The following is a 57671-nucleotide window of genomic DNA, read 5'->3' as shown; positions in this document are numbered from 1 at the left end:
CCTGTCGGCCGTGATCTTCAACGCGCTGATCATCATCGCGCTGATCCCGCTGGCACTGAAGGGCGTTTCCTATCGCCCGGCGGGCGCTGCCACGCTTCTGCGTCGCAACCTGCTCATCTACGGCCTCGGCGGTCTCGTGCTGCCCTTCGCCGGCATCAAGCTCATCGACCTCGTGGTCGTCTTCCTGCATCTGGTATAATCCCATGCTGAAACATCTTCGCCCCGCATTCTCGCTGGTCATTCTCATGACCCTCGTCACAGGCATCGCCTATCCTTTCGCGATGACCGGTGTGGCCAAGGTGGCCGCCCCTGCAAAGGCGCAAGGCAGCCTCATCGCCAAGGACGGACAGATCGTCGGTTCCGCGCTGATCGGCCAGAACTTTTCGAGCGACCGCTATTTCTGGCCGCGTCCGTCTGCGACCTCGCCCAACCCTTATGACCCGACGGGCTCGGGCGGCTCGAACCTCGGTCCGACCGCTGCCAAGCTTAAGGACCGCGTCACGGGCGACGTCGACCGGCTGAAGAAGACCGGCATCGCGACACCGATCCCGGCCGATGCCGTCACCGCCTCCGGCTCCGGCCTTGATCCCGACATTACGCCGGACTATGCGCTGGCGCAGGTCGAACGCGTTGCCAAGGCGCGCGGCGTCGAGACGGCCAAGGTCGGCGATCTCGTCAACGCCCATATCGAAAAGCGGCTGTTCGGATTCATCGGTGAACCGCATGTTAATGTGCTAGAGCTCAACATGGCGCTCGACGCACTGAAAAGCTGAAGAGACGAATGGCAGGTAACGGCCAGGAACAGAACAAACGTCCGGATCCGGACGCGCTGCTTGCCCTTGCGGAGAAAGACCGCAGGGGCAAGCTCACGATTTTTTTGGGTGCAGCACCCGGCGTCGGCAAGACCTACGCCATGCTGCAACGTGCCCGGCGGCTCCGTGATGCCGGCACCGACATCATTGTCGGGCTGGTCGAGACCCATGGCCGCAGCGAAACCGCCTCGCTTCTCGAAGGCCTAGACATCCTGCCGCGCCGCGAAATCGAGTATCGCGGCCGCGTGCTGCATGAATTCGACCTCGATGCAGCACTTGCCCGACGCCCCGCCGTCATCATCGTGGACGAGCTTGCCCATTCCAACCCGGAAGGCAGCCTGCATCCCAAGCGCCATCAGGACATTGACGACCTGCTGGACGCCGGCATCGATGTCTGGACGGCGCTCAACATCCAGCATGTCGAGAGCCTGTCGGATCTCGTCACCCAGATTACCGGCGTCACCATCCGCGAGCGCGTGCCGGACAGCGTGCTCAGCCGCGCCGACGAAATGCTGCTCGTCGACCTTCCGCCGGCCGAGCTGATCGACCGGCTGAAGGAGGGCAAGGTCTACCTGCCCGAAAGCGCCAACCGCGCCGTCGACCGCTTCTTCCGCATCGGCAACCTGACGGCGCTGCGCGAACTGGCGTTGCGCCGCACCGCCGACCGCGTCGACGACCAGATCGTCGACTATCTCAAGCAGAACGCCATCGAAGGGCCCTGGGCGAGCGGCGAACGGCTGATCGTCTGCGTCGGCGCCGACCCGCTTTCCGAGATCGTCGTGCGCGCTGCCAGCCGCCTCGCCTCGGGCCTCAACGCGCCCTGGGTCGCCGTCCATGTCGAGCGCACCGATCGCGAACAGGACGACGCGGTCGCGATGCGCCAGCTGGAGAAGGTCCTTCGCCTTGCCGAAGAACTGGGCGGAGAGGTCAAGCGCATTGCCGGCAACGATTATGTGACGGAAATCCTGAGATTTGCCGCAGAGGAACATGCCACCCAGATCGTCATCGGGTCGAGCCCCAAGCAAAGCTGGGCGTTCTGGCGGCGAGGCTCGCTGCAGGATGCGCTGACCGCGCGCGCAAGCGGCCTTGCCCTGCATGTGGTGACCTCGGACAAGGAAACTGTGCGGCGGAGAAAGCCGTTCCCTCGCCTCGATCTTGCGTCGGTCCGCATGAATGTGCTGATCGGGGTCGCGACCGTGGCGGCGGCAAGCCTTGTCGGCGAAGCCATCGACCGCGTCATCCACCTGCCGAACCTCTCCATCATCTTCCTCATGGGCGTGCTCGTCGCCGCCATCTATGGCGGGCTCACATCGGCGCTTCTGGCTTCGGGCCTTTCGACGCTCGCCTACAACTTCCTCTTCATCGAACCGCGCTACACGCTGACCGTTGCCGAGCCTTACGAGGTCTTCGCGCTCGTTGCCTATCTCGGTGCTGCCGTGCTGACGGGCAGCCTTGCCGCCCGCTCCCGCGAGCAGGCGAAGGCCGCGCGTTCCCGCGCGATCGCCATGCAGGCACTCTACGATTTCTCGCGCAAGCTCTCCGGCACGGCCAATGTCGAGGAGGTTCTATGGGCCGCGGTGACACAGCTTCAATCGGGCCTGAAGAAGAACGTGCTTCTGCTCCTGCCTGTGGACGGCGACCTGAAGACACTCGCCGCCTGGCCGCCGGATACAGAACCCGGCGTCGCGGACCTGACCGCCGCCCGCTGGGCGCATGAAAAGCGCGAACATGCCGGGCGCGGCACGGGCACGCTGCCCAACAGCCATTTCCATTTCCGCCCGCTGATGAGCCCGCATGGCGTCGTCGGCGTCTGCGGCGTCGAGCTGGCCGAAGACAATCTGAACCCGACCGACGAGCGGATGCTGACGGCGATCCTCGACCAGACGGCGGTGGCGATCGACCGCGCAAGGCTGTCGCAGGAAAGCGTCGATCAGGCCGCGCGGCTGGAAGGCGAGCGCTATCGCGACGCGCTTCTCTCCTCGATTTCGCATGACCTGAAGACGCCGCTCGCCACCATCACCGGGGCCGTCAGCAGCCTGCGCGAATTCGGCGACAGGATGCAGCCGGAAAGCCGCGACGATCTGCTGCAATCCATCGAACAGGAAAGCGACCGCCTCTCCCGCTTCGTCGCCAACCTTCTGGACATGAGCCGCATCGAATCCGGTGCGCTCAAATTCACCCATGACTGGGTCGACGTCGCCGACGTCGTGCGCACCGCAGTCGAGCGGGCGCGCAAGTATTTCCCCGGCCGCGGCATCGAGACGGGGCTGGCGAGCGATCTGCCGCTGATCGAGGCCGATAGCGTTCTGCTCGGCCAGGTCCTGTTCAATCTGCTCGACAATGCCGTCAAATATGGCGGCACCGAGCCGATCAATGTCTATGCGCGACGCGACGGCGAGGCCGTGATCATTTCCGTCACCGATCTCGGCAAGGGCATTCCGCCGGAAGAGCTGGAACGCGTCTTCGAAAAGTTCTATCGACGCGGCAAGAGCGACGGGCGCGCGCCCGGCACAGGCCTTGGCCTTTCCATCGCGCGCGGCTTCGTCGAGGCCATGGGCGGCACGATCAAGGCCGAAAGTCCGGCGCTGAAGAAACGGGGAACCCGCATCACCATGAGATTTCCGGTCAAAGCCCCCGTCAGGAGCGACGCATGAGCCTGGATCGCATTCTGGTGGTCGATGACGAGCCGCAAATCCAGCGTTTCCTGAAACCGGCGCTGAATGCCGCCGGCTACGAGGTCGTGGAAGCCGCGACCGGCGCGGAGGCTTTGAAGGCGGTAGCCACCGCTGCTCCCGATGTGGTCATCCTCGATCTCGGCCTGCCCGACATGGACGGCAAGGAGGTCGTGGCGCAATTGCGCGGCTGGTCGGATATCCCGATCATCATTCTGTCCGCCCGCGACCGCGAAAGCGAGAAGATCGCGTCCCTCGATCTGGGGGCCGACGATTATGTCGAGAAGCCTTTCGGCATCGGTGAGCTTACCGCCCGCATCCGCACCGCACTGCGCCGCAAGAACAAGGAAAGCGCGGTCGCCACGCATTTCACCATCGACGGCCTCGACATCGACACCCAGCGCCGCATCGTCTCCCGCGAGGGCGCTGCCATCAAGCTGACGCCGAAGGAATATGACCTTCTCGTCCTGCTTTCGCGCCACGCGGGCCGCGTCGTCACCCACAAGATGCTGCTGACCTCCGTCTGGGGCCCGGCGCATGGCGAAGACCTGCATTATCTCCGGGTCTTCATCGGCCAGTTGCGGCAGAAGATCGAGCGGAACCCGGCGGAGCCCGTCATCATCCGCACGGAGCCGGGCGTCGGCTATCGCTTCGCAGAAAGTGCGAACTGACCGCTGATTGCATGCCCTTTTCAACCACCGGCCAGAGGCAGGATCGGCATCCTCTCCGTCCCGTCATGTTCGAAAGATTTTGGCCGGCTCCAAGCTGAGCTTGGGGCTGAAACAACAGCAATCCTGACGGACTGGACGAAACGGGAAACACTGAATATTGTGCGCCCGTTGGCGCGCCGAAATCGGCCGCTATTCCATATTTTCTTACGAATATAATCAAGATTTCCGCGAGCCTGGAGAACTGTCCTTTCGATGGCGACTTCATAGTGAGAAGAAAGCATATTCTAATATGAATAAAGCCATTTGATTTTCGATAATTCTTCGCCGCGGCAAGATAGTGACCAAGACCCATGCAGGATAAGCTCCCCTTTTCGTATTTTGACACGAAGGGCTCCCACAAAGGCTCCGCGCGCGCCCTGTGGTTTGAAAACATCAATGTGATGTTCGATGTGAACCTGAGCAGCCAGAAGGACGCGGCCTTCTACGCCGAGGTCGGCGCCATCCTTCTGGGTGATACCGTTGTCGGGCGATCCAGCTGTGTGGCCCAGTCGTTCGAGCGGTCGCGCTACAGAACGGCGCGCGACGGCCTCAGCCACTATCTCATCCAGTTCTATGTCGACGGCAGATGCGGGGATCGGAGCTGGGCGGAGTCCGAATGGACCCGCCCCGGCGATCTGCTTGTCGTCGATCTCGCCCAGCCGCTGATGACCGGCGCTACTGATTTCACCAATCTCAACCTCATCGTCCCGAGGCGGCTGCTGGCGCCGTTGCTGGTGTCGCCCGATGCACATCACATGCGGATCATCCGCAGCGAGCTGCCTATGGTGCGCATTCTGAGAAGCCACGTTGCCGAACTGATGACGACGGGCCCGCAGCTGATGCCGGCTGAAGGTCTGGCCCTGCTGCAGCCAACGCTTCACATCGTGGCCGCCATCCTCAACGGCGAAGATGCCCGCGATCTCGATGAACCGGGCGTCAATGCCTCCCTGCATATGGAGATCCGACGCTTCATTCAGGCGGACCTGTCGAATCCGGGACTTGATGCCGAAACCGTCGCAGCCCGATTCGGTATCTCCAGACGAAAGCTCTACTATCTCTTCGAAGCAGACGGGGGCTTCATCTCCTACCTGCGCGCCAGGCGGCTTGAGGCCATTCGAAGCGCCCTGATCGATCCGGAACAGGTCGGCCGATCGATCTCGGATATCGCCAATCAGTTCTGTTTCGGCAATCGAAGCGGCCTCGTGACGGCCTTCCGCCGCGCCTATGGCCTCGTCCCACGCGAGGCGCGCGCATTCGGTCAGGCAGGCTTGACCGCGCATGACAGTTCACCCCTGCATGCCGCCTGGCGGAACTGGATTCAGCAGTCGCGCTGATCTCCCGGCACGGTCATGACCTCTTCATCGATTTGCACCGAAATCGACAAATCGACCCGTTCTCTTGCACGCCATTGTACTTCCGCCCTGTGCCTCTGTGCGCCCGCTCAGGTGGCCTGTAAGACCCCGCCTTACAAGGGAAATCGGGGGGATATTGACCCATGGGAGAACCTCTCATGCGCCGCGGGCAGGAAAACACCGGCACATCGTCTGACACGGGGAGCGCCGCACGGCGGCGGTACTCGACGCTGCGTCTGCTGCTGCTGTCGGGAGCAGCCACCGTCGTCCTCCTGCCGGCGGGGGCCGGCGCCTCGGATCTGCTTGACCTCGGCACATTGAACGGCGGCACTGAATCCGTGCCCTTCGCTGTCAGTGCGGATGGCACCACGGTTGTCGGTTATGCGACCGATGGCGCCGCCAACAATGCCGAGCGTGCCTTTCGTTGGACACGCACCGGCGGCCTCGTCAACCTCGGCACGTTCAACGCCGGCAGCCAGTCCTATGCCTATGGCCTGAGCGCAGATGGAACCGTTGTCGTCGGCTTTGCCAATGACGGCAACGCCAATGATGAGGCGCGTGCTTTCCGCTGGACGCAGGCGGGCGGGCTGGTCAACCTCGGGACCTTCAACGGCGGCACGGAATCGAAGGCCTATGGCGTCAGCAACGACGGCTCCGTGGTCGTCGGCGTTGCCAAGGACGGCAACAGCAACGATGCCGAGCGAGCCTTCCGCTGGACCCAGGCCAGCGGTCTGGTCAACCTCGGAACCCTGAATGGCGGCCTGGAATCCACGGCACTCGGCGTCAGCGGCGACGGGGCTGTCGTCGTCGGCTATGCCGACAATGGTGCAAACATGCGCGCCTTCCGCTGGACGCAGGCCACCGGCATGACCAATCTCGGGATCTTGAACGGCGACACGGATTCCGTGGCAACGGCCACCAATTCCGACGGATCTGTCGTCGTCGGCTTCGGGACCGATGCCGGCAATGTCAACAGCGCCTTTCGCTGGACGCAAGGAACCGGCATGGTTGGCCTCGGAACGTTCAACGGCGGCAACGGCTCGACCGCCAAGGGCGTCAGCGCCGACGGATCCGTCGTCGTCGGCTATGCGGATGACGGCAACGTCAATCACGGCTTCCGCTGGACCCAGAACGGCGGGATGATCACGGTTGACCAGTGGCTGCGCGACAATGGCGTCACGCTTGCCAGTGACGTCACCTCCTCCGCCTACGGCATTTCCGCGGACGGCAACGTGATCGCGGGAACGCTGACCAACAATCACGCCTTCATCGCGCGCGGACCGTCAGCAACCACCTCCAAGGCCGGTCTGATGGATGTCACCAACTTCCAGCAGAGCCTGGTCAACACACCGCGTGTTTCGGGCCAGCTGCAGGATGCCGACATTGCCGTCAACGGCGCCCATTCCTCGCCGCTCTTCATGCTGCTCGATGCCGGACAGTCCTCCTTTTGGTTCACCGGCGATGGCGGCTATGCCAGCACGAAGACCGCCAATGGCGGCCTGGGCGCGGGCGAATTCGGCTTCGGGCGCGGGCTGGAGGACGGCTGGACCGTCCGCCTTGCCGGCGGCGGGCAATATTCCCGAATGGATATGCCAAATGGCGGCAATGCCACCTTCTCGTCAGGCTATATCGCGCCGGACGTTTCGCACGTCTTCGCCGGCGGCTTCGTTGCCACGCTTTCGGGCTATTTGAACTGGGGCAAGGCCGATATCCGCCGCGGGTACCTCAACGGCACAGCCAACGATAGCTCCTTCGGTTCGGCAGCAACGCAAACCTTTGGTGTTCGTGCCCGCCTCGACTGGCAGGATGCCTTCAAGCTCGGGTCAACGGGCGTGTCGCCGTTTGCCAGCTACACCTATCTCAACGCGCAGATGAACGGCTACACCGAGGCCGGCGGAAGCTTCCCGGTCCGCTTTGACGGTTCCCGCGAGATCTCCAACACCGTGCGCATCGGCGCGGATGCGAAGACGCCGCTCAACGACCAGCTCGCCCTCGTCACCCGCTTCGAATACGGCCACCGTTTCGAAAAGACCGGCGCCGGTGTGAGCGGCCAGATCCTCGGGCTTTCCGCCTTCTCCATCGACGGCGCGGCGATCCAGCAGGACTGGGTCCGTGGCGGGCTCGGGGTCAGCTACAAGCTCGGCAATGGCGACGGGCTCGTCATGCTCAACACCTCCAACCAGACAGGCCGCAACACGACATGGCTCTCGGCGAGCTATCGCGTGAAGTTCTGAGCCAGGATAGCGCCCTCGCGGCCCCGCCATCTCTAACCCCACCGTTGCCGGCGACCTGCCCGGCAACGCCGAAACAGGGATATCGGCGCAACCACCTTCAACTGCCGTTCAGCCTCAACCAAGCGCCGGTCATGACTGGTCGGGAGCCGACGGGCCGCGAGTTGTTGACTATCCAAGGAAAAATTCGCCCGCCTTACGAACACGCGTGGACATTGTTCAAAATCGAGTGCTAAAACACGACAACTGACGAACATCAATTCCTGATGGGTACATCAGTTTGGGTTGCATTTTCGGTGGAGAATCATGCGCGCCAGGCTCAGCGATAGCGTCGTCAGGCAATCGGGCTCCGCGTGGGCATTCCTGTCTCGCCGTCAGCGCGCCTATTCCGTTGCCATTGTCGCGGCATTTTGTGCGATCGGCATCTGTCTCATCTTCAAGACACGCATGAGCGACTCGCTTGCAGCGGTTATCCTTGCCATGCCGGTGGTTGCCTCGGCCGCGATTGGCGGTTTCGGGCCGGTCCTCATCGCCGGGCTTCTGTCGCTCGCCGCCCTCATCATGTTCGATGACCGCGCCAACGTCGTCTTTTCACTCGGGCCCGCCCTTGCGTTTGCGCTTCTGGTCGTTGCCATTGCGCTGCTCGCCGAAGTCTTGCAGCGGACGCGGGACGCCGGGCTGCGTTCCCTGGCCGAAATGACGGCGCAGGCCGCACATCTGAAATCCGTGCTGGATACCGCACCGGACGCCGCCGTGGTGGCCAGTCCCGACGGCATCATCGTCTCCTTCAATGCAGCCGCAGTCCGCCAGTTCGGCTACAGCGAGCAGGAGGCAATCGGCCAGAACCTGCGCATTCTCATGCCGGAGCCCTACCAGTCCGACCATGACAATTACATCGCACGCTACCGCAATACCGGCGAACGCCGGATCATCGGCATCGACCGCGTCGTCGTCGGCAAGCGCAAGGACGGCTCGACCTTTCCGATGAAACTCGCCGTGGGCGAGACCCATACCGAGGGCAAGCGCTATTTCACCGGCTTCATCCGCGACCTCACCGAGCGCGAGGAATCGGAAGCCCGCCTGCATGAGATACAGGGCGAACTCGCCCGCCTCGCCCGCCTCAACGAAATGGGCGAAATGGCCTCGACGCTTGCCCACGAGCTCAACCAGCCGCTTTCCGCGATCTCCAACTATGTCCACGGCTGTTCGCGGCTGCTGCGCGACATGGACGACGAGCTGGCAAGCCGCATGCGCGACGCGCTGGACGAGGCCGGACGGCAATCGCTGCGGGCCGGACAGATCATCCGTCATCTGCGCGAATTCGTGACCAAGGGCGAGACCGAGAAGAACGCCTACAATATCCGCAAGCTCATCGAGGAGGCCGGCGCTCTGGCACTCGTCGGCTCGCGCGAAAAGGGCGTGCGCGCCGTGTTCGACTTTGGATCCGACGCGGAAATGGTCATGGTCGATCATGTCCAGATCCAGCAGGTGCTGATCAACCTGATGCGCAATGCCATCGAGGCGATGAAAGACTCCGCGACGAAGGAGCTGGTGGTGCGAACGACGCGTTTCACACCCGGCGAGATCAGCATCACGGTGGCCGATACCGGACCGGGAATCGCCGAGGAAATCTCCGCTCAGCTCTTCAAGCCCTTCACCACCACCAAGCCGGGCGGTATGGGGATCGGTCTGTCGATCTCCAAGCGCATCGTCGAAGCCCATGGCGGGCGGATGGCCGTGAGCTCCAACGAGAGCGGCGGCGCGACATTCGAATTTACATTGCCGGAATACGAGGAACCCACCGATGTCGAAGACTGACTTCACGGTGCACATCGTCGATGACGAGGAAGCGGTCAGGAAATCGCTCGCCTTCATGCTGAGCATGAACGGTTTTGCGGTGCGCGTGCATCAGTCGGCCACCGATTTTCTGGGTTTTGCCCCTGCCGCGCGCGACGCCGTTCTGATCACCGATCTGCGCATGCCCGACATGAGCGGGGTTGACCTCATCCGCAAGCTGGCAACCGTCAACGGCGCAATCCGCCCCGTCGTCATCACCGGCCACGGCGATGTTCCGATGGCGGTGGAGGCGATGCGCGCCGGCGCGGTCGATTTCATCGAGAAGCCGTTCGACGACACGCTGATCATCGAGGCCATCCACCGCGCGGCCGAGACCCTCAAGCCGGCTGCGGCAGAGGGCGAGGACGTGAACTCGGTCAAGGCGCGGATCGACAGCCTCAGCGAGCGCGAACGGCAGGTTCTGTCCGCCGTCGTCGCAGGATTGCCCAACAAGGCAATCGCCTACGATCTCGACATCAGCCCCCGCACCGTCGAGGTTCACCGCGCCAATGTGATGGCCAAGATGGCAGCCAAAAGCCTGCCGCAACTGGTGCGCATGGCACTCGCTGCCGGCTTCCACGCTGCGTGATTTTTTGACTTATGACAAAGCGCGGCCAAACGGACTTGCGCATGATGGCGCATTGAACCCGGAATTTCGGCAAAAATCATCGTGCCTGCCATGTCCAAGACGCGCGCCATTGTCGTCATCGTGCCCGATCAGGCACTCAACAGGTCTCTCGCCTTCGCGCTGGAGGCTGACGGCTATCGTGTGTCCAGTTTTGCGTCCCTGGCCTCGGCGAGCAAGGCATTGCCGGATTCTCTCTGCATCATTGCCGACGAAAACGTGTTCCCGAAGTCGAGCGCTGCCCTGCCCGATCTTTCCGGCATGGAAGCCCGGACACTTGTCCTTTCCGAACATGCGTCAGCCCCAAGACGCGATGCGCTGGCGGTCCTGACCAAGCCTCTGAGCGGTGCCGACGTGCTCGCCGCGGTCGCCCGTTTCCTGCCGCCCGACGCCGCCTACGTATGACTACGTAGTGGTACAACCGAATTTCGCGACGCGATCCATTCGCCCATAGTCACCTCACATTCAAACGGAGGTGGTTCGCCATGCAGGCTCTTGCACACACCCAAGCTTTCCAGCCGGTTCCTACGTCACATATCCATGCCGCCAGCATTCTGAGCGGCCCCGGTGCCCTCACCACTTACACTGCGGATGATGAGATTTACGGCCAGGGCGAACGTGCGGGTACGCTCTACGAAGTCCGCTCCGGCGCAGTTCGCCTCTATCGTCTTCTCTCCGATGGCCGCCGTCAGGTCGTCGCCTTCCATTTTGCCGGTGAGACCTTCGGCTTCGAGGCGGAAGGCGTACACAGCTTCTTTGCGGAAGCCATCTGCGAAACCGGCATTCGCAAGGTCGCCACCCACGCCAACAGCAATATCAACCCCGAAATGCTGGCGCTGGCGCTGCGCGGCATGATCCGCGCGCAGCAGCACCTTCTCGTCGTCGGCCGCCAATGCGCCACTGAAAAGCTCGGCGCTTTCCTGCTTGATCTCTCCGAGCGCCAGGGCGATCCGGACCGCATCGACCTGCCGATGACGCGCCTCGACATTGGCGACTATCTCGGCATGACGATCGAAACCGTCTCGCGCAGCATTTCCAAGCTGAAGGCCGCCGGCATTCTCAAGCTGCACAGCCTGCGTTCGGTCGAAATCCTGCGGCCGGAAAAGCTTCGCCAGATCTGCAACTAAAGGCTCGAAGCCGCGACGCGTCAGCGCGTCGCTGTCTTGCTCTGCAAGGGCGTGGCGTCCGCGCCGGTGCAAAGCGGAACCGGCTTCGGCGGCGGGCCGGGATGGTCGTGACGATATTGCACGATCAGCGGCTCCAACACATCCTTCGACCAGTAATGCGGGCTGCCGATGGCCTTGATGCAGGACGAGTTCCAGTAGAGCCCCGCCTGTGCCGGGCTCTTGCCCGCCTTTGCCGCCTGTTCGACAGCCTTCACAACCGAAGCCTCGGGATAGATGTACACAGTGGTCGGCTGATCCTTGATCATGTTCATGATCGTTGCCGCATCGGCCCGGCTCCAGCTCGTGCAGCCATTGCTGCGCCCGCCGGCATAATCGACCAGATTGCCGAAGGGGACATAGCCGTCCTTGTTGGCATGGCTATCGCCGGGCGCCTTGCGCATGCAGACACCCTTGATCGTCACGGCCGCATGGCCACCGATGGCGCGCTTGCGGGCATTGGCCGTCTCGCCCTCGCCTTCAAACTGCACGAAGGTGCGCGTCAGCATCCCGATCTGGTTCGCCGAAGCGCGGTAATAGCCCTTGAACGAGGTCTTCTGCTCGCTCGTGATGTAGGAACCACCCATCGTGAGATCGGAATCCGAGGCATTGCCGAAATTCTTCACGCATTCCCGGCCGTTCTGAAAATTGACAACACCCGGCAGATTGCGCCCGCTGCCATGGCCGGAGGCGATGACCCGGAAGACCTGCTGGCTTTCGCAGATGATATAGAAGCGCCCCGAAGGCGTGTTCGGACGCGTGGCATCCATGGCGAAGTAGCAGGCGTTGTTGACCTTGCCTTCCTTCACCTTCTGGAAATAGAGCGCGCGGGCCTTCGAAAGCACGGGCGCTGCGATTTGCCCCTCACCCTCGCCGACATGGGCCATCAGCCATGCGGGCGTTTCGGCAGACAAGGCTGGCGATGCAGCAAGGCCGAGAGCCAGAAGCACCGAATGAGAAAGAATGCGTGACATGCGCACGGGGGAACCTCCGCGAATCGATCCTGATCGGATATCGGTCGATTATGGCACGGCATGGGCAACAAAACATTGCGAGCCGCGCAATTGCTTGTCACCACGCAGGCCAACGCGCTATGACCGCGAGGCAAAGTTTGCCGGAGATCACATTTGGCCTTCACTTTGAGACAGTTGCAGTATTTCGTTGCAGTGGCGGAGCAAGGTACCGTCTCGGGTGCTGCACACGTCATGTCGATCTCGCAATCCTCGATCACCGAAGCGGTGAAGGAGCTGGAACAGGATCTCGGCGTCCTCCTCTTCGACCGCCATCCGCGCGGGCTCGCCATCACCCAGCAGGGCCACCAGTTTCTCCGCCACGCCACCAAGATCCTCGCGAGCGTATCAGAGGCCCGGCAGGTCTTCGACACTGATCCGGAAATGCTGAAAGGCTCGCTCCAGCTCGGCGTCACGTCACTCGTCGCCGGCTATGTGCTCTCCGATCTGCTCGCCCGCTATCGCCGCGCCTTTCCGGGCGTGGAGGTCAGCACGATTGAAGACGACGGCAATTATCTTGAGCATCTGCTGATCGGCGGCGAACTGGATGTCGCCGTCGTGCTGCTGAACAATCTGCGTGACCGCCAGGCGCTGCAGGTCGAAACGCTCGAAATGTCGCCCTTCAGCCTCTGGCTTCCGGCGGGCCATGATCTGGCATCACGCGAATCCATCACGGTCGAGGATATCGCCGGCCAGCCGCTGATCATGCTGACGACGGACGAGATCGAGGAGGCAACCCGCAAGCTGCTCGCCGTCTTCGGGGCAAGACCGCGCGTCGCCTTCCGTACCCGCTCGGTGGAGGCCGTGCGCTCGCTGGTCGCCACGGGCGCGGGTGTCGCGATCCTCCCCGACATGATCTATCGCCCCTGGTCGCTGGAAGGCGACCGCATCGAGTCCCGCGACGTTTCCGCCTCGCTGCCCGCCATCCATGTCGGCCTCGTCTGGCGGCGGGGACTGAGCCTTTCCGCCCCCTTGAGGAATTTCATAGCGCTCGCGCAGGCCCAGCGAACGCCGCGCCTGCGATAAGCCTTTCGCTATCGGAATTTCCGATAGCGACTTTCTGATAAAAGAAATTGCGAAGGCTTGGCGTCGGCATATCATCCCCTCATCGCATAACGGAAATATCCGGGCACTCACCGCAAAGGGGAACATCATGAAGTCCATTCTGAACATCACGACTGCGCTTACCCTCGTTCTCGGCTCCACCCTGCCGGCCTTTTCGGCGGACATGAAGGAAATCGGCAAGGGCGAAGGCGAAGTGAACATCGTCGCCTGGGCCGGCTATATCGAACGCGGCGAAAGCGACAAGGCTTACGACTGGGTCACCGGCTTCGAGAAGGAAACCGGCTGCAAGGTCAATGTGAAGACTGCCGCCACCTCGGATGAAATGGTGACGCTGATGAACCAGGGTGGTTTTGACCTCGTCACCGCCTCGGGCGATGCCTCGCTCCGCCTCGTCGCCGGCAAGAAGGTGCAGCCGATCAATATCAGCCTGATCAAGAACTGGTCGGCCGTCGACAAGCGCCTTCAGGATGCGCCATGGTTCACCGTTGACGGCAAGCATTACGGCACGCCCTATCAGTGGGGTCCGAACGTGCTGATGTATAATACCAAGGCTTTTGGCGACAAGGCGCCGGAAAGTTGGGAAGTCGTCTTCAAGGAAACGACGCTGCCCGACGGCAAGTCCAACAAGGGCCGCGTGCAGGCCTATGACGGCCCGATCTATATCGCCGATGCCGCCCTTTACCTGAAGACCGCCAAGCCGGAACTCGGCATCAAGGACCCTTATCAGCTCAATGAAAAGCAATATGCCGCTGCCATCGAGCTCCTCAAGGGCCAGCGCTCGCTCGTCGGCCGCTACTGGCACGATGCGACCGTGCAGACGGACGACTTCAAGAATGAAGGCGTTGTCGCCTCCGGCTCCTGGCCTTTCCAGGTCAACCTGCTGCAGGCCGCCAAGCAGCCGATCGCCTCCACCATTCCGAAGGAAGGCGCCACCGGCTGGGCTGACACGACCATGCTGCATGCCGACGCCAAGCATCCGAACTGCGCCTATATGTGGCTGAACCACTCGCTCGACGCCAAGGTGCAGGGTGATGTCGCCGCCTGGTTCGGCTCGGTGCCCGCCGTTCCCGCCGCCTGCAAGGGCAATGAACTGCTCGGCGAAAGCGGCTGCGCCACCAACGGCTTCGACAATTTCGAGAAGATCTCCTTCTGGAAGACGCCGACCGCCAAATGCGAACAGGGCACCTGCGTTCCCTATTCCAAGTGGGTCAGCGACTATATCGCCGTGATGGGCGGGCAGTAAGCGGCAGCGTCACAGCAGCCTCAAGAACCCCTCACCTGCAATTTTCATCGTTTAGCTGTCGCGCGCACCGTGACAATCATTTGGCGCCGCCGCGGCCGCGACAGCTAACTCGATGAAATTGCTTCCTCTCCCACAAGGGGAGAGGACGACGTGGCAGCCTCTCGCGCCACCTCTCCCCCTGTGGGAGAGGAAGCAAAATCAGCATCTTAGCTTTAGCTAAGTGCTAGATTTTGCCGGTGAGGGGTTTCGCCTTCCACGCATATCGGAGACCCACCCCATGACAGCTGCCGTAACATTCCGCTCCGTGTCGCGCCATTTCGGTGCGGTGAAGGCGGTGGACAGTGTCGATCTCGCCATCGCGGAAGGCGAGTTCTTTGCCATGCTGGGGCCGTCCGGGTCCGGCAAGACGACCTGCCTGCGGCTGATTGCCGGCTTCGAGCAGCCCGATGGCGGCGAGATTTCCATTCTGGGCCAAAGCGCCAATGGCATTCCGCCATGGAAGCGCAACGTCAACACGGTGTTTCAGGACTACGCCCTCTTCCCGCATATGACGATCCTCGACAATGTCGCCTATGGGCTGATGGTGCGCGGCGTCGACAAGACAACCCGCCACAAGGCGGCGGAAGAAGCACTCGACCTCGTCAAGCTCGGCGGCTATGGCGCGCGGCGAACCGGTCAGCTGTCAGGTGGCCAGCGTCAGCGCGTGGCGCTCGCCCGTGCGCTCGTCAACAAGCCGAGCGTTCTCCTGCTCGACGAACCGCTCGGCGCGCTCGACCTCAAGCTCCGCGAGGCCATGCAGGAGGAGCTGAAGGGCCTGCAAAAGCGCCTCGGCATCACCTTCGTCCTCGTCACCCACGATCAGGGCGAAGCGCTCTCCATGGCCGACCGCGTGGCCGTCTTCAACGAAGGCCGCATCGTGCAGTCCGGCGCGCCGGAAGACATCTATAACCGGCCGAGAACGCGTTTCGTCGCCGATTTCGTCGGCTCCTCCAATATCCTGTCACCCTCGCTAAGCGAAAGCCTGTCAGGTGGCCGGCGCTGGACAAGCCTCCGCCCCGAGGCTTTTACGCTGGAACCGGGCGACAGCCGCCTTTCGCTGACCGGAACGATCGAAGCGTCGAGCTTCATGGGCGCCGTGCGCCGCATCGCGCTGAAGGTCGGCGACAACACGATCCATGCAAACCTGCCGGCCGGCGCGACGCTTCCCGCCGAGGGCACGCCGCTGACGCTGCATTTTGCGCCTGACGCGCTGAACCCGCTGGAGGATGCGGCATGACCGCAAGCCTTGCGCCTCAAAGCTCGGCACAGGACAGCCTCGCCTCGCGTTTCTCGGCGGCGCTGTGGCGTTCGCCGCGCCTGCTCCTATTGCTGCTGCTGGCCCCGCCACTTCTCTGGCTCGGCGTCGTATATGTCGGCTCGCTCATCGCCCTTCTGGCACAGAGCTTCTTTTCCTTCGATGATTTCACCGCGCAGGTGACATATGAGCTGACGCTCTCGACCTATGCCGAACTCTTCAGCCCCGCCAATTTCGACATCATCAAACGCACCGTCACCATGGCAGCGCTGGTGACGATCGCGTCGGCCATCCTCGCCTTTCCGATCGCCTATTACGCAGCGCGCTATGCCAAGGGCCGCTGGAAGGCCTTCTTCTATCTCGGCGTCATGCTGCCGCTCTGGTCGAGCTATCTCGTCAAGATCTACGCCTGGAAGATGATCCTCTCCAAGGAAGGGATTGTCAGCTGGACGGCGGACAAGCTGCACTTAAGCTGGCTGCTCGATGCCTGGCTGTCGCTGCCCGTCGTCGGCGGCAATTCGCTCTCGGTCAGCGCCACGGGCACCTTCCTCGTCTTTGTCTATATCTGGCTGCCGTATATGATCCTGCCGATCCAGGCGTCGCTTGAGCGCGTGCCGGCCAATCTCATCGAGGCCTCCTATGATCTCGGCGGGGGCCCAAGCAAGACCTTCCGGCATGTCCTGCTGCCGCTGGCCATGCCGGGCGTCGCCGCCGGCTCGATCTTCACCTTCTCGCTGACGCTGGGTGACTACATCATTCCGGGCATCATCGGCACGTCGCGCCTCTTCATCGGTCAGGCGGTCTATACGCAGCAGGGCACGGCCGGCAATATTCCGCTCGCCGCCGCCTTCTCCGTCGTCCCAGTCGTCATCATGGCCTTCTATCTCTGGGGTGCCAAGAAACAGGGAGCCTTCGATGCGCTCTGACAAGCACAACAACGCCCCCTTCCCCCTGAAGCTTGCCGCAACCGGTGGCCTGCTTTTCCTGCATCTGCCGCTGCTTCTGATCTTCGCCTATGCGTTCACGACCGAGGACAAGAGCTTTCAATGGCCGCCGCCGGGCTTCACCACCCGCTGGCTCGCCGTCACCTGGGCGCGACCCGATGTCTGGCAGGCGCTGACGCTCTCGCTGCAGGTCGCTTCAATCGCCACCGCCTTCGCACTCGTTCTCGGCACGCTTTGCGCCGCCGCACTCTCGCGCGCCCGGTTCTTCGGCCAGGAGGCGATCACGCTACTCGTCATCCTGCCGATCGCGCTGCCCGGCATTGTCACCGGCATTGCGCTGCGCTCCGCCTTCGGGATGATGCAGATCCCCTTCTCCTTCTGGACGATCGTGCTTGGCCACGCGACCTTCTGCATCGTCGTGGTCTATAACAATGCGGTCGCCCGCTTCCGGCGCATGTCGCCCTCGCTGGTCGAGGCCTCCTATGATCTCGGCGCCAACGGGTTCCAGACCTTCCGCCATGTCATCCTGCCCAATATCGGCACGGCGCTGCTTGCCGGCGGCATGCTGGCGTTTGCACTCTCCTTCGACGAGGTGATCGTGACCACCTTCACCGCCGGCCAGCAGCAGACGCTGCCGATCTGGATGCTGGAAGAACTGATCCGCCCGCATGAACGGCCCGTGACCAATGTGGTCGCCATGGCGGTCGTACTGGTGACGCTCATCCCCATTCTCGGGGCCTATTATCTCACCCGCGACGGCGCAGAAACCGCCGGCAGCGGCAAATGACAGACGGAAAGGGAACGACCATGGAAACCGAAATGCTCATCGGCTCCGCCTTCCTCAAGGGCGAGGAACAGGAAGAAACGATCCTCAATCCGAGGAGCGCCGAAACCATTCTCAACCTGCCCGAGGCCTCGCCGGCCCAGATCGAAGCCGCTGTGGCGGCGGCGCGCGGCGCCTTTACCACCTGGTCGCGCACGACGCCGGGGGAACGCTCGGCCTATCTGCTCAAGATCGCCGACGCCATCGAGGCGGATGGGGATGCCTTTGCAGCGCTGGAATCGCTCAATTGCGGCAAGCCGATCAACGCCGTGCGCAATGACGAAATCCCTGCCATTGTCGATTGTTTCCGCTTCTTTGCCGGCGCCATTCGCAACCAGCACGGCACGATTGCCGGCGAATATCTGCCGGGCTTCACCTCGATGATCCGCCGCGATGCGGTCGGCGTCATCGGCTCGATCGCGCCGTGGAACTATCCGCTGATGATGATGGCCTGGAAGCTGGCGCCGGCGATTGCCGGCGGCAACACGGTCGTCTTCAAGCCGTCTGAACAGACGCCGCTCACCGCGCTGAAAATGGCGAAGCTGCTTGCCGGCATCCTGCCGGAAGGCGTCGTCAACGTCATTCTCGGCCGGGGCGAAAGCGTCGGCAACACGCTGATCAACCATCCGGGCATCGACATGGTGTCGATCACCGGCGACATCGCCACCGGCAAGAAGGTGCTGCAGGCCGCGTCCAAATCGGTCAAGCGCACGCATCTGGAACTCGGCGGCAAGGCCCCGGTCATCGTCTATGGCGATGCCGATATTGACGCGACCGTTTCCGGCATCCGCGCCTTCGGCTTCTACAATGCCGGTCAGGACTGCACCGCTGCCTGCCGCATCTATGCGCACAAGTCGGTCTATGAGCGCTTCGTCGCGGATCTCAGCGCCGCCGTCTCCTCCATCCGCTACAATCTCGCCGATGACAGCGAAAACGAGATCGGCCCGCTGATCTCGCGCCGCCAGCGCGACCGCGTTGCAAGCTTTGTCCAGCGCGCCGCCGAGACTGGCCATGTCGAAGTCACCGCCGGCGGCGCGATCCCCGACGGCTCCGGCTTCTACTATCAGCCGACCGTGGTGGCCGGTGCGCTGCAAAGTGACGAGATCGTCCGCCGCGAAGTCTTCGGCCCCGTCGTCTCCGTCACGCCCTTTGGCGATGATGACGACGTCATCGGCTGGGCAAACGATTCCGACTACGGCCTCGCCTCCTCCGTCTGGACGAAGGACATTTCCAAGGCCATGGCCGCCTCTTCAGGCCTTCGCTATGGCTGCACCTGGGTCAACACGCATTTCATGCTCTGCAACGAAATGCCCCATGGCGGCCTGAAGCAATCCGGCTATGGCAAGGACCTGTCGATCTACGCGCTCGAAGACTACACGGTCGTCCGCCATGTGATGATCGCGCACGGGTAAGACGCTCGGCGGGTTTGGGCGGGATCGTCAGAACCCGCCCTCGCCCTTCCTGAACGCCAACGGCGTCATGCCGGACCATTTCTGGAACGCGCGATGAAAGGCGCTGGGCTCCGTGTAGCCGAGCGTCACCGCGATCTGGGTCACGCTGTCTCTGCCGTCGCGCAGCAATCTTTGCGCCTCGGCATAGCGGATTTCATCGCGGATCGCCGCAAAGCTCTGTCCCTCCGACTTCAGCCGCCGCCGCAGTGTCGCAGGCGACAGGTTCATATCCTCCGCCACCCTTTCGAAATCCGGCCAGCTGTCAGGATTGATCGCCCGAAGGCGATGGCGAACCCCCGCCGTGAAGCCCTGATCGTGGCGGTAGCGCAGCAGGATATTGGCGGGTGCGGCGCGCAGGAACCCCTTCAGTGCCTTTTCGTCGCGAATGATCGGCAGCTTCAGATAATCCGACCGAAAGGCAATCCGGCTCCGGCTTTCGCCGAAATGCACCGGCGCGCCGAAGAACTGCAAATATTCCTGGCGGTTGATCGGCGCCGCGCAGGAGAAATCCACCCGGCTCAGCGGAATTCGCCGGCCGATCAGCCAGCAGGCAATGCCAAGCAGGATCAGCCAGTAGGTGCGATAGGTGAAGGCCGAGCGCGGGCCTGCCTGGTCCGTCAGCACGATCTCGGCCAGACCGCCCGCCTGCCGCAACTCACCGCTCGGATCGTCCAGCACGATGTTGAGAAAGGTGAGCGCGCGCTTGAGGGCCCGCTCCAGCGTGCCGGCATGGATCACCGTATAGCATAGCAGCCGGAAGGCGCCCGGCCGCATGGGATGTGCGGCAAGACCGAAGAACTCGTCGCCTGACAACGTGGCAATGGCCAGCCACAACGCGCCATACTGCTCATTGGTCACCGGCCCGAAGGACTGCGGATCGATCCCCACGCTTCTGAGCACCGGCGCGGGGTCGATGCCCTTCAAACGCAGGCTGTCCAGCGCATCCTCGACGAAGCCCGGCGAGATCATCCGGCTTTTCATGCCCTATCCTGAATTGACATTTCCGATCACCAATTCTGCTTTTCATTGTCATTGTTTGCAAGTCCCCATCGGCTATCATGAACCGATACTCCGAGGAGACGCCTCAGGCGTGGAGTTGATGTGAGGAGCAAGCCAGATGTCAGAGACAAACGTTCGAGCGGCGCGTCCGCGCTATGACGAGGCCGTCGCCAAGTTCCGGATCGAGGACGCGATCGCGCGGCTTGAGGGCGACCTGATGGGCAAGGTCAATGCCTGCGTGGAATGCTGCGACCGCCATTGCGGAGAAAACCGCCTGGCGCTGCGCTGGATCGGCACGGATGGCACGCTCGAGACCTTCACATTCGAAGACCTGCGCGCACTCTCCGCCCGCGTTGCCCATATGCTGCAGTCGCAGGGCGTAGTGGCGGGCGATGTCGTCGCGGGCCTGCTGCCGCGCGTTCCGGAACTCGTCGGCTTCATTCTCGGCGCCTGGCGCATCGGCGCCGTCTACCAGCCGCTTTTCACCGCCTTTGGCCCCAAGGCCATCGAGCATCGCTTCCAGACGGGCTCGACCAAGCTCGTCGTCACCAACAGCGCCAATCGGTCGAAGCTGACCGAGATCGCGAATTGCCCGAAGATCGCGACCATTGTCGCGCCGGGCGAGAGCCTGCCCGCCGGCGATATCGACTTCGGGAAGGCCCTGGCCGAAGGCTCCGGCGAGTTCGAGCCCGTCATGCGCCACGGCGATGACCTCATGATGATGATGTCCACCTCCGGCACGACGGGCCTGCCGAAGGGCGTGCCGGTGCCGATCCGCGCACTCCTCTCCTTTGCCGCCTATATGAACGAGGCCGTTGAACTGAAGGAGAGCGATGTCTTCTGGAACATCGCCGATCCGGGCTGGGCCTATGGTCTCTACTATGCCGTCACCGGCCCGCTCCTGCTCGGTCAGGCCACGACCTTCTACGAGGGCGGCTTCACCGCCGAGAGCACCTACAAGATCATCGAACGCCTGGGCGTCACCAGCCTTGCCGGCTCACCGACGGCCTATCGCCTGCTGATTGCCGCCGGCGCCGAGGCCGCCGCGCCCCTGAAGGGCAAGCTCCGCGTCGTCAGCAGCGCCGGCGAACCGCTGAACCCGGAAATCATCCGCTGGTTCGAGGCGCATCTTGCCGCCCCCATTCACGACCATTACGGCCAGACCGAGACCGGCATGGTGGTCAACAACCATCATGGTCTCGACCATCCCGTCCGCCACGGCTCGGCCGGCTTCGCCATGCCCGGCTATCGCGTCGTCGTCCTGGATGATGCCGGCAAGGAGCTTGGACCGAACCAGCCCGGCATGCTGGCCGTCGATATCAGGCATTCGCCGCTCATGTGGTTCACCGGCTATTACAAGAAGGACACGCCCTCGATTGCCAATGGCTATTACAGCACCGGCGACAGCGTGGAATTCGAGCCGGATGGTTCCATCAGCTTCATCGGCCGCTCGGATGATGTCATCACCTCCTCGGGCTACCGCATCGGCCCCTTCGACGTGGAAAGCGCGCTGATCGAGCATCCATCCGTCATCGAGGCCGCCGTGGTCGGCGTGCCGGATCCGGAACGCACGGAACTCGTCAAGGCCTTCGTCATTCTGGCGGCGGGCTATGAAGGAACACCGGAACTCGCAGAGGAATTACAGCAGCATGTGCGCAAGCAACTCTCCGCGCATGCCTATCCCCGCCTCGTGGAATTCGTGAAGGAACTGCCGAAGACGCCGAGCGGCAAGATCCAGCGCTTCATCCTGCGCAAGGCGGAAGTCGACAAGCAAGCCAAGAATTAAGGACGGAAGATCACATGCAAATCAAGGATCGCGTATTTCTGATCACCGGTGCGGCCTCGGGCCTTGGCGCAGGCGTAGCTAAAATGATTGTCGAGGCGGGCGGCAAGGCCATGCTGCTCGACGTCAATGCCGATGCGCTGAAGACGCTGGCCGCTGAACTGGGCGACGCCGTGCGGTATCTGCGCACCGACGTCACCAGCGAGGAAGATGGCAAGGCGGCGGTTGCCACGGCCAAGGCAGCCTTCGGCCGGATCGATGGTCTGGTGAACTGCGCCGGCGTTGCCCCCGGCGAGCGCATCATCGGCCGCGACGGACCGCACAAGCTGGAGAGCTTCGCCCGCGCCGTCTCCATCAATCTCATTGGCACCTTCAACATGCTGCGCCTGGCGGCCGAAGCGATGACCGGCAACGAACCGGGCGACAGCGGCGAGCGCGGCGTGATCATCAACACGGCCTCCGTCGCCGCCTTCGACGGCCAGATCGGCCAGGCAGCCTATTCGGCCTCCAAGGGCGGCGTGGCCGCCATGACGCTGCCGGCGGCGCGCGAGCTTGCCCGCTCCGGCATTCGGGTTCTCGCCATTGCGCCCGGCATTTTCGGCACGCCCATGCTGTTTGCCATGCCGCAGGACGTGCAGGATTCGCTCGGTGCCTCCGTGCCCTTCCCCTCGCGCCTCGGCCGTCCGGACGAATTTGCCGCACTTGTCCGCCATATCATCGAAAACCAGATGCTGAACGGCGAAGTCATCCGCCTTGACGGCGCCATCCGCATGGCCCCCCGCTGAGAACCGAAGCAAGGAACAGTCCCATGACGCAGTCCGATCCCATCGTCATCGCCGGCATGGCCCGCACGCCCATGGGCGGTTTTCAGGGCGATCTCTCCGGCGCGACCGCCAGCGAATTGGGCGCGGTGGCGATTTCCGCCGCACTCGCGCGCTCCGGCCTCAGCGCCGACCAGATCGAAGAGGTGATCTTCGGCTGCGTCCTGCCCGCCGGTCAGGGACAGGCGCCGGCGCGACAGGCAGCCCTTGGTGCCGGCCTGCCGCTTTCCACCGCTGCAACCACGGTCAACAAGATGTGCGGCTCGGGCATGAAGGCCGCGATGATGGCGCATGACACGATCCTGTCGGGAAATGTCGACATCGTGGTTGCCGGCGGCATGGAAAGCATGACCAATTCGCCCTATCTCCTCCCCAAGGCGCGCGGCGGCTATCGCATGGGCCACGGGCAGATCATCGACCATATGTTCATGGACGGTCTCGAAGACGCCTATGACAAGGGCCGCCTGATGGGCACCTTTGCCGAGGATTGCGCAGAGGCCTTCCAGTTCACCCGCGCCGAGCAGGATGCCTATGCCATCGCTTCGCTGGAGCGGGCGCAGAAGGCGATTGCCAATGGCCATTTCGCCGGCGAGATCGCCGCCGTGACGGTCAAGGGCCGCAAGGGCGATGTGCAGGTCGCCATCGACGAGCAGCCCGGCAAGGCGCAGATCGACAAGATCCCGACACTGAAGCCCGCCTTCCGCAAGGATGGCACGGTGACGGCGGCCAATTCCTCCTCCATCTCCGATGGTGCGGCCGCCCTCGTACTGATGCGCCGCTCGGAAGCCGAAAAGCGCGGCCTGACCCCACTTGCCGCCATCATCGGCCATGCCAGCCACGCGCATGAACCGAACCTTTTCCCGACCGCGCCGATCCACGCCATGCGCAAGCTCTCCGACAAGACCGGCTGGAAACTGTCCGATGTCGATCTCTTCGAGATCAATGAGGCCTTCGCGGTTGTCGCCATGGCCTCGATGCGGGAGCTCAACCTTCCGCATGACAAGGTCAACATCAATGGCGGCGCCTGCGCGCTCGGCCACCCGATCGGCGCCTCCGGTGCCCGCATCATGGTGACGCTGCTGGCGGCACTTCAGACCCATGGCCTCAAGCGCGGCATGGCCTCCATCTGCATCGGCGGCGGTGAAGCCACCGCTGTTGCCATTGAAAGGCTCTCGTGATGATCCTCGACGAAACGACAGAACAGATCCGTGATGCGGTGCGCGATTTCGCGCAGGAGCGCTTGGCGCCGGGTGCGGCAGAGCGCGACGAGACATCCCGCTTTCCGCGCGAAGAGCTGACCGAAATGGGCGCGCTCGGCTTCCTCGGCATGCTGGTGCCGGAAGCCTATGGCGGTTCCGATCTCGGTTCGCTCGCCTATGCGCTGGCGCTGGAAGAGATTGCAGCAGCCGATGGCGCCTGCTCGACCATTATGTCGGTTCATTCCTCGGTCGGCTGCGTGCCAATCCTGCGTTTCGGCACGGACGAGCAGAAGCAACGCTTCCTGCCGAAGCTGGCGAGCGGCGAATGGATCGGCGGCTTCGCGCTGACCGAGCCGCAGGCAGGCTCCGATGCCTCGGCCATACGCACGAAGGCGCGGCGCGACGGCGACCATTATGTGATTGATGGGGCCAAGCAGTTCATAACCTCGGGCAAGAACGGCAATGTCGTCATCGTCTTCGCCGTGACGGACCCGGCCGCCGGCAAGAAGGGCATTTCCGCCTTCATCGTGCCGACGGATACGCCCGGCTACAACGTGGTGACGGTCGAAAAGAAGATGGGCCTGCATTCCTCAGACACCTGCGCGCTCGCCTTTGACGGCATGCGCATTCCGGTCGAAAACCGGCTGGGCGAAGAGGGTGAAGGCTACAAGATTGCGCTTGCCAATCTTGAGGGCGGCCGCATCGGCATTGCTTCGCAATCTGTCGGCATGGCGCGTGCAGCGTTCGATGCTGCGCGGACCTATGCCCATGAGCGCAAGGCCTTCGGCAAGCCGATCATCGAGCAGCAGGCCGTTGCTTTCAAGCTCGCCGACATGGCAACCCAGATCGAGGCCGCCCGCCACATGGTCGTGCATGCAGCAAGCCTCAAGGACGCCGGCAAGCCCTGCCTGACGGAAGCCTCGATGGCCAAGCTCTTCGCCTCGGAAATGGCCGAACGCGTCTGCTCGGACGCCATCCAGATCCATGGCGGCTATGGCTATTTGTCGGATTACCCGGTCGAGCGCATCTATCGCGACGTGCGCGTCTGCCAGATCTATGAAGGCACGAGCGAAGTCCAGCGACTGGTCATCGCGCGCGGCCTTTGAAAGAGAGGTTGAGCGGCCAACCGGCCGCTCAACTCTTCGCGATCTTCACCTGCATGACGTCGATGCTGCCGACGCTGAAGCCGGCGGCGCAATAGTGCAGGTAATAGCGCCACATGCGCTTGAAGCGTTCATCGAAGCCCATCTCGCGGATGCGCTCCCAATTGGCCGAGAAATCCTTGTCCCAGATCATCAGCGTCTTGGCATAATGCGTGCCGAAGGCGGCCCAGTCCTTCACGGCAAGGCCCGCATTGTGGGCCGCGTCGCGGAAGGTCGTGAACGACGGCAGCATGCCGCCGGGGAAGATATAGGTCTGGATGTAATCGGCATTGCGCCGGTAATCGTCGAAACGGTGATCCTCGATCGTGATCGTCTGGATCATCGCCCGCCCACCGGCCTTGAGGCGGTCGCGGATCGTCTCGAAATAACGCGGCCAGTTCTCCTCGCCCACCGCCTCGAACATTTCGATCGAAACGATGCGGTCATAGCTGCCCTCCGTATCGCGATAATCCTGGATGCGGATTTCGGTGCGATCGGCAAGGCCAGCCTTGGCAAGCCGCTCGGTGGCAAACTTCGCCTGTTCGGCCGACAGCGTGATGCCGGTCACATGGCAGCCGGTCGTGGAGGCCGCATATTCTGCAAACCCGCCCCAGCCGCAGCCAATTTCGAGAACACGGTCGCCGGGCCCGATTTCCAGCTCCTTGATGATGCGGTCATATTTCGCATTCTGCGCTTCGGCGAGCGAGGCGTCCGGATGCTGGTAGAAGGCTGACGAATAGGTCATCGTCTCATCCAGCCAGAGGCTATAGAACTCGTTGCCCAGATCGTAGTGATAGGCAATGTTCTTGCGGCTGCCGCGCTTCGTGTTGGCGCGGAAACGGTGCTTCAGATAGGCAAGCGTGCCCCAAACGGCAGACGTGCGCGTCACCGGCGACAGCGCCTTTTCGTTTTCCAGCGCCAGCTTCATCAGTGCGCCGATGTCGGGGCTGTCCCAGTCGCCATCGATATAGGACCGCGCGAAGCCGAGATCGCCCGACGTTGCCAGACGCCAGATCGGGCGCGGGTTCTTCAGGAAAAGCTGCGCCTCGGTGCCGCCGATCCCGCGATGGACGCGGTAAAAGCCACCCTTGGGAAATGTCAGCGTCAGGCCGCCTGTCTCGATGCGGTCGGCCATGCGGCAGACGGCGCGTTCCCAGAACTTCAGGCGACGGGACGTGCCTGCGGTTGCGAATTGCGTGGATTCGGACATGCTCATTCCCCCGGCTTTCCGGCACCGACGAGAGAGCTGGCGACGACCTTCTCCGCAGGACTGTGCCGATAGATTTTCAGGCCCTTGATCCAGAGGCGAACGGCTTCAATGTGAATGGCGGCCGTGACCTTCATGGTCATGAGCGGGTACTTCAAGAATACGATGAGCAGATTGCGATCCGTCATCGGCCGTCTCTCCCCGGCAAAAGACGCGAACAGCATCTTTCCGTCAGGTCCGGTTTCCGTAATCCTGATCGCAGTTCTGTCCTGCGGCCTTACTATATCGAAATGGTATTCGCAGTCCATCGGCATGAAGGGGGAAACATAAAAAGTCTTCGCGCAACTATGCTGCACGGGACCATCCTCTCCCGCTGTGGGGATAATGTAGGTGTGGCGCTCGTGGAACGTGTTGCAGACTTCGTAAAGCACAGTTTTCAGCCCACCGTCCGGCGCGTAGCAGAAATAGACCGTGAGCGGATTGAACGTATATCCGAAGATGCGCGGATAGCACAAAACCTCGACTCGCATGCCTTCCGTCTCGAAACCGGCCTCCGCGACATGCGCCAGCGCCCAGGCCTTCAGGCTCTCGCCCGGCTTCAGGTTGCCGTGATCCTTGTTGAAGAAGCTGAACAGCGCAAAACGGTCGACGCCGAAGAAGCGCAGCTTCGAGGACAGCGCCTCCAGTTCGTCCAGATCGATCAGAAGCGAGAAGACGCGATAGTTGAGCGTGTGCGTCTTCGGCGCAAAGCGCCGGTGCACGACATGGCCTTCATAGATGGCAGATCTGAATGTCATTCGGCTGCCGCCAAAGTCTCCGGAAGATGGATGCGTGAGGATTCGCCCGCCACCTGCCAGGGACGCTTGCCGCCGGTCAGGCTCTCGGCCACCGCCAGACCCGACTGCAGGCCGTCCTCATGGAAACCGCTGCCGAAATGGGCGCCGCAATACCAGATGCCGCCCTGCCCTTGGATTGACCAGAGGCGCTTCTGCGCGTCAATGGCGGCCGTATCGAAGAGCGGATGCGTGTAGTCAAACGTGGCGTAAACCTTGTCCTCCCTGACCGCACGGCAGGGATTGAGCGTCACGAAAATCGGATGCTTTTCCGGCAGGTTCTGCAGCTTGTTCATCCAGTAGGTGACGCAGAGCTGCTCGTCGCCCGTCGCATTGCGCTCGCCGATATAGTTCCAGCTCGACCAGACGCGCTTGCGCTTCGGCATCAGGCCCGGATCGCTGTGAAGGACGGCGGTGTTGTGGGTGTATTTGAAGGCGCCGAGAAGCGCGCGTTCGCGTTCGCTGGCATCCACGCGCATGGCCAGGGCCTGGTCGCCATGGGTTGCGATGACGACATCGTCAAACAGCTCCGGCCCCTGCCCGCAGTCGACCAGGACGCCATCCGCCGACCGGCGAACCGAGCGCACGGGCGCGTTCAGGCGAACCTCGCCGTCGAAATCGGCAAGAATGCGCTGGACATATTGTCGGCTGCCGCCGCTGACCGTGCGCCAGACCGGCCGGTTGAGGATGGACAGCAGGCCGTGGCTTTCGAAGAAGCGGATGAAGGCGACGAGCGGGTAGGAGCGCATCTCCTTCGCCGTCGTCGACCAGATCGCGGCGCCCATGGGCAGGATATGATTGTCGACGAAGCTCTTGGAATAGCCCTCGCGGTCAAGGAACTCGCCGAGCGTCATTTCGCGCGCTTCCGGCTGCTTGGCGGCCAGCGGTGCCTCGCGATAGAAGCGCAGGATATCGCCGACCATCTGCCAGAAGCGGAAGCGAATGATATTGGTCTTCTGGCCGATCATCGACAGCAGGCTCGTGCCCGAATATTCGAACGACCCATTGTTGATAGAGGCCGAAAACGACATGTCTGAGGCTTCTGTCTTCACGCCGATCGTCTGGAACAGGCGAACGAGGTTCGGATAGTTCCACTCGTTATACACGATGAAACCGGTATCGACCGGTACGGGGCCGCTTGCGGTCATGACGTCAACCGTGTTCGAATGCCCGCCCGGCCGCTGATCGGCCTCGATCAGCGTCACCCGGCAATGCTTGCTCATAAGCCACGCTGCACTGAGACCGGAAATACCGCTGCCGATGACGGCTACATGACGGTTTCCCTGCGGCTTTTGAGGTTTCACGGTATTGAGCATCAATTGTCCCTTTCGTTTGTAAGCATTACGCTCGATAGAGAGTTCCGGATTGAAATGATCCGAAAATTCTTTGATGCTGTGATCCGCTAGCAAAGTGTCCGCGTAAAAGCCGGCATGGACACAGTTGCTTCGACCATTGCACCAAAAGAATTCCGCCCCAAGCCATCCTGGCCGGCGGAGAAGACAGGCGTGATTTCTGCAAAGGTTCGCGTCCGCAAGTTGGAAAAGACTGTGAAAGAACCCGATAAGGAAGAACTTTCAGCATGCCTGCTCGCCGTGGGCGCCAGAAAAGACATTCAGGCGTTCGAGGTACTGTTTCGGCATTTCGGCCCCAAGATCCGGGCCTTCATGCTGAAGCGTGGTGGCAATCGCCAGCAGGCTGAAGAACTGATGCAAGAAACGATGATGATGATCTGGAACAAGGCGGCATTGTTTGATCCGGCGCGTGGATCGGTGTCCAGCTGGATATTTACCGTCGCCCGCAATGTGCGCATCGATGCATTTCGCAAGACCAACCGCCCCGAATTCGACCCGAATGATCCCGCCTTCGTGCCGGATGCCGAGCCTGCCGCAGACGATGTCTATCAGGCAGGCCAGGAAGCCGACCGCCTTCGCGGCGCTTTGGTAAAACTTCCACCCGAGCAGGCCGACCTGCTCCGCCTTTCCTTCTACGAAGAGATTTCCCACAGTGCGATCGCCGAGCGCATGAACCTGCCCCTCGGTACAGTGAAGTCACGCATCCGTCTTGCCTTCTCCCGCCTCCGCGAAATCCTGGGAGATGCAGCATGAACATCCACCACCACATCAGCGACGAACTTCTGTTCGACTATGCCAATGGCGCGCTCGAAGAAGGCTGGAGCCTGGCCGTCGCCACGCATCTCGCCCTCTGCCCGTCCTGCCGCAAGCGCCTTGCCGCGATGGAGGCGGCCGGCGGCGCGATATTCGAAGCGATCGAAGTCGAGCCCGCAAGCGCTTCCAAGGAAGACTTTTCCTGGGAAGCCATGCGTGCCCGGATTGATAACGCCGCGCCTGTCCGGGAAGTTCCGGCAGCGAAGGTCGTTTCGGCACGGGATGGCGTTTTGGTTCCGGAACCTCTGCGGTCCTATATCGGCGGTGACGTCGACAAGGTGAAGTGGAAGCCGCTTGGCCTCGGGGCCTATCACTATCCGATCAAGACATCGGATGAGGATATTTCCGTGCGTCTCCTGCGCATTCCGGCCGGCAAGCCGGTGCCTGAACATACCCATGGCGGACGCGAACTGACGCTGGTGCTGAAAGGCAGCTTCAGCGATGTCAGCGGCCGCTTCGGTCCCGGTGATTTCGAGGAGACGGACGAAACGGTCGACCACCAGCCGATCGCCGATCCCGGCGAGGACTGCATCTGTCTGGCGGTCACCGACGCGCCGCTGAAGTTCAAGAGCCGCATCGTCCGGATGATCCAGCCGCTGCTCGGCATCTGATCGCATTCAGGTGCGTCTTGGGGCCATCCCCGAGGCGCGGCCGCTAATCTTCGATGACGCGGGCTCCGGGAACGAACCCTTGCCTGCTTCGTTGACAGTCATCTGGAATCAAAGGTTCAAAAACCATGCGCAAGGCATTGATTGCGTTCGCCGTTCTGGCGATCGCCTTCCTCGTGATCGACTCCGTCTGGCTCGGGATCATCGCCGTCGATTTCTACAAGGCGACGATCGGCCATCTTCTGGCGCCCCGGCCGAACTTTGTCGCAGCGGCGTTCTTCTATGTGATCTATCTCGGCGGCGTGGTGCACTTTGTCGTGCTGCCGGCCGCGGCCCGGGGAAGCGTGCTGCATGCGACCAGACAGGGCGCGCTGTTCGGGCTGGTGGCCTATGCCACCTATGACCTGACCAACATGGCGACGATGCGCGACTGGCCGCTTTCGGTCACCCTCGCCGACCTTGCCTGGGGCGCCTTCATCACCGCCGCTTCCAGCACGATTAGCGCCTGGGCGGTGCGGAAATTCGGCTGAGGTCTTTTCGGCGCATAACCTGAATGCAAAAGAGCCCGCCGACGAGGATCTCGTCGGCGGGCTCTTGGTTTGTATGTCGATGCGACGATTACTCGCCGGCCTTGGCCTGTCCGGCGGCATAGCCGCCGCCGACGGCGACGTTCAGCGCGATATAGTCGAGCGCCGACTGGCGGATCGACGCGGCGAGCGCCTGCTGCGCCGTCGAAACGGAACGCTGGGCGTCCAGAACGTCGAGAAGCGAGGAAGCGCCGTTCTTGTAGTTCGTCGTCGCGAGGCTGAGGGCCTCCTGATAGTTCTTCACGGACGCGCGCAGAGCCGAAACCGTCGCGCGGTCACGGTTATAGGCGACCATCGCGTTTTCAGTCTCCTCGATGCCCTGCAGGACCGAAGCCTGCCAGGCGAGATAGGCAGCGCGGGAAGCCGCTTCCGAGCTCTTCACATTGGCACGAAGCGCGCCGCCATCGAAGATCGGCAGCGTCAGCGTCGGGCCGAAGGACCAGCTTGCGCCATTGCCCGTCAGCGGGGTCGAGGCGATGTGGAACGGCGAGATCGAACCACTCAGCTGGATGCTCGGATAGAGCTTGGCTTCCGCGACGCCGATATTGGCGACGGCGGCGGCCAGCTGACGTTCCGAGCGGCGGATATCCGGACGGTTGCGGATGAGATCGGCGGGAATGCCCGCCGAGATCTTGTCACGCGCAACCGGCTGCGGACCGCTGCGCTGCATGTCGGCGAGCAGCGTCGGAGCGGGCACGCCAAGCAGCGTCGAAAGATGGTTCACCTGCTGGCGGAAGTTGGTCTCCAGCCCCGGAATGTCCGAAAGCGTGGAGTTGACCAGACCTTCGGCCTGCACGACGTTGAGCCGCGAGGCAGCGCCCGCGTCGAGCTGCGCCTTGGTCAGCTCAAGCGTATCGCGGCGGGTCTTCAGGTTCTCCCGCGCGATCGACAGAAGCTGCTGATAATAGCGTGCGTTGACGTAATAGGTCGCGACGTTCGAGATCACCGTCAGCCGCGCAACGTCCGCGCTGGCATAGGAGGCGTCGAGCGAGGCATTGGCGCTTTCCTTGGCGCGGCGATACTGACCGAACAGGTCGAGCAGCCAGGAGGCCGACAGCGTGCCGCTCGTATTCGAGCGCTGTGCGGTGGCCGAGACGCCATTCGTCTTGCTCAGGTTTTCGGCGGCGCTGCCGGTAATGCTCGGCAAGGAGCCGGCACCCGCAACGGTCACGCCCTGACGCGCCTGTTCGATCGCTTCCAGCGCCTGCAGAACCGTCAGGTTCTTCGACATGCCTTCCGTGACAAGGTGATTGAGCCGCGGATCGGAGAAGGCAGTCCACCAGGTCGCGGTCGTGACATCGCCATTGCTGGTCTTGCCGCCCTCCGAGAACTTCGCGGGCATCGGCGTTTCCGGCGCCTGCATATCCGGGCCAACCATACAGCCCGAGAGGAACAACATCATCGCAAGCGGGGCGGCAGTATAGAGAGTTGGTTTCATGAGACGGGGCACACTCGGGTTACGGTTACCGAAAATTACTTCTATAGACTTACTATGTAGCTCTCGCTGCAGAAAAGCCCCAAAATCGACAGGCCAGCCTTTCTCCGCAACAAAGATGCGGAAATCAGCATGCGGTCGCCGAATCGCGACCGTGCCCGTCCCTTTCCGAAACCAGAGACAGCTTGCAGATAACCATGCCTCATCGAGGTGAAAAGTTAAAATACATTCATAAATGTGTTTCTGCGAACGATCGTTCGGAATGATGGCAAAATTGCCACGCCTTGCCCCGTCGGCAGGCGTGGCGCGGCCCGTCACGCCTTGATGCGCTGCATCGCCGGATCGTAAAGCGGCCCGAGATGCAGCTGCGACGAGACCTTTTCCATCGCCACGACAAGCTCATAGCTGCCCGCCCTCAGCCAGCCCTCATCGACACCGGCGGCATTGCGCACATAGCCGTAGCCGATATTCTGTCCCAGCGTGTAGCCATAGCCGCCGCTGGTCAGATAGCCGACCGGCTCGCCATTGCGCAGGATCGTCTCGCGTCCGAGAAGGACGATCGAAGGATCGTCAACGGTGAAGCAGGCGAGCGACTTGACCAGCGGCTGGCCCTGCCTGGCAAGCAGCGCGGTTTTCCCGACGAAATCGACATCCTTCTTCAGCTTCACCGCCCAGCCGAGGCCTGCCTCGAAGGGCGTGTCGTTCGGCGTGATGTCGGAGCCCCAGGCGCGATAGCCCTTTTCCAGACGCAGCGATTCGATGGCGCGATAGCCGGTCGGGCGGATGCCATGCGGCTTGCCGGCCACCATCAGTGCGTCGAAGACATCGCCCGTGGCTGCGATCGGCACATGAAGTTCCCAGCCGAGTTCGCCGACATAGGTGACGCGCAGCGCCCGCACCACATGCCCGGCAATCACGATCTCCCGGACATGGCCGAAGGGGAAGGCAGCGTTTCCGACATCGGCATCGGTCACCTTGGCGAGCACATCGCGGGCCCTCGGCCCCATCAGCGACAGCGTGCCGAAATCCTCTGTCACATCGGTAAAGGTCACGCGGCTCCCCTTCGGCAGATGGTCCTCGATCCAGCCGTAATCATGCGTGCGGAAGCCGGTGCCGGTGACAATGTAGAACCTGTCATCCGAAAGCAGCGCCACCGTCAGATCGGCCTCGATGCCGCCACGCGTATTGAGAAGCTGGGTATAAGTCAGCCGCCCGGCGGGCTTGGCCACATCATTGGCGCAGATCCAGTCGAGCGCACGGCCCGCATCCGGTCCCGAAAGCTCGAACTTGGCAAAGGAGGACTGGTCGAACACGCCAACCGCCTCGCGCACATGCTTGTGCTCCTCACCGACCGAATCGAACCAGTTCTGCCGCCCCATGGAATAGACATCGTGGCCCTCGCGCCCCTCGCCCGCAAACCAGTTCGGCCGCTCCCAGCCGAGCTTGGAGCCGAACACCGCACCGTGTGTCTTCAAGCGCTCATAAAGCGGCGATACGAGACGCGGGCGGCCGCTCTCATATTCTTCATGCGGAAAGGCCACCGTGTAATGCTTGCCATAGGCCTCCAGCGTGCGGTCGCAGACCCATTGCCGGTCGCGGTGAAGGCTCGAGAAGCGGCGGATATCGACCACCCAGAGATCGAGCGGCGCTTCGCCATCGACCACCCATTGCGCCAGCACCCAGCCGGCCCCGCCGCCCGAGGCGATGCCGAAGGCGTTGAAGCCCGCGCCGACGAACATGTTCTTGCATTCGGGTGCCGCGCCCAGAATGAAGTTGCCATCGGGCGTGAAGCTTTCCGGCCCGTTGATCATCTGCTTGACGCCGACCGTCTCCAGTGCCGGCACGCGCTCGATCGCCTGCACCATATGCTGCTCGAAATGGTCGAAATCATCATCGAACAGGCGGAAGGCCCAGTCGTTCGGCACATCGCCAGTGGTCCAGGCCTGCGGGTTCGGCTCATAGCCGCCCATGACGAGACCGCCGACCTCCTCCTTGAAATAGGTGCGCCGGTCCGGATCGCGGATCGTCGGCGCATCAAGCGCCAGACCCGGCACCTTTTCCGTGATGATATATTGATGCTTGACCGGCTGGAGCGGCACGTTGATGCCCGCCATCGCGCCCACCTGCCGCGCCCATTGGCCGGCGCAGTTGACGACCTTCTCGCATCGGATATCGCCCTGATCCGTCTTCACGGCGGTGATCACACCATCCTTGATATCAAAGCCGGTGACGCGGACGTTTTCAAAGAGCTTCGCCCCATGCATGCGCGCACCGCGGGCGAGCGACTGCGTGATATCGGAAGGGCTCGCCTGCCCGTCAGTCGGCAGCCAGCTGGCGCCAATCAGATCGCTCGTCTCCATCAGCGGCCACATCTTCTTCACCTCCTCCGGCGAGATCAGATGCATGTCCATGCCGAAGCTCTTCGCCGTCGTCGCGGTGCGCTTGAACTCGGTCCAGCGGTCCTCGTTGGTCGCAAGCCGCAGGCAGCCGGTCATCTTCCAGCCGGTCGCCAGCCCCGTCTCGGCCTCCAGCCCCTTGTAGAGCTCGACCGAATATTTGAGCACGCGGGTGATCGAGGCGGACGAGCGCAGTTGCCCGACGAGACCGGCGGCATGCCAGGTCGAACCGGAGGTCAGCCCGCCCATTTCGAGGAGAACCACATCCGCCTTGTGGTCTTTCGCCAGATGATAGGCCGTCGAGCAGCCGATGATGCCGCCGCCAATGATGACGATCTGGGCGTGAGAAGGAAGCGACATGATCAAAGCTTTCCGTAGGTTGACTGGTGTTGTTGAATCGCGACCTCAAGCCGCGCGAGATTGTCGTCCGTGTAGCTCTCGTAATCCGCGCCCGGCGCGGAGAGATGGAGTTCGGACACCATGCTCCACATGGCCTCGCGCAGCAGCGAGGCGCATTGCATAGCCGAATGCGAGCGACGGATGTCCAGCGACGGACGCGCGCCGAAATAGGCTGCCAGGAAGTCATCCGCCTCCTCCGCCGAGAAGCCGGCATTGGAGGTGGCGCCGGCCAGATCGAACATCGCCGTGGAGAAACCCGCATATTCGAAATCGATGAGCCAGAGACGCTCGCCGTCATCGAGAATATTGGCGGGCAGAAGGTCGTTATGGCCAAAGACGATCGGCAGCGGCGTCTGGATCGCCTCCAGCGCCCTCCCGATTTCGAGATAGCGCTGCAATTCGCCGGCAAGCCGGCTGCCGCCCGCTTCTAGCGTTCGCGCATAGTCGCGGATGACATGGAACGGCCAGAACATGAAGCCGGGGCCGGATACATGCCTGGGCATGGCATCGTGGAAACGTCGCAGGAGTGCGGCCACCCGCGTGGCATTCGCCTGCACATCATCGGCCGCAAAGGTGCGCGCCAGAAGGAAGGCCGAGACCATCACGCCCGGGGCGGAATGCTCGACCTTCGGCCCGAAGCCGGCCGCATGGGCCGCCCGCGCCGTCATCACCTCGCGGTCGCGAAGCACATGATGAAACGGATAATCCTTGCCGAAGCGCACGACATGGCGGCCGGCGGCATCGCTGACCAGATAGCTTTCATTGGAAATTCCGCCCTTCAGCGGCTCGATCTCGATCCGCCCGGCCCAACAGCCGAGCTTTACGATCTTCTCTTCAACGCCTGCCTGCTGCACCAGCGCCTCCAGTTCTGACGAGACCGGTTCCCTTATTGATTTGCCATCTCTCGTCTTGCCCCAAGTTCAAACGGTATCGCGGCGCGAGTCAATCGGATTTGTGGTTTTATGTGTTATTTTGCCCGATTGTGACCGATCATCTCTTCGCATGATTGCGGCCATGCCCGGTTTCGACTAGATTGAGGCGCAATTCACAACCGCACGGACCCGCATGCTGGCTTCGAAACGACATGGCGAGATCTTGAAACTGCTGGAGATCGACGGTTCCATGGCCGTCTCGGATCTCGCCGAACGCCTCGGCGTGTCACTCGAAACGATCCGCCGCGATATCAAGCCGCTGGCCGAAAGCGGCGCTGTGTTGCGCATGCATGGCGCAGTGGCGCTGCCTTCGGCGCTTGGCGAAGCTCCGTTTGAAAAGCGCATGCGCGAGATGAGCGCTGCCAAGAAGAAGATCGCCGAAAGTGTGGCCCGCACAATTGCCGATGGCGAAAGCCTGATGCTCGATACGGGGACGACGACGAGCTTTCTCGCCCGCGAACTTCTCGGCCACCGGCGGCTGACGGTGATCACCAATTCTTCCGACATCGCCCGCGTTCTGGCGAGCGTCAACGGCAACCGCGTCTATATGGCGGGCGGCGAAATCCGGCCGGACAGCGGCGCAGTCTTCGGCCTTTCGGCCAGCGAGTTCATCACCCGCTTCTCCGTCGACCATGCCATCATCTCGGCGGGCGCGGTCGATCCGACCGGCATTCTCGACTATGCGCTGGATGAGGCCGAGTTTGCCCGCACGGTCCTCTCGCGCGGCCGGCGCAAGCTCGCCGTCACCGACAGTTCGAAATTCACCCGCGCCGGTCTCGTCCATGTCTGCGGCTTCGCCGACCTGACGGACATCGTCACGGAAGCCGCCCCGCCTGTTAACATCGCCGATGCGATCAGGGCGGCAGACGCCCGGCTCACCGTCGCCAGTTAGGCCGGCTCGAAGGCAACCACGACGATGCGTGGCCGCAGGCAATAGACAAGCTGCACGCATCGCCCAGCTCGCGTCCGCCCCTCGCCACGCGTGAAATCGATGGCCACATCCTCAAAGCCGAGGATGATCTGGTCGCGCAGAAAGACCGCCTTGTAGACGGCCTCCTTGGCAGCGAAGAGCAGACGGTTGGCGAGATGTTCATCAACACCATCCAGCACGTCGCCCGCAGTCCGGACGATCTGCGCGACCTCCTGTGCCAGCGGCTCCGCCGGTTCGACATCGATGCCGAGGCCAGCAAACGTTGCGGCAGAGGCTATGGTCGCCACGGCCATGTCGTCGTCGTGCGCCAGCGACCCGATCAAGCCCCGAGGCCAGACGGGTGCACCGCCGGCAGCTTTCAGGATCGGCGTTCCGGCAAGGCCCACCTCCGCCAGCAGTTCGCGGGCAGCATGTCGCGCAGCACCGCTGGCGTCGCGCATATGGTCTTTCCGGAAGGGAATGGTGGCTGCCTCCTCGGGCAGGAGCAGGGCCCGGTCACCGGGCCTGATCGCACGGCAGGCAAGGCGGATGGCGGGAGGAAGAAGAGGCGCCAGCGCGTCGCGCAGTGGGCGCCCGGCCATCGTCCGATCCTCCGCGCCGCCGGTCCCGGTCATGGACGTCCGACGTGATTTCGCCCCGGCGCGGGATCTTTGCGCGGATCGCGTGCCGCGATCATCTCGCCATCCTCGTCGAGCCCTTCCTCGACGAAGCCCGCCTTTGCATAAAGGCTGCGCGCCGCCTCGTTTTCGGGCTCGTAACAGATGGAAATTCGCGTGGCGTTTCCAAGCGCTGCAATTTCGGAAAGGAAGGCCTGCAGCCCGGCGCGGCCATAGCCCCGCCCCTGCTGCGACGCATCGATCATGAAGCGATAGAGCCGGACGTCATCGCGATCGGAGGCGTCATACATGAGGAAGCCGACGAGCGTATCGCCGGCCATGATGGCGCGGGGCGACGCGCCCGGATCCTCATCCGCCTCGGCGAGCGAAGCGGCATTGTCGGCCACGAAATGCGCCTGCGCGGTTTCAACCCGCAGCGCCGCGATCGCGGCGCGACCCTGCGCCGTGACCGGAACGAGACGGATGTCTGGCGAATGCCCCCCCGCGCCCGTCATGACGATCAGCCCTTGGTGCGCGCGGCACCCTCCTTGATCGGCGTGATGACGCTGTAGAGCTTGGCCGGGTTGCCACGCCAGATCGTGTTCGGCTCCAGCGCCTCGCCCTTCATGACGAAGCTGTCGGTGTCGGCAATCGAGCCCTCACCCATGACGACGCCATAGTGCACGAAGGCAGCCGGGCCGAGCGTGCAGCCCTTGCCGATGCGGATGTAATCCGACTTGAACGCGCCTTCTTCGAGCGAATGCGCCTGGATGACGCAGCCTTCGTTCAGCGTCGCGTCATCGCCGATATGAACCAGCGAACGTTCGGTCAGGTTGCTGCCGCCGTCATAGACGCGCTTGCCGACCTTGACGCCGAGCGCGCGCAGGATGAGCGGGCGGAACGGGGTGCCGGCAAAGAGATACATGATCGGCGAGTCCGACAGTTTCCAGTGGCGCTCATGCCGCCAGAAGCGCTCTTCGTAGATCGTCGTGGTCATCGGCTTGAGCTTGCCGAAGCCAAGGCTCGCCCGCTCGATGAGGATGTACATGATGATTTCGAAGGTCGTGACGATGACAGTCGCGATGAAGAGACCGGTGCCGCCCCATTCGGTATAGTAGTTGAGCGCGCGATCCCACACGGCAAGCGCGATGAACAGCGCCAGGAACTGTGCGCCGAGGAAGAGCACGGCGGTCCAGAAATTGTACCGGTTCTTGCGCGGCAGCTGGGCGCGGCGTTCCTCGTCGGTCACGCCCTGGATGAGGTCGAGGTCGCGCTTGACCATGCGCGGGATTTCGAACGGCGGCGAGCCGAGAAGACCGATATTCTCGCGAACCGGGCCTTCGATCGGCACCATCACCTTCGTGCCGAGGAGACAGTTGTTCCCCGTCTTGCCATCCGGCGGATAATAGATGTTGTTGCCGAAGTAGTTGTCGTCGCCGATCCGCGTCGGTGAGAGACTGAAGGACGATGCCGACTTGTGGACATTGATCATGTAGAGACCGTCGGACACCATGGTCCGGCTGCCGAGATCGCACATGAAGGGGTTGTCGTGCTGGGTGTTGGTGCCGAAATTCGACCCCGTCTGGACAACGTTGTTGAGGTTCCAGCCGACCGCGCGGATGTAGTGCACAACGGCCGAACTGTCGCCGAAAAGCAGGTTCATCAGGCGCGAGTTGCTGACCGTTTCCGTCACCGACTGCATGAAATAATGCACGCCGTAGAGCGAATAGGTCTTGCCCGGTTCCAGGAAGCGACGGAAGAGCCGCGGCACGCCGATGGCCAGCAGGAGCGCGAAGGCAAAGCCGCCCAGTTCGGCGACTAATGCACCGATGGCAACCAGACCGATCGTTTCCTGATAGCCGTCACCGACATTTTCCCAATAGGTCTGAATGATAAGCGGCAGCGGGGTCAGAACCGTGAACAGGAAGATGAGCTGCACGGCTTCGTAGATGATGCGGCGGGCGCGCGAGAGCGTCACGCCGCGGACCTTCGAGTAGTCGGCATTCGACTTCACCGCCGGCGAGCCGTGCCAGTGTTCGCCATCCGGAATGACCTGGCCGCGCTGCAGCGACGAGCCATGGCCGAGCTGCGAGCCGTCGCCCATCTTGGTGTCGATATCGAGCGCGCTGCCGACGCCGACAAAGGCGTCGCGACCGATGGTAATGCGGCCGGTGTGGATATAGCCGGCTTCGGCGCGGAAACCGGGGATCAGCGTTTCCTTGCGCAGGATCGTGTTCTCGCCGATCGAGATCAGGTCGGTGCAGACCGGAACCGACTTGCTTTCGATGGCCGTGCTCGAGCCGAGCTTGGCGCCCAGAAGCTTGAGATAAAGGCTATAGAGCGGGCTTCCGCGGAAGAGCACGACCGGGGCCGTGCGGATCAGGGTCTTGACCACCCAGAAACGATAATAGCGCCAGCTCCAGATCGGGAAGATTTCTTCCTTCCAGCGTCCGACGAGGATCCACTTGGCGGCGACCGAGAAGCCGGTCATGGCAAAGAAGACGGCACCTGACAGGATGACGCAGCGGATATAGAGCGCGAACGGCTCGTCCAGCTTCTCGTAGAGCCACATCAGGCCATAATTGAAGAGCCAGAGGCCGACATAGGTGTAGACGCCATAGAAGGCGAGCTGCGCAGCGCCCGTCGCCCAGTAGGCGAAGTTGGAGGCGCGGTGCTGCAGGACAATTTCTTCCGGCACCGGCTCGGTGCCGGTTTCGCTGCCGAAGTGCTTGATCAGCTGGCCGATGCTCGGATTGGCATAGATGTCGCGCATCGAGGTCGCGGCCCATTCCTTGCGGGTGCGAACGCGCGAGCAGAAATGCGCCAGGAGGAGAGAGTTGGCGCCGAGATCGTCGAAGAAATTGTCCTCGACATAGACCTCGTCAGCCTTCAGCACGTCAGCAAGAGCTGCCGCCAGGAAGCGTTCATCGTCCGTCGACGGCAGGAATTTCGAGCGGTTGTCGGAGACGCGGCCCATCGTCGGCTTCGGCAGCCGGCGGGTGTCAATCTTGTCCGACACCGTCATCGGCAGCGCGTCGAGCTGCTCAAGGAAGGTCGGAACCATGTAGTCCGGCAGGCGGCGCTTCAGATCGCGCGACAGCGTGAGGCGGTCAAGCTCGCCCACACCCGACTTCAGGGCATAGTAGCCGACGAGTTCGACGCGGCCCGGCTGGACCTCGAACGTGGTGACGGCAGCCTGTGCGATCTGCGGCTGGTCGAGCAGGATCGCCTCGATTTCGCCCGTCTCGATGCGGTAACCGCGGATCTTCACCTGCGTGTCGATACGACCGTGATATTCCACATCGCCATCGGCATTGATGACGCAGAGGTCACCCGTGCGGTAGATGCGGTGCGAGGGGTTGTTCGGCAGGTCGAGGAAGTCGTTGATGAACTTCTCTTCGTTCAGTTCCGGCCGGTTGAGATAGCCGACGGCGACACCGATCCCGGCAATGCCAAGCTCGCCCATTTCGCCGACCGGCATCAGCTCCGGCCTTTCCGGGTTGAGGATGACGACCGAATAGGTCGGCAGCGGCTTGCCGATCGTCACCGGCTTGTTCGGTGTCAGCTCGCCCATCGTGGCGGTGACGGTCGCTTCCGTCGGGCCGTAGGTGTTGAGGATCTTGCGCTTTTCGGTCGCCCAGCGGGCAACCAGGTTCTGCGGGCAGGCTTCGCCACCCACGAGAATGAGGCGCAGGCTCGGCACGTCGCTTTCCATCGACGACAAGAGCGTCGGGCTTGAAGCCATGCAGGTGATCTGATGCTCGCGCAGGAACTCGGCCAGTTCCTCGCCGACCAGCGTCATCTGGCCCGCGGCCGGGACAATCGTCGCGCCGGCGGCGAAGGGAACCCAGATTTCCTCGCTCGAGAAGTCGAAGGCGATCGTCATGCCCTGATAGACGCGGTCGCTCGGCTTGTAGCCATAGGAATGGGCGGCAACGCGCACGAAATTGCAGATGCTCTGGTGACGGATGACAACGCCCTTCGGCTTGCCCGTCGTGCCGGAGGTGTAGAGGATGTAGCAGGTATCGTCCGTCGAGGTCGCGACTTCGAAGGCGGACAGCGGCGAGCCGTCCTTCGCGTCCACTTCGTCGCCGGCGCGGTCGATCAGCAGGTTGTCGATCGAAAGCTGGCTGGCCTTTTCGAGATATCCCTCGATGGTCAGCACGAGGCGGATGCCGGCGTCCTCGATGATCAGCGACATGCGTTCCGGCGGGAAGGCGGTCGCCAGCGGCACGAAGGCGGCACCGGCCTTCATGACGGCAAGAACGGCGATATAGGTTTCAGCGGAACGGTCGAGCAGCAGCGCCACCCGGTCGCCGGCGCGCACGCCCTTATCGATCAGCACCCTCGCCAGCTGGTTGGCGCGGCGGTCCATTTCGGCATAGGTCCAGACGCGGCCGGACGAGATGACGGCGGGGTGCGAAGCGGAGCTTTCGGCGCGCTGGGAGAAGACACGATCCAGGCGCTCGCCCGGGCGCCCCTCATCGGCGAAGTTGTCACCGAGCAGAACCTGCCGGTCTCCAAGCCACCCACGCTCGTTCTTTTCAGCGTTTGATCGGGTTGCCGACGTCATGGCGCATAACTCCAAAAGGCATGTGTAAGCCAATAGATCCTCTGCACACATGGGCAGCAGCCCCGGCGCATGGCGATCGTCAATCTTGTGATAATCGGCGTTGCATTACTCCGATTTCAAAGGCATGCAAGCAAAATCAGCGCCTGAAAGGCTTGTGTGACAAAACCTTCACCTTCCCGACTCGCCGGTTTCTCCCCATTGGTCAAACAATGACAATGGGGCGACAGTCCGGCAGAGCGCATACAATCGACCGAACTTTTTCAAGACAATCGGTTTTCGGCGCTTTTCAGGTCCACAACGGCAAAGGCCGAGGCGCAGATGCGCCCCGGCCTCCGGTCCGCCGCCGGTCGGCCCCTTGAAACCGGGACCGCTCAAGAGCGAAAGTTCGCTTACTTCTTCTGCCAGCTCTTCACCAGTTCGTCATAGTTGACGGTGATCGGCTTTTCCTTCTCGTTGGCAACCTTCAACTGCGGCGCCAGGTTGCCCTTGGAGACGGCATCCTTGTTCCAGTAGTTGATGTCATGCTGCTCGGCGAGCTTCGGGCCGATATCGCCCTGCACGCCGGACTTCTCGATGCGGGCCATGACCTTTTCCTGCTCTGCGCAGAGCGAGTCCATGGCCGCCTGCGCGGTCTTGGCGCCCGATGCCGCATCTCCGATCGCCTGCCACCACAGCTGGGCCAGCTTCGGATAGTCCGGAACGTTCGTGCCCGTCGGCGACCACTGGACGCGGGCCGGCGAACGATAGAACTCGACCAGACCGCCGAGCTTCGGCGCACGCTCCGTGAACGACTTGTCCTGGATGGTCGACTCGCGGGTGAAGGTGAGGCCGACATGGCTCTTCTTCACGTCCACGGTCTTCGAGGTCACGAACTGCGCATAGAGCCATGCGGCCTTGGCACGGTCGAGAGGCGTCGACTTCATCAGCGTCCAGGAACCCACGTCCTGATAGCCGAGTTTCATGCCTTCCTTCCAGTAAACGCCATGCGGGCTGGGGGCCATGCGCCACTTCGGCAGGCCATCGGCACCGACGACCGGCAGGCCGTCCTTGACCATGTCGGCGGTGAAGGCGGTGTACCAGAAGATCTGCTGGGCAATGGCCCCCTGTGCCGGCACGGGGCCGGATTCGGAGAAGGTCATGCCCTGCGCTTCCGCCGGAGCATAGGCCTTCAGCCAGTCGAGATACTTCTGGATCGAGTAGACGCCGGCAGGGCCGTTGGTGTCGCCACCGCGTGCCACGCAGGAGCCGACCGGCTGGGACTTCTCGTTGACCTTGATGCCCCATTCGTCGACCGGCAGACCGTTCGGCAGGCCCTTGTCGCCGTTGCCGGCCATGGAGAGCCAGGCGTCGGTGAAGCGCCACCCGAGCGACGGGTCCTTCTTGCCGTAGTCCATGTGGCCATAGACCTTCTTGCCGTCGATCTCGCGGCCGGTGAAGAAGGCGGCGATGTCCTCATAGGCAGACCAGTTGACCGGAACGCCGAGCTCATAGCCATACTTGGCCTTGAAGTCGGCCTTGTTCTTGGCATCGTTGAACCAGTCGTACCGGAACCAGTAGAGGTTGGCGAACTGCTGGTCGGGAAGCTGGTAGAGCTTCTTGTCCGGCGCCGTCGTGAACGACGTGCCGATGAAGTCCTTCAGGTCGAGACCCGGGTTCGTGACGTCCTTGCCCTCGCCGGCCATGAAGTCGGTGAGGTTGCGGACCTGCTGATAGCGCCAGTGGGTGCCGATAAGGTCACTGTCGTTGACCCAGCCGTCATAGAGGTTCTGCCCCGTCTGCATCTGGGTCTGGATCTTTTCGACGACGTCACCTTCCTGGATGATGTCGTGGGTGACCTTGATGCCGGTGATCTTGGTGAACCAAGGAGCCAGCGTCTTGGACTCGTAGGCATGCGTTGTCAGGGATTCGGAGACGACGCGGATTTCCATGCCGGCGAACGGCTTGGCGGCGTCGATGAACCATTGCAGTTCCTTTTCCTGGTCGGCGCGCGACAGCGACGACAGGTCCTTGATTTCGCCGTCAAGGAACTGTTTGGCCTCGTCCATGCCCGCGAAGGCCTGTCCGCCCAGCGCCATCAGCGCCAGTGCCGTTGTTGTCAGAAGTTGCTTTCGCATAATTACCCTCCCATAGGTCAGCGATTGCTTGATGTCTCGCGACGACGGCCCCTCCTGGCCGCCGGCACATTTCCTGGTATTCGGCGTGTTCACGCCGCAGCGCATGACCTCACACGAACAGGAAGACGCAGATCGCGTAACCTAACGAGAGGAGTAGCGCCCACCACAGGCTTGCGTCCATCAGACCAAGCCATGCGATATGGATGAAGGCTGCACCGAGCAGCGAAATGAAGAGACGGTCGCCCCGCGTCGTCTCGAAGCGCAGGATGCCGACGCGCGGATTGCCGCCCGGCGAGACATATTCCCAGACGCCCATGCAGACGAGAAGGAACAGGATGCCGAGAAAGAAACCGGCGGTCGGCCATGTCCAGGCCATCCAGGTAAAGTCGAGATGCATCGCTTACACCCTCCCCAGTGCAAAGCCCTTGGCGATGTAGTTGCGGACGAAATAGATGACGAGCGCACCCGGAACGAGGGTGAGCACGCCGGCAGCCGCCAGCAGCCCCCAGTCCATCCCCGCCGCAGACACCGTCCGGGTCATGGTCGCCGCAATCGGCTTGGCATCCGTCGTCGTCAGCGTGCGGGCAATCAGCAGCTCCACCCACGAGAACATGAAGCAGAAGAACGCGGCCACCCCGACGCCCGAGGCAATGAGCGGCATGAAGATCTTGAAGAAGAAGCGCGGGAACGAATAGCCGTCGATATAGGCCGTCTCGTCGATCTCCTTCGGCACGCCCGACATGAAGCCTTCGAGGATCCAGACCGCCAGCGGCACGTTGAAGAGGCAGTGCGCCAGCGCCACGGCAATATGCGTATCGATGAGGCCAAAGGCCGAGTAGAGCTGGAAGAAGGGCAGTGCAAAGACGGCCGGCGGCGCCATGCGGTTGGTGAGCAGCCAGAAGAACAGGTGCTTGTCGCCGAGGAACCGGTAACGCGAGAAGGCGTAGGCCGCAGGCAGTGCGACGGCAACTGAAATGATCGTGTTCTGAACCACATAGATGATCGAGTTGATATATCCCGAATACCAGGCGCTATCGGTGAAGATCGTCTTGTAGTTCGCCAGCGTCGGCGCATGAGGATAGATCGTCATCGTCGAGATGATCTCCTCATTCGTCTTGAAGCTCATGTTGACCAGCCAGTAGATCGGCAGAAGCAGGAAGACGATGTAGAGCGTCGGCACGAGGAAGGAGAGACGTGCGGCGGTGGATGTGTTGGACGTGCTCATCTTGGCCCTCCCCCTCAGTTCTGTGCGTCGCTTGCGGTCATCACGGTGTAGAAGATCCATGACAACAGCAGGATGATCAGGAAGTAGACGATCGACATCGCCGCCGCCGGACCAAGGTCGAACTGGCCGAGCGCCATCTTCACCAGATCGATGGAGAGGAACGTCGTCGAGTTGCCGGGACCGCCGCCGGTAACGACGAAGGGCTCGGTATAGATCATGAAACTGTCCATGAAGCGGAGCAGGATCGCGATCGTCAGCACGCGCCGCATCTTCGGCAGCTGGATGTAGCGGAAGACCGCCAGCCTTGAGGCACCGTCGATCTTGGCCGCCTGATAATAGGCGTCGGGGATCGACACGAGGCTCGCATAGCAGAGCAGCACGACCAGGCTCGTCCAGTGCCAGACATCCATGATGATGACCGTGAACCAGGCATCGACCGGGTCCTGCACATAGTTGTAGTCGAAGCCGAGCGAATTGGCGACATAACCGAAGAGGCCGATGTCGGTGCGCCCGAAGATCTGCCAGATCGTGCCGACCACGTTCCACGGAATGAGAAGCGGCAGCGCCATCAGCACGAGGCAGACCGACACCCAGACACCCTTCTTCGGCATGTTCAGCGCAATCAGGATACCAAGCGGGATCTCCAGGGCCAGGATGACGCCGGAGAAGATGAGGTTGCGGCTGAGCGAGTCCCAGAAGCGCTGCGAGCGCAGGAGCTCCGAGAACCATTGCGTGCCGTTCCAGAAGAACTCGTTGTTGCCGAACGTGTCCTGAACCGAATAGTTGACCACCGTCATCAGCGGGATCACGGCCGAGAAGGCGACCAGCACCAGAACCGGCAGCACCATGAACCAGGCCTTGTTGTTCCAGGTCTTTTCCATGATCAGGCCTCCATCCCTACGCGCCAGGAATTGGCATAGATGCCGATGGCCGACGGCTCGAAGCGCGCGCCCGCGTCCGTCGGGATTTCCTGGTCCTCGTCCAGAACGACCGAGAGCGGATGCCCCGCAAACCGTGCCCTGACGATCTTCTGGCGGCCGATGTCCTCCACCTTGTCGATGGTGATCGGCATGCCGCCGCGTTCCAGCCGGACGAATTCCGGGCGGATGCCGAGCTCGATGCGGCCTTCTGCGCCGACCTTCGGCGTTCCGGCGAGTGCAATCTCCTGCCCGCCGATCACGGCCGTGCGGCCCTGAAGCTGCGCCGGCATGACATTCATGCCCGGCGAGCCGATGAAATAGCCGACGAAGGTGTGGCTGGGCGTCTCGAAGAGTTCCGTCGGCGTGCCGATCTGCACGATCTCGCCTTCATACATGACGACGACCCTGTCGGCGAAGGTCAGCGCTTCCGTCTGGTCATGCGTCACATAGACCATGGTGAAGCCGGAGCTGCGGTGCAGCTGCTTCAGCTGCGAGCGCAGCATCCATTTCAGATGCGGGTCGATCACCGTCAGCGGTTCGTCGAAAAGGATGGCGTTGACGTCGGCGCGGACGAGGCCGCGCGCCAGCGAGATCTTCTGCTTCTGGTCGGCCGTCAGGCCCCGCGCCCGCTGTTTCGCCATGCTCTCGAGATCGGTCATGGCGAGGATTTCGCGCACCCGCTTGTCGACCTGTGCTTCCGGAACGTTCCGGTTGCGTAAGGGGAAGGCCAGATTGTCGTAGACCGTCATCGTGTCGTAGACGACCGGGAACTGGAAGACCTGTGCGATGTTGCGCGCCTCGGTCGGAAGGTCGGTGACATCGACGCCGTTGAAGGCGATGCGGCCACCCGAGGGGCGGATGAGGCCCGAGATGATGTTGAGCAGCGTGGTCTTGCCGCAGCCGGAAGGCCCGAGCAGCGCATAGGCGCCGCCATCCTCCCATTCGTGATGCACTTCCTTCAGTGCAAAGTCGCCGCGGGCTTCAGCTTCGGGGCTGTAGGCGTGGCGGATGTGGTCGAGCGTGATGCGTGCCATGTCGTCTCTCCCTCACCCTGCCGCCAAAGCCGGCGCGCCGATCGCCCGGCCCGTTGCATCGAACGCCATCAGATGGCGCGTATCGAGATAGACCTGCATGTCGAGACCGAGCTCGAATTCATGCACGCCGCGGGCCAGCATGACCCAGCGTTCGCTGCCGAAATCGATGTGAATGAAGCTCTCGGAGCCCGCGATTTCAGAAATCGCCGTGCGCACCGAAATCGGCTGCGTGGCATGTGCCGTCGGGGTCGGAAACAGATGATGCGGCTGGAAGCCGATCGTGACAGCACCGTCGGGAATGGCAGCAAGATGCGCCGGAACGTCGACCAGAACCTTGTCACCCACCAGGAACAGACCACCGCGGCGGAAGACCCCGGCGACATTGAGCGGCGGATCGGCGAAGGTGCGGGCGGTCAACAGGTCGGCCGGGCGGCGGTAGACGTCGATTGTCCTGCCGAACTGGGTGATGCGGCCTTCGCTCAGCGTCGCCGTGTTGCCGCCAAGTAGCAGCGCTTCGGACGGTTCGGTCGTCGCATAGACGAAGATCGCACCGGACTCGGCGAAGATCTTCGGCAGTTCGTCGCGCAGTTCCTCGCGCAGCTTGTAGTCGAGATTGGCCAGCGGCTCGTCGAGCAGCACGAGGCTTGCCTTCTTGACGATGGCGCGTGCCAGCGCCGTGCGCTGCTGCTGGCCGCCCGAAAGGCTGAGCGGCGTGCGGTCGAGATAGGGCGTCAGCTTGAGAATCTCCGCAGCCTTGCGGACCTCGCGATCGATTGTCGCCGCATCCGCGCCGGAAATGCGCATCGGCGAGGCAATGTTCTCATAGACCGTGAGCAGCGGATAGTTGATGAACTGCTGGTAGACCATGGCGACATTGCGCTTCTGCACGGGAGCACCCGTGACATCGGCTCCGTCGAACAGGATCGTACCATCGGTCGGCTTATCCAGCCCGGCCATCAGTCGCATCAGCGATGTCTTGCCCGAAAGTGTCGGGCCAAGAAGCACGTTCAGCGTCCCCCGCTGAAGCGTCAGGCTTGTCGGGTGGATATGGATATCCTTCCCGACGCGCTTCGTAACATTGCGTAATTCCAGCATGTACCTCGGTCCCCTCCCTGGGCGAGATCAGCTGGCAGCCTTGACGCGGCTGCCCGCAATTCCCTCCAGATAGTGTTCAAGTGCGGCGACCTCCCCGGTCCCCAGATGCAAGCCCTGCTTGGTGCGCCGCCACAGGATGTCCTGCGCCGTATGTGCCCATTCATTGTCGACCAGGAACTGCACTTCCGCTTCGTAAAGCGTTCCTCCGAAGTGCTGCCCGAGATCGGCAATGCTGCCGGCCTTGCCAAGAATGTCCGCGGCGCGCGTGCCGTAGCAGCGCACAAGGCGCTCGGCATGACCGCGGGAAAGAAATGCATAGCGCTTCTGAAGCGCATCGGCCTCGGCGCTCGCGCTCTGGGCCGCGAAATTGCCGCCCGGCAGTGACGAGCCGGCCGTCCAGGGCTTGCCCCTGGAACCGATGGCCTCGCCGATCTTTTCAAGCGCATGTTCGGCGAGCCGCCGATAGGTGGTCAGCTTGCCGCCGAAGACGTTGAGCAGCGGCGCGGCGCCATCGGTGCCTTCGACCTTCAGCACATAGTCGCGCGTCGCTTCCTGTGCCTTCGAGGCACCGTCGTCAAAGAGCGGACGCACGCCCGAATAGGTCCAGACGATGTCTTCGCGGCGCACCGGCTCGGCGAAATATTCGCTCGCCGCATTGCAGAGATAATCGGTCTCTTCCTCGCTGATCGCCGCCTCGCGCGGATCGCCCTTGAAGTCGCGATCCGTCGTGCCGATCAGGGTGAAGTCCTGCTCGTAAGGGATTGCGAAGATGATGCGATTGTCAGGGTTCTGGAAGAAATAGGCGCGCGGATCGGAGAACTTCTTGCGCACGACGATATGGCTGCCCTGCACGAGGCGCACATTCTTCGCGTCGTTGCGGCCGACGACGCCGGCAAGCACCTTGTCGACCCAGGGACCGGCAGCATTGACCAGCATGCGGGCCTGCCAGGTCTGGCGCTCGTCGCTGTCGACATTGCGCGTCTCGATCACCCAGTGACCGGCCTCCCGGCGGGCGCTGACGACTTCCGTGCGGTTCTGGATCACAGCGCCGCGATTGGCGGCGTCGCGGGCGTTCAGCACCACCATGCGCGCATCGTCCACCCAGCCATCGGAATATTCGAAGGCCTTGGCAAACAGCGGCTTCAACGGCTTGCCCGCGGGGTCGCGGCGCAGGTCCAGCGTCTTCGTCGACGGCAGCAGCTTGCGGCCGCCGAGATGGTCGTAGATGAAGAGGCCGAGGCGAATGAGCCAGGCGGGGCGGATGCCGCCCTTCTGGAACGGCAGGACGAAGCGCATCGGCCAGATGACATGCGGCGCCATCGCCCAGAGAATTTCGCGCTCCATCAGTGCTTCGCGCACCAGGCGGAATTCGTAATATTCGAGATAGCGCAGGCCGCCGTGGATGAGCTTAGTCGAACCGGACGACGTGCCGGAGGCGAAGTCGCCCTTTTCTGCCAGCACGACGGAATAGCCACGGCCGACAGCATCGCGTGCAATGCCGCAGCCGTTAATGCCGCCGCCGATAACGAAGATGTCGTGAACCTGACCGCCTGCCATCTCAACCTCGTCTTTCGCAGCGCAACAATTTATTGCATTGGCGAAATCCATTATATAGGAAACGAAATTGAAACGAATGTCAAACGAAACTTCAGTGACGTTCGCTGTCCACAGCCCGCGTTTCGATCAGCCGGACATCGTTCTCCGCGCAGATATCGCGGATGCGGGCAATCGGACAGTGATCGGTGATGAACGTGTTGATCTGCGAGATATGGCCGATGCGCACGGGTGCGGTCCGTTCGAACTTGGCCGAATCGGTGACGAGGATCACATGCCGCGCATTGGCGATGATCGCCTGCGCGACCTTCACTTCACGATAGTCGAAGTCGAGCAGCGCGCCGTCCTCGTCGATGGCCGAAACGCCGATGACGGCGAAATCGACCTTGAACTGGCGGATGAAGTCGACCGCCGCCTCGCCGACGATCCCGCCATCCGAGCCGCGCACGACGCCGCCCGCAATCACCACCTCGATCGCAGGATAGACCCGCAAACGATTGGCAACATTGATGTTGTTGGTGATCACCATCAGCTCGTGATGATCGCTCAGCGCCTCGCCAACGGCCTCCGTCGTCGTGCCGATATTGATGAACAGCGAGGCGTTGTCGGGGATGAGGGCTGCCGCCGCGCGCCCGATATCCTGCTTCTCGGCCGCTGCCATCGCACGGCGTGATTCGTACTTCAGGTTTTCGGTGCCGCTCGGGAAGAGCGCACCGCCATGGATGCGGGTCAGCACCCTTGCGTCGCAAAGGTCGTTCAGATCCTTGCGGATCGTCTGCGGCGTGACGGAGAAGAGAGCGGCGAGTTCCTCGACATAGATCCGCCCCTTCGACTTGGCGAGGGCCACGATCTCATCCTGTCGTGCCGAAAATATCATGCCCACGCCCTCCCCTTTCGTTTTGCTTCAGATTACAGATTTTCGAACGCAATTCAAAGCATCTTGAATTTTGCACGAAGAGGCCGCGACGCTCGAAGGAACGTCGCGGCCCTTGTCTGTTTCGCGGCGAGGGATCAGGCCTGTTCGGGCTTCGGCTCGCGGATGCGGAAGGCGGCGACATAGAGCGCCGGCAGGAAGAGAAGCGTCAGCGCCGTTCCGATGACGATGCCGCCGATCATCGCATAAGCCATCGGCCCCCAGAACACCTCCTCGGCAATCGGGATGAGACCAAGGCTGGCGGCAAGCGCGGTGAGCATGATCGGCCGCAGACGATGGATCGACGCATCGAGCACCGCGTCCCAGGCATTCATCCCCTCCTTGCGCAGATCCTCGATCTGCACAATCAGGATGACCGAGTTGCGGATCAGGATGCCGATCAGCGCCAGGACGCCGAGGATGGCCACGAAGCCGAGCGGCGCGCCACTGGGCAGCAGTGCCGCGACCACACCGATGAGGCCGAGCGGGGCGACCGCAATGACGAGGAAGAGCCGGCTGAAGCTCTGCAGCTGCAGCATCAGCACGGTGAACATGACCAGCAGCATCACCGGAATGACGGCAATGATCGGCTCCTGCGATTCCTGGCTGTTCTCGACCACACCGCCGGTCTTGATCTCGTAGCCGGGCGGCAGGGTCGCGGCGAACTTCTTCACCGCCGGTTCAAGGTCCTGAACCACGTTCAGCGCCTCGCGGTCGCCCTGGATGGCGGCGGAGACGGTGATCGTGGGAAGCCTGTCGCGGCGCCAGATCACCGGCTGCTCTTCGGTATATTCGAAGCGGGCAATCGACGACAGCGGGATGGAATTGCCCGTGGCATTGGGCAGCTGCAGGTTTTCCAGCGCGTCGATCGACGAGCGTTCGGTCTTGTCGGCGCGAACCATGACGTTGATGAGGTAGATCGAGTCGCGCAGCTGCGTGACCGTCATGCCTCCGACAATGCCGTTGAGCGTCGTTGCGATATCCTTCGAGCTGACACCGAGCTGGCGCGCACGGTCCTGCAGGACATCGACCTTGACGACGCGGGTCGGCTCCATCCAGTCATAGACGATCTTGGCCAGATGCGGGTCCTTGCTGAGTTCAGACTTCAGCTTCATCGCATAGTCGCGGACGCCATCGACGTCAGGACCGCTGACGCGATACTGGACCGGGCGACCGACCGGCGGCCCGAGCTCCAGCAGCTTGACGAGGCTGTCGGTGCCGGGGAAGGTCTTGTCGAGATAGTCCTGGAACTGCTTCTGCAGCTTTTCGCGCGCCGCGATGTCCTTGGTGATGACCACGATCTGCGCGAAATAGGAGGACGGCTGCTTCACGTCGAAGGTCAGAACGAAGCGCGGGGCGCCGGCGCCGATATAGCTCGACCAGTGTTCAACCCCGTCATTGCCCTTCAGCATGTCGTTCTCGAACTTGGTGACCTGGGTCGTCGTTTCCGCCATGGACGAGTTGTTCGGCAGCGACATGTCGATCACCAGCTCGGTGCGGTCCGAGGACGGGAAGAACTGCTGCTGCACGAAGGTGATGCCGTAGACGGACATCCCGAAGACGGCGAAGGTGCTGATGATGGTGATCCAGCGATTGCGCATACAGCTGGTCAGCACGCCGCGGAAGACGCGCATGGAGCGGCTTTCATGGCCCTCCTCGTGATGCTTCTTCCATTTTTCCGGCAGGATGGTCACGCCGATCAGCGGCGTGAAGAGCACGGCAACGATCCATGACACGAGCAGCGAGACGGCGATCACGACGAACATCGTGAACGTGTATTCGCCGGCCGCACTGGTGTTGAGGCCGATCGGAATGAAGCCCGACACGGTCACCAGCGTCCCTGTGAGCATCGGGAAGGCCGTGGACGTGTAGACGGCCGTTGCCGCCTTGTTGAGCGGATCGCCCGCCTCAAGCCGCGCGATCATCATCTCGACGGCAATCATCGCGTCATCGACGAGGAGGCCGAGAGCGATGATGAGCGCGCCGAGCGAGATGCGCTGCAGCGTGATGCCCGAATACTCCATCACCATGAACGTGATGGCGAGAACCAGCGGAATGGCAATCGCCACCACCACGCCGGCCCGCATGCCGAGGCTCACGAAGCTGACGGCGAGGACGATGATGATCGCTTCGAAGAGCGCCTTGGTGAAGCCGCCGACGGCTTCCTCGACGATCTTCGGCTGGTCGGCGACGAGATGGATGTCCACGCCCACCGGCAGCGTCTTCTGGATCTGGGCCAGACGGTCGTCCAGTGCCTTGCCGAAGTTCAGCAGGTTGGCGCCCGTCTTCATCCCGACCGCCAGCGCGATCGCGTTCTTGCCGTTGAAGCGGAAGACCGAGCTCGGCGGATCGACATAGGTACGCGTCACCGTCGCCACATCGCTGAGGCGGAAGAAGCGGTCATTGAGGTGGAAGTTGATGTTGCGGAGGCTGTCCTCGGAGGTGAACTGGCCCGTGACGCGTAGTGCGATGCGCTCCGGCCCGCTGTTGATGACGCCCGAAGGCGCAATTGCGTTCTGCTCCTGCAGCGCATTCAGCATCGCCTGCTGGTCGATGCCAAAGGCGGCGAGCTTGCGCGGCGAGAACTCGAGATATACGACTTCGTCCTGTGCGCCGATGATATCGACCTTGCCGATATCAGGCACGGAGAGGATGCTGGAACGGGCATCTTCGACATAGTCGCGCAGTTGACGATAGCTCAGCCCATCGCCGGTGAAGGCGTAGATATTGCCGAACACGTCGCCGAACGTATCCTGGTAGAACGGCCCCTGGACGCCCTGCGGGAAGGTCGCGGCAATGTCGTTGATCATGTTGCGGACACGGAACCAGACGCTCTGGACCTCGCGGGCCTTGGTGGTCGCGAGCAGATCGACGAAGATCGTCGCCTTGCCGGGCGTCGTCATCGATTTCGTGTAATGCAGTTCGGGAAGCTCCTGCAGCTTCTTCTCGATCCGGTCGGTGACCTGATCGGCGGTCTCGGCTGCCGTGGCACCCGGCCATTGCGCCTGGATCACCATCGTCTTGATGGTGAAGGAGGGATCCTCCTCACGACCCAGATTGACGAAGGAGAAGGCGCCGGCGATCAGCGAGACGATCATGAAATACCAGACGAGCGAACGGTGCTCGAGCGCCCAGTCGGACAGATTGAACTTTTTCATCGGGCGGCTTCCTCGACGAGCTTGACCTGCTGGCCATCCTTGAGAGCATGAATTCCGGCGACGGCGACGAGATCGCCGCCCTTGAGGCCGGACTTGACGACATAGCTGGTCTCCGGTCCTTCCGCCGCCTCGATCTGGGTCCTGACGACCTTCGAGCCGGCGCGATCGAACTTCCAGACCGTCAGCTTGCCGTCATCCGACATGACGGCCTCGGAGGGCACGAGAACGATCTCCCCGCCGGTGTTGCGGCCTGAAGCCTCGATCGTCGTTCCGATCCGGAAGACCTCCGGCGCATTGCCGAGCGAGATCTTGACGCGAACCGTGTGCGTCAGCTTGTCGGCGCTCGGCGCGATCTCGCGCACCTTGCCTTCGATCTTCTGGTCGCCCTGCAGCACGGTGGTGACATCGAAGACGTCGCCCGTGGCGATGCGTCTGACGACATCGTCGGGAACGTCGATCACCGCATCGCGCAGATCGGGACGGGCAATGGTCACGACCGGGGCGCTGGCAGCCACCGTCTCGCCGACCTCGATGTTGGAGGCGGTGACGATGCCGTCATAGTCGGCGATCAGCTGGGCATAGCCGAGCTGTTCCCGCGCCTTGGACAGCTGCGCCTGCGCGCTTTCAAGGTTGGCGTTGGCGGCGGCGAGGTTCTGGCTGGCGCTCTCGATCTGGGCCGGCGATGCGAAGCCTTCCTTGGCGAGCGCATTGGCGCGGTCATCGACCGACTGGGCATTGGCAAGCTGCGACTGGGCGCCCGTCACGCTCGCCTCGGCCGAGCGCACGCCCTCCTTCAGCTGCGCGGTGTCGAGCACGGCCAGCACATCGCCCTTGCGGACCGTGTCACCGACGGTGACGTTGCGGGCAACGATCTGCCCCGGCACGCGGAACGCCTTCTGCGTCGACACCTGCGGCTCGATCGTTCCGGGGAAGTCGAGCGGGACCTCCGGTCGCGACTGCACGACCGCAGTCAGGATCGGACGTTCTTCGGCCGGCGCCTCGGCCTTCTTTTCCTCGCAGGCCGCGAGAAGGAATGCGGCAGCAAGCGCGGCAATCCCGGTTGCGGACAATCTCATGGTTTTCATCGCGCCGCCTCCGTGTAATTGACGACAAGATCGGGGCTCAGGAAGACGCTACCCTTGATGACCACCAGATCGCCCTCCTTCAGGTCGCCCGAGACCACCATGGTCTGCCCGATATACTGCAGAAGGTTGACCTTCCGCGGCATCGCCTTCTTCGCAGCCGGATCGATCACCCACACGATCGGGGAACCGTCCTCCCGCGACAGTGCGCTATAGGGCAGCGCGAAGCCGGAGATCGGATGGCTGGTGCCCGTGCCGGCAACGGGAGCGCCGAGCGTCATGCGGGCCGGCGGATCGATGATGTCGGCCTTGATGCGAACGGTGCCGGTGCGTACATTCACGGTCGGGGAGATTTCCGTCAGCTGGACCCGCGCCTTGACGGAGGGATCGGCGACGAGGAAGATTTCCGCCTTCCTGATTTCCGTCGACGCTATCAGCGCATCGGAGACGTCGAAGACGGCCTGCTTGGCATTGCCGTTGGCGATCGTGACAGCCGCCTGCCCCGCCTGCACCACCTGCCCGATCTCGACATTCACGGCCGTGACCACGCCGTCGGACCCGGCCTTCAGTTCGGCATAGGAGAGATTGTCCTGCGCGATCTGCAACTGGCTCTGGGCGATGTTCAGCTGGGCCTTGGCCACATCGACGGACTTGGCGGACTGTTCATAGGCCGAGCGCGTGGCAAAGCCCTTGTCGAGCAGCGACTTCTGGCGGGCGAGATCGGAGGTCGCCAGATCGAACGTGGCTTTCGCCGAGGCGACGCCCGCCTCCGCAGCCGTGATATTGGCCTGGAGCTCGGCGGTGCCGATCCGCGCCAGCACCTGCCCGGCCTTGACCTCGTCGCCGGTCTGCACCAGCCGGTCGACAACCGTACCGCCGACGCGGAAGGCAAGGTCGCTGCTCTTGGCGGCAGCGACGGTTCCCGTCACGTTCAGCGGCTTCGACACCTCGGACTGATGCGCCTTCTGCACGACCACCTGCAGCCTGTATTCCGGCGTTTCCGCCGACTGTGCCTGCAGGGGCCCTATCCAGGGCGCGAGCATCAAGGCCACGCCCAGCGCGCGACATGATCGGTTTGGGAACTTCATTTCCATCAAGGGGTCTCCGGCGCGTGGGGGTCGATTCGCGTTTCGGGCATCTAAGATGAGATATATGTATGAGCGTTTACGGAAAGCACCTGAAATTGCAATAGCTGGCTGATCGCCAGACCTGGGCACTCGATATAATAAAAACTATGCATAGGCAATCGGGCGACAACGAGGCAGACGACAGCCTTCGAACGGCCTTTCGACCGGCATCCTTCTCGACCTGATTTCACCGGTGAGCGCGCAAGCGCGCTCAAAGCTCCGCGGCCATCTGGAGGAGGAACTGTCGGATCCATTGCGAGGCGCTGTCGTGGCGGCGCAGATTGTGCCATTGCAGATATTCGACCACGGGCGGAACGGCGATCGGCACCGGAAGGATGCGCACCGGCAGCGACGCCTCCAGCATCGCCGCCATCCGCGCGTGGATGGTCGTCAGATACGGCGTGCCGACGACGCATTCCGGCAGAAGCACGAAATTCGGCATCGACATGGCGATCTCGATATTGACCTTCTGGTCCTTCAGAAAGCGCTCGAAATGGCTGTCGCGGCCGCGGGCGCCGAAGGCGGTGGTGACATGCTTGAGACCCAGATAGGTCTCCGCATCGAGGCCGTCGCGGACATGCGGATTGTCCTCCCAGGCGATGCAGACGAATTCGTCGGTGAAGAGCTTGCCGCTCGGATGATCCGCCATCAGCGCCATCGCCGGCACGATGCGGAAGTCCACACTCGTCTGTTCGAACATCGCTTCGGCGGGCCCATCGATGCCGATGAAGCGCAGTGACACCCCCGGCGCGACGCTTGCCAGCCGCTGCGCCGCCTTCGCAAGGAAGACGCGGATCACATAGTCGGAGGCGATGATGCTCACCTCCCGCCGCGCCGTTGACGGATCGAAATGGGCGCGCATGTCGACGAAGACGCGCATCTCCTCCAGCAATTGCCGGGCGAGACCATGCAGGGTCTCGCCGAACTCGGTGGGCACCATCTGCCGGCCGAGCGGCACGACGATCTGATCGTCGAAGTGCTGGCGAAGCCGCCCCAGCGCCCGGCTCAATGCCGGCTGCGTCAGGTTCAATTCCTCCGCCGCAGCACTGACGGAACGGAGCCTGAGGATCGCCTCCAGCGCCACGATGAGGTTCATGTCGAGATTGTCGAAGCGCATCCGGAGTATTACCCAAAATCATAGGAAATATATCTTCTATTCATTAGACATATGCCCCGCCTCTGCCTAGCGTCAAGAACCAAGATGGCAGGAGGAGCCATGCGCACCCTGATCAAGGGAAGCGCTGGAAATGCCGCAAGGAGGAGTAAGACTTGACCGCGACGCTGCACCAGTTCGAGCGCAATTTCGAAGACGCCCCCAGAGCCGCGGCGAAAACCGGCCGCAAGCCCCTGATTTCGTTGAAGGGTGTCGGCCTGTCCTTCGGCTCTCACGAAGTTCTGCAGGATATCAATGTCGATATCGGCGAAGGCGAGTTCGTCTGCGTGATCGGTCCGTCGGGCTGCGGCAAGACCACGCTGCTGCGCATTCTCTCCGGCCTGATCCAGGCCTCGCGCGGCACGGTCTCCTATCGTGGCAAGGCGCAGACCGAACCGGCAAGCGACATTGCCATCGTCTTCCAGGACTATGCCAATGCGCTGCTCCCCTGGCGCACGG

Annotated in this window: 48 protein-coding genes (2 of these 48 cut by a window edge); 25 read left to right on the top strand and 23 right to left on the bottom strand. The window is 62.6% G+C overall.

Features of this window, described 5'->3' with window-relative positions; genetic code table 11:
- From kdpB to LQK84_RS10845, 10 genes are all read left to right on the top strand, one after another.
- Window positions 1-199, top strand: partial view of a potassium-transporting ATPase subunit KdpB gene (kdpB, locus tag LQK84_RS10890; protein WP_230828741.1) — the 3' end only. 1835 nt of this gene lie to the left of the window's left edge; only the last 199 of its 2034 coding nucleotides appear in the window; the start codon falls outside the window, past its left edge; it ends in the stop codon at window positions 197-199.
- A gap of 4 nt (window positions 200-203) precedes the next feature.
- On the top strand, window positions 204-773 hold the full coding sequence (gene kdpC / locus LQK84_RS10885; protein WP_230828740.1) for a potassium-transporting ATPase subunit KdpC: 570 nt from the start codon (window positions 204-206) through the stop codon (window positions 771-773).
- A gap of 8 nt (window positions 774-781) precedes the next feature.
- Window positions 782-3466 carry a sensor histidine kinase gene (locus LQK84_RS10880; protein ID WP_230828739.1) on the top strand — a complete coding sequence of 895 codons (2685 nt, stop codon included), beginning with the start codon at window positions 782-784 and terminating at the stop codon, window positions 3464-3466.
- Window positions 3463-4155 carry a response regulator gene (locus LQK84_RS10875; RefSeq protein WP_230828738.1) on the top strand — a complete coding sequence of 231 codons (693 nt, stop codon included), beginning with the start codon at window positions 3463-3465 and terminating at the stop codon, window positions 4153-4155. The genes LQK84_RS10880 and LQK84_RS10875 overlap by 4 nt, the downstream gene beginning before the upstream one ends.
- A gap of 440 nt (window positions 4156-4595) precedes the next feature.
- Entirely contained in the window at window positions 4596-5528 is a 933-nt protein-coding gene (locus tag LQK84_RS10870; RefSeq protein WP_230828737.1) for a helix-turn-helix domain-containing protein, read from the top strand.
- Window positions 5529-5689: 161 nt separating this feature from the next.
- Window positions 5690-7780, top strand: a complete 2091-nt coding sequence (locus tag LQK84_RS10865; RefSeq protein WP_230828736.1) for an autotransporter domain-containing protein — start codon at window positions 5690-5692, stop codon at window positions 7778-7780.
- Window positions 7781-8083: 303 nt separating this feature from the next.
- On the top strand, window positions 8084-9595 hold the full coding sequence (locus LQK84_RS10860; RefSeq protein ID WP_330166407.1) for a sensor histidine kinase: 1512 nt from the start codon (window positions 8084-8086) through the stop codon (window positions 9593-9595).
- Entirely contained in the window at window positions 9582-10202 is a 621-nt protein-coding gene (gene fixJ / locus LQK84_RS10855) for a response regulator FixJ (protein WP_230828735.1), read from the top strand. The genes LQK84_RS10860 and fixJ overlap by 14 nt, the downstream gene beginning before the upstream one ends.
- Window positions 10203-10292: 90 nt before the next feature.
- Window positions 10293-10643, top strand: a complete 351-nt coding sequence (locus LQK84_RS10850) for a hypothetical protein (RefSeq protein ID WP_230828734.1) — start codon at window positions 10293-10295, stop codon at window positions 10641-10643.
- A gap of 80 nt (window positions 10644-10723) precedes the next feature.
- On the top strand, window positions 10724-11365 hold the full coding sequence (locus LQK84_RS10845) for a helix-turn-helix domain-containing protein (protein ID WP_230828733.1): 642 nt from the start codon (window positions 10724-10726) through the stop codon (window positions 11363-11365).
- 20 nt (window positions 11366-11385) lie between these two features.
- Here LQK84_RS10845 and LQK84_RS10840 read toward each other — a convergent pair whose 3' ends face one another.
- Window positions 11386-12375, bottom strand: a complete 990-nt coding sequence (locus LQK84_RS10840) for a murein L,D-transpeptidase catalytic domain family protein (RefSeq protein ID WP_230828732.1) — start codon at window positions 12373-12375, stop codon at window positions 11386-11388.
- Between the two features lie 153 nt (window positions 12376-12528).
- Here LQK84_RS10840 and LQK84_RS10835 point away from each other — a divergent pair, with 153 nt between their 5' ends.
- The 6 genes from LQK84_RS10835 (at window position 12529) to LQK84_RS10810 (ending at window position 19192) form a co-directional block, all read left to right on the top strand.
- Entirely contained in the window at window positions 12529-13437 is a 909-nt protein-coding gene (locus tag LQK84_RS10835; protein ID WP_230828731.1) for a LysR substrate-binding domain-containing protein, read from the top strand.
- A gap of 127 nt (window positions 13438-13564) precedes the next feature.
- On the top strand, window positions 13565-14719 hold the full coding sequence (locus LQK84_RS10830) for an ABC transporter substrate-binding protein (protein ID WP_230828730.1): 1155 nt from the start codon (window positions 13565-13567) through the stop codon (window positions 14717-14719).
- Window positions 14720-14996: 277 nt separating this feature from the next.
- Entirely contained in the window at window positions 14997-15995 is a 999-nt protein-coding gene (locus LQK84_RS10825; protein ID WP_230828729.1) for an ABC transporter ATP-binding protein, read from the top strand.
- Window positions 15992-16939: an ABC transporter permease gene (locus LQK84_RS10820; RefSeq protein ID WP_230828728.1), complete on the top strand. Its 948-nt coding sequence runs from the start codon at window positions 15992-15994 to the stop codon at window positions 16937-16939. Before LQK84_RS10825 ends, LQK84_RS10820 begins: the two co-directional genes overlap by 4 nt.
- Window positions 16929-17744, top strand: a complete 816-nt coding sequence (locus LQK84_RS10815) for an ABC transporter permease (protein ID WP_230828727.1) — start codon at window positions 16929-16931, stop codon at window positions 17742-17744. The genes LQK84_RS10820 and LQK84_RS10815 overlap by 11 nt, the downstream gene beginning before the upstream one ends.
- 20 nt (window positions 17745-17764) lie before the next feature.
- Window positions 17765-19192, top strand: coding sequence for a gamma-aminobutyraldehyde dehydrogenase (locus tag LQK84_RS10810; RefSeq protein WP_230828947.1), 1428 nt, complete (start codon window positions 17765-17767; stop codon window positions 19190-19192).
- A gap of 27 nt (window positions 19193-19219) precedes the next feature.
- On the opposite strand, the gene LQK84_RS10805 is transcribed toward LQK84_RS10810, so the two are convergent.
- Window positions 19220-20212 (bottom strand): AraC family transcriptional regulator, encoded by a 993-nt coding sequence (locus LQK84_RS10805; RefSeq protein ID WP_230828726.1) that lies wholly within the window; start codon window positions 20210-20212, stop codon window positions 19220-19222.
- 136 nt (window positions 20213-20348) lie between these two features.
- Between LQK84_RS10805 and LQK84_RS10800 the strand changes: the two genes are divergently transcribed.
- From LQK84_RS10800 to LQK84_RS10785, 4 genes are read left to right on the top strand one after another with little or no spacing between them, the layout of a single operon-like run.
- On the top strand, window positions 20349-22016 hold the full coding sequence (locus LQK84_RS10800; RefSeq protein ID WP_230828725.1) for an acyl-CoA synthetase: 1668 nt from the start codon (window positions 20349-20351) through the stop codon (window positions 22014-22016).
- A gap of 14 nt (window positions 22017-22030) precedes the next feature.
- The gene (locus LQK84_RS10795; protein ID WP_230828724.1) at window positions 22031-22798 is read left to right on the top strand and encodes a 3-hydroxyacyl-CoA dehydrogenase; all 768 of its coding nucleotides are present in this window, start codon (window positions 22031-22033) and stop codon (window positions 22796-22798) included.
- 23 nt (window positions 22799-22821) lie between these two features.
- Complete coding sequence (locus tag LQK84_RS10790; RefSeq protein WP_230828723.1) at window positions 22822-24012, top strand: acetyl-CoA C-acyltransferase; 1191 nt, start codon at window positions 22822-22824, stop codon at window positions 24010-24012.
- Window positions 24012-25139 (top strand): acyl-CoA dehydrogenase family protein, encoded by a 1128-nt coding sequence (locus tag LQK84_RS10785; RefSeq protein ID WP_230828946.1) that lies wholly within the window; start codon window positions 24012-24014, stop codon window positions 25137-25139. Before LQK84_RS10790 ends, LQK84_RS10785 begins: the two co-directional genes overlap by 1 nt.
- Window positions 25140-25167: 28 nt before the next feature.
- Here the strand turns inward: LQK84_RS10785 and LQK84_RS10780 are convergent, their stop codons facing one another.
- From LQK84_RS10780 to LQK84_RS10770, 3 genes are read right to left on the bottom strand one after another with little or no spacing between them, the layout of a single operon-like run.
- On the bottom strand, window positions 25168-26385 hold the full coding sequence (locus LQK84_RS10780) for an SAM-dependent methyltransferase (protein WP_230828722.1): 1218 nt from the start codon (window positions 26383-26385) through the stop codon (window positions 25168-25170).
- A gap of 2 nt (window positions 26386-26387) precedes the next feature.
- Entirely contained in the window at window positions 26388-27179 is a 792-nt protein-coding gene (locus LQK84_RS10775; protein ID WP_230828721.1) for a DUF1365 domain-containing protein, read from the bottom strand.
- Window positions 27176-28531 (bottom strand): NAD(P)/FAD-dependent oxidoreductase, encoded by a 1356-nt coding sequence (locus LQK84_RS10770; RefSeq protein ID WP_269071978.1) that lies wholly within the window; start codon window positions 28529-28531, stop codon window positions 27176-27178. Before LQK84_RS10770 ends, LQK84_RS10775 begins: the two co-directional genes overlap by 4 nt.
- A 114-nt stretch (window positions 28532-28645) precedes the next feature.
- On the opposite strand from LQK84_RS10770, the gene LQK84_RS10765 reads away from it, so the two are divergent.
- From LQK84_RS10765 to LQK84_RS10755, 3 genes are all read left to right on the top strand, one after another.
- A complete protein-coding gene (locus LQK84_RS10765) occupies window positions 28646-29320 on the top strand; it encodes a sigma-70 family RNA polymerase sigma factor (protein ID WP_230828719.1) in 675 nt (224 codons plus the stop codon).
- Complete coding sequence (locus LQK84_RS10760) at window positions 29317-29991, top strand: ChrR family anti-sigma-E factor (RefSeq protein WP_230828718.1); 675 nt, start codon at window positions 29317-29319, stop codon at window positions 29989-29991. Before LQK84_RS10765 ends, LQK84_RS10760 begins: the two co-directional genes overlap by 4 nt.
- A gap of 125 nt (window positions 29992-30116) precedes the next feature.
- Complete coding sequence (locus LQK84_RS10755) at window positions 30117-30518, top strand: DUF2177 family protein (RefSeq protein ID WP_230828717.1); 402 nt, start codon at window positions 30117-30119, stop codon at window positions 30516-30518.
- A gap of 88 nt (window positions 30519-30606) precedes the next feature.
- Here LQK84_RS10755 and LQK84_RS10750 read toward each other — a convergent pair whose 3' ends face one another.
- The 3 genes from LQK84_RS10750 to LQK84_RS10740 all read right to left on the bottom strand — a co-directional run bounded on the left by LQK84_RS10750 (window position 30607) and on the right by LQK84_RS10740 (window position 35659).
- Window positions 30607-32013 (bottom strand): efflux transporter outer membrane subunit, encoded by a 1407-nt coding sequence (locus LQK84_RS10750; protein ID WP_230828716.1) that lies wholly within the window; start codon window positions 32011-32013, stop codon window positions 30607-30609.
- 311 nt (window positions 32014-32324) lie between these two features.
- A complete protein-coding gene (locus tag LQK84_RS10745) occupies window positions 32325-34766 on the bottom strand; it encodes a GcvT family protein (RefSeq protein ID WP_230828715.1) in 2442 nt (813 codons plus the stop codon).
- 2 nt (window positions 34767-34768) lie between these two features.
- Window positions 34769-35659 (bottom strand): phosphotransferase, encoded by an 891-nt coding sequence (locus LQK84_RS10740; protein WP_230828714.1) that lies wholly within the window; start codon window positions 35657-35659, stop codon window positions 34769-34771.
- Window positions 35660-35870: 211 nt separating this feature from the next.
- On the opposite strand from LQK84_RS10740, the gene LQK84_RS10735 reads away from it, so the two are divergent.
- Window positions 35871-36629, top strand: a complete 759-nt coding sequence (locus LQK84_RS10735) for a DeoR/GlpR family DNA-binding transcription regulator (RefSeq protein ID WP_230828713.1) — start codon at window positions 35871-35873, stop codon at window positions 36627-36629.
- On the opposite strand, the gene LQK84_RS10730 is transcribed toward LQK84_RS10735, so the two are convergent.
- The 15 genes from LQK84_RS10730 to LQK84_RS10660 all read right to left on the bottom strand — a co-directional run bounded on the left by LQK84_RS10730 (window position 36626) and on the right by LQK84_RS10660 (window position 57176).
- Window positions 36626-37249, bottom strand: coding sequence for a 4'-phosphopantetheinyl transferase family protein (locus tag LQK84_RS10730; RefSeq protein ID WP_230828712.1), 624 nt, complete (start codon window positions 37247-37249; stop codon window positions 36626-36628). The genes LQK84_RS10735 and LQK84_RS10730 overlap by 4 nt on opposite strands.
- Before the next feature lie 29 nt (window positions 37250-37278).
- A complete protein-coding gene (locus tag LQK84_RS10725; protein ID WP_230828711.1) occupies window positions 37279-37779 on the bottom strand; it encodes a GNAT family N-acetyltransferase in 501 nt (166 codons plus the stop codon).
- Window positions 37780-37784: 5 nt separating this feature from the next.
- Window positions 37785-41837 (bottom strand): Pls/PosA family non-ribosomal peptide synthetase, encoded by a 4053-nt coding sequence (locus LQK84_RS10720; protein ID WP_230828710.1) that lies wholly within the window; start codon window positions 41835-41837, stop codon window positions 37785-37787.
- Between the two features lie 389 nt (window positions 41838-42226).
- Window positions 42227-43951, bottom strand: coding sequence for an ABC transporter substrate-binding protein (locus LQK84_RS10715; RefSeq protein WP_230828709.1), 1725 nt, complete (start codon window positions 43949-43951; stop codon window positions 42227-42229).
- Window positions 43952-44060: 109 nt separating this feature from the next.
- Window positions 44061-44348 (bottom strand): DUF2160 domain-containing protein, encoded by a 288-nt coding sequence (locus LQK84_RS10710; RefSeq protein WP_230828708.1) that lies wholly within the window; start codon window positions 44346-44348, stop codon window positions 44061-44063.
- A 3-nt stretch (window positions 44349-44351) separates the two neighbouring features.
- Window positions 44352-45176, bottom strand: coding sequence for a carbohydrate ABC transporter permease (locus tag LQK84_RS10705; protein ID WP_230828707.1), 825 nt, complete (start codon window positions 45174-45176; stop codon window positions 44352-44354).
- A gap of 14 nt (window positions 45177-45190) precedes the next feature.
- Window positions 45191-46057, bottom strand: coding sequence for a carbohydrate ABC transporter permease (locus LQK84_RS10700; protein WP_230828706.1), 867 nt, complete (start codon window positions 46055-46057; stop codon window positions 45191-45193).
- Between the two features lie 2 nt (window positions 46058-46059).
- On the bottom strand, window positions 46060-47130 hold the full coding sequence (locus tag LQK84_RS10695) for an ABC transporter ATP-binding protein (RefSeq protein WP_230828705.1): 1071 nt from the start codon (window positions 47128-47130) through the stop codon (window positions 46060-46062).
- A 12-nt stretch (window positions 47131-47142) separates the two neighbouring features.
- Window positions 47143-48225 (bottom strand): ABC transporter ATP-binding protein, encoded by a 1083-nt coding sequence (locus LQK84_RS10690; protein WP_230828704.1) that lies wholly within the window; start codon window positions 48223-48225, stop codon window positions 47143-47145.
- A 27-nt stretch (window positions 48226-48252) separates the two neighbouring features.
- On the bottom strand, window positions 48253-49782 hold the full coding sequence (gene glpD / locus LQK84_RS10685; RefSeq protein ID WP_230828703.1) for a glycerol-3-phosphate dehydrogenase: 1530 nt from the start codon (window positions 49780-49782) through the stop codon (window positions 48253-48255).
- A 91-nt stretch (window positions 49783-49873) separates the two neighbouring features.
- Window positions 49874-50656, bottom strand: a complete 783-nt coding sequence (locus LQK84_RS10680; protein ID WP_230828702.1) for a DeoR/GlpR family DNA-binding transcription regulator — start codon at window positions 50654-50656, stop codon at window positions 49874-49876.
- Window positions 50657-50790: 134 nt separating this feature from the next.
- A complete protein-coding gene (locus tag LQK84_RS10675) occupies window positions 50791-53850 on the bottom strand; it encodes an efflux RND transporter permease subunit (RefSeq protein WP_230828701.1) in 3060 nt (1019 codons plus the stop codon).
- Window positions 53847-54935, bottom strand: a complete 1089-nt coding sequence (locus LQK84_RS10670; protein ID WP_230828700.1) for an efflux RND transporter periplasmic adaptor subunit — start codon at window positions 54933-54935, stop codon at window positions 53847-53849. The genes LQK84_RS10675 and LQK84_RS10670 overlap by 4 nt, the downstream gene beginning before the upstream one ends.
- On the bottom strand, window positions 54932-56026 hold the full coding sequence (locus LQK84_RS10665) for an efflux RND transporter periplasmic adaptor subunit (RefSeq protein WP_230828699.1): 1095 nt from the start codon (window positions 56024-56026) through the stop codon (window positions 54932-54934). The genes LQK84_RS10670 and LQK84_RS10665 overlap by 4 nt, the downstream gene beginning before the upstream one ends.
- 244 nt (window positions 56027-56270) lie before the next feature.
- The gene (locus tag LQK84_RS10660) at window positions 56271-57176 is read right to left on the bottom strand and encodes a LysR family transcriptional regulator (RefSeq protein WP_230828698.1); all 906 of its coding nucleotides are present in this window, start codon (window positions 57174-57176) and stop codon (window positions 56271-56273) included.
- 152 nt (window positions 57177-57328) lie between these two features.
- On the opposite strand from LQK84_RS10660, the gene LQK84_RS10655 reads away from it, so the two are divergent.
- Window positions 57329-57671: the 5' end (the start) of an ABC transporter ATP-binding protein gene (locus LQK84_RS10655; RefSeq protein ID WP_330166406.1), read on the top strand. It continues 485 nt past the right edge of the window; the window shows 343 of its 828 coding nt (coding positions 1-343); its start codon is at window positions 57329-57331; the stop codon falls past the right edge of the window.

This window comes from Rhizobium sp. C4 (assembly GCF_021026315.1).
GTDB lineage: Bacteria > Pseudomonadota > Alphaproteobacteria > Rhizobiales > Rhizobiaceae > Ensifer_A.
The sequence above is the reverse complement of the archived record's forward strand: the minus strand, read 5'-3'. Positions and strand labels throughout refer to the sequence as shown.

Bases quoted from the DNA above. Each gene is read 5' to 3' on its own strand.
- LQK84_RS10670 (WP_230828700.1), bottom strand. From the start codon at position 54,935: ATGAAAACCATGAGATTGTCCGCAACCGGGATTGCCGCGCTTGCTGCC.
- LQK84_RS10750 (WP_230828716.1), bottom strand. From the start codon at position 32,013: ATGAAACCAACTCTCTATACTGCCGCCCCGCTTGCGATGATGTTGTTC.
- LQK84_RS10880 (WP_230828739.1), top strand. From the start codon at position 782: ATGGCAGGTAACGGCCAGGAACAGAACAAACGTCCGGATCCGGACGCG.
- LQK84_RS10660 (WP_230828698.1), bottom strand. From the start codon at position 57,176: ATGCGCTTCGACAATCTCGACATGAACCTCATCGTGGCGCTGGAGGCG.
- LQK84_RS10695 (WP_230828705.1), bottom strand. From the start codon at position 47,130: ATGGCACGCATCACGCTCGACCACATCCGCCACGCCTACAGCCCCGAA.
- LQK84_RS10710 (WP_230828708.1), bottom strand. From the start codon at position 44,348: ATGCATCTCGACTTTACCTGGATGGCCTGGACATGGCCGACCGCCGGT.
- LQK84_RS10785 (WP_230828946.1), top strand. From the start codon at position 24,012: ATGATCCTCGACGAAACGACAGAACAGATCCGTGATGCGGTGCGCGAT.
- LQK84_RS10690 (WP_230828704.1), bottom strand. From the start codon at position 48,225: ATGCTGGAATTACGCAATGTTACGAAGCGCGTCGGGAAGGATATCCAT.
- LQK84_RS10805 (WP_230828726.1), bottom strand. From the start codon at position 20,212: ATGAAAAGCCGGATGATCTCGCCGGGCTTCGTCGAGGATGCGCTGGAC.
- LQK84_RS10825 (WP_230828729.1), top strand. From the start codon at position 14,997: ATGACAGCTGCCGTAACATTCCGCTCCGTGTCGCGCCATTTCGGTGCG.
- LQK84_RS10700 (WP_230828706.1), bottom strand. From the start codon at position 46,057: ATGGAAAAGACCTGGAACAACAAGGCCTGGTTCATGGTGCTGCCGGTT.
- LQK84_RS10725 (WP_230828711.1), bottom strand. From the start codon at position 37,779: ATGACGGGCGCGGGGGGGCATTCGCCAGACATCCGTCTCGTTCCGGTC.
- LQK84_RS10780 (WP_230828722.1), bottom strand. From the start codon at position 26,385: ATGTCCGAATCCACGCAATTCGCAACCGCAGGCACGTCCCGTCGCCTG.
- LQK84_RS10820 (WP_230828728.1), top strand. From the start codon at position 15,992: ATGACCGCAAGCCTTGCGCCTCAAAGCTCGGCACAGGACAGCCTCGCC.
- LQK84_RS10680 (WP_230828702.1), bottom strand. From the start codon at position 50,656: ATGATATTTTCGGCACGACAGGATGAGATCGTGGCCCTCGCCAAGTCG.
- fixJ (WP_230828735.1), top strand. From the start codon at position 9,582: ATGTCGAAGACTGACTTCACGGTGCACATCGTCGATGACGAGGAAGCG.
- LQK84_RS10815 (WP_230828727.1), top strand. From the start codon at position 16,929: ATGCGCTCTGACAAGCACAACAACGCCCCCTTCCCCCTGAAGCTTGCC.
- LQK84_RS10765 (WP_230828719.1), top strand. From the start codon at position 28,646: ATGGACACAGTTGCTTCGACCATTGCACCAAAAGAATTCCGCCCCAAG.
- LQK84_RS10760 (WP_230828718.1), top strand. From the start codon at position 29,317: ATGAACATCCACCACCACATCAGCGACGAACTTCTGTTCGACTATGCC.
- LQK84_RS10730 (WP_230828712.1), bottom strand. From the start codon at position 37,249: ATGGCCGGGCGCCCACTGCGCGACGCGCTGGCGCCTCTTCTTCCTCCC.
- LQK84_RS10875 (WP_230828738.1), top strand. From the start codon at position 3,463: ATGAGCCTGGATCGCATTCTGGTGGTCGATGACGAGCCGCAAATCCAG.
- LQK84_RS10870 (WP_230828737.1), top strand. From the start codon at position 4,596: ATGTTCGATGTGAACCTGAGCAGCCAGAAGGACGCGGCCTTCTACGCC.
- LQK84_RS10675 (WP_230828701.1), bottom strand. From the start codon at position 53,850: ATGAAAAAGTTCAATCTGTCCGACTGGGCGCTCGAGCACCGTTCGCTC.
- LQK84_RS10795 (WP_230828724.1), top strand. From the start codon at position 22,031: ATGCAAATCAAGGATCGCGTATTTCTGATCACCGGTGCGGCCTCGGGC.
- LQK84_RS10790 (WP_230828723.1), top strand. From the start codon at position 22,822: ATGACGCAGTCCGATCCCATCGTCATCGCCGGCATGGCCCGCACGCCC.
- LQK84_RS10665 (WP_230828699.1), bottom strand. From the start codon at position 56,026: ATGGAAATGAAGTTCCCAAACCGATCATGTCGCGCGCTGGGCGTGGCC.
- LQK84_RS10800 (WP_230828725.1), top strand. From the start codon at position 20,349: ATGTCAGAGACAAACGTTCGAGCGGCGCGTCCGCGCTATGACGAGGCC.
- LQK84_RS10830 (WP_230828730.1), top strand. From the start codon at position 13,565: ATGAAGTCCATTCTGAACATCACGACTGCGCTTACCCTCGTTCTCGGC.
- LQK84_RS10705 (WP_230828707.1), bottom strand. From the start codon at position 45,176: ATGAGCACGTCCAACACATCCACCGCCGCACGTCTCTCCTTCCTCGTG.
- glpD (WP_230828703.1), bottom strand. From the start codon at position 49,782: ATGGCAGGCGGTCAGGTTCACGACATCTTCGTTATCGGCGGCGGCATT.
- kdpC (WP_230828740.1), top strand. From the start codon at position 204: ATGCTGAAACATCTTCGCCCCGCATTCTCGCTGGTCATTCTCATGACC.
- LQK84_RS10860 (WP_330166407.1), top strand. From the start codon at position 8,084: ATGCGCGCCAGGCTCAGCGATAGCGTCGTCAGGCAATCGGGCTCCGCG.
- LQK84_RS10850 (WP_230828734.1), top strand. From the start codon at position 10,293: ATGTCCAAGACGCGCGCCATTGTCGTCATCGTGCCCGATCAGGCACTC.
- LQK84_RS10775 (WP_230828721.1), bottom strand. From the start codon at position 27,179: ATGACATTCAGATCTGCCATCTATGAAGGCCATGTCGTGCACCGGCGC.
- LQK84_RS10745 (WP_230828715.1), bottom strand. From the start codon at position 34,766: ATGTCGCTTCCTTCTCACGCCCAGATCGTCATCATTGGCGGCGGCATC.
- LQK84_RS10840 (WP_230828732.1), bottom strand. From the start codon at position 12,375: ATGTCACGCATTCTTTCTCATTCGGTGCTTCTGGCTCTCGGCCTTGCT.
- LQK84_RS10865 (WP_230828736.1), top strand. From the start codon at position 5,690: ATGGGAGAACCTCTCATGCGCCGCGGGCAGGAAAACACCGGCACATCG.
- LQK84_RS10720 (WP_230828710.1), bottom strand. From the start codon at position 41,837: ATGACGTCGGCAACCCGATCAAACGCTGAAAAGAACGAGCGTGGGTGG.
- LQK84_RS10715 (WP_230828709.1), bottom strand. From the start codon at position 43,951: ATGCGAAAGCAACTTCTGACAACAACGGCACTGGCGCTGATGGCGCTG.
- LQK84_RS10810 (WP_230828947.1), top strand. From the start codon at position 17,765: ATGGAAACCGAAATGCTCATCGGCTCCGCCTTCCTCAAGGGCGAGGAA.
- LQK84_RS10845 (WP_230828733.1), top strand. From the start codon at position 10,724: ATGCAGGCTCTTGCACACACCCAAGCTTTCCAGCCGGTTCCTACGTCA.
- LQK84_RS10735 (WP_230828713.1), top strand. From the start codon at position 35,871: ATGCTGGCTTCGAAACGACATGGCGAGATCTTGAAACTGCTGGAGATC.
- LQK84_RS10770 (WP_269071978.1), bottom strand. From the start codon at position 28,531: ATGCTCAATACCGTGAAACCTCAAAAGCCGCAGGGAAACCGTCATGTA.
- LQK84_RS10755 (WP_230828717.1), top strand. From the start codon at position 30,117: ATGCGCAAGGCATTGATTGCGTTCGCCGTTCTGGCGATCGCCTTCCTC.